This window comes from Cyclobacterium jeungdonense, assembly GCF_010994275.1.
GTDB lineage: Bacteria > Bacteroidota > Bacteroidia > Cytophagales > Cyclobacteriaceae > Cyclobacterium > Cyclobacterium jeungdonense.
The window spans coordinates 288358-346028 of the sequence record NZ_WMCD01000005.1; the positions used below are offsets into that span (position 1 = coordinate 288358).

At 45.2% G+C, this 57671-nt stretch carries 42 protein-coding genes (2 of these 42 only partly in view); 21 read left to right on the forward strand and 21 right to left on the reverse strand.

The genetic code is table 11. The features are described 5' to 3' along the window. From GKS34_RS12745 to GKS34_RS12770, 6 genes are all read left to right on the forward strand, one after another. Positions 1–1058, forward strand: the 3' end of a protein-coding gene (locus GKS34_RS12745) for a BamA/OMP85 family outer membrane protein (protein ID WP_163385209.1). It extends 1654 nt beyond the left edge of the window; the window shows 1058 of its 2712 coding nt (coding positions 1655–2712); the start codon falls outside the window, past its left edge; it ends in the stop codon at positions 1056–1058. A gap of 2 nt (positions 1059–1060) precedes the next feature. Beyond that, a complete protein-coding gene (locus tag GKS34_RS12750; RefSeq protein ID WP_163385210.1) occupies positions 1061–1585 on the forward strand; it encodes an OmpH/Skp family outer membrane protein in 525 nt (174 codons plus the stop codon). Positions 1586–1606: 21 nt separating this feature from the next. Continuing rightward, positions 1607–2161, forward strand: a complete 555-nt coding sequence (locus tag GKS34_RS12755) for an OmpH/Skp family outer membrane protein (RefSeq protein WP_163385211.1) — start codon at positions 1607–1609, stop codon at positions 2159–2161. An 80-nt stretch (positions 2162–2241) separates the two neighbouring features. After that, entirely contained in the window at positions 2242–4092 is a 1851-nt protein-coding gene (locus tag GKS34_RS12760; RefSeq protein WP_240459291.1) for a Xaa-Pro dipeptidyl-peptidase, read from the forward strand. A gap of 352 nt (positions 4093–4444) precedes the next feature. Further along, on the forward strand, positions 4445–4822 hold the full coding sequence (locus GKS34_RS12765; protein ID WP_317167979.1) for a GxxExxY protein: 378 nt from the start codon (positions 4445–4447) through the stop codon (positions 4820–4822). A gap of 1212 nt (positions 4823–6034) precedes the next feature. Further along, a complete protein-coding gene (locus GKS34_RS12770; RefSeq protein WP_163385212.1) occupies positions 6035–7378 on the forward strand; it encodes a tetratricopeptide repeat protein in 1344 nt (447 codons plus the stop codon). 16 nt (positions 7379–7394) lie between these two features. Here the strand turns inward: GKS34_RS12770 and GKS34_RS12775 are convergent, their stop codons facing one another. The 11 genes from GKS34_RS12775 to GKS34_RS12825 form a co-directional block, all read right to left on the reverse strand. Continuing rightward, a complete protein-coding gene (locus GKS34_RS12775; RefSeq protein WP_163385213.1) occupies positions 7395–7889 on the reverse strand; it encodes a hypothetical protein in 495 nt (164 codons plus the stop codon). After that, entirely contained in the window at positions 7883–8395 is a 513-nt protein-coding gene (locus tag GKS34_RS12780) for a hypothetical protein (protein WP_163385214.1), read from the reverse strand. Before GKS34_RS12780 ends, GKS34_RS12775 begins: the two co-directional genes overlap by 7 nt. A 292-nt stretch (positions 8396–8687) precedes the next feature. Next, complete coding sequence (locus tag GKS34_RS12785; RefSeq protein ID WP_163385215.1) at positions 8688–8981, reverse strand: hypothetical protein; 294 nt, start codon at positions 8979–8981, stop codon at positions 8688–8690. A 370-nt stretch (positions 8982–9351) separates the two neighbouring features. Further along, entirely contained in the window at positions 9352–12492 is a 3141-nt protein-coding gene (locus GKS34_RS12790) for a DEAD/DEAH box helicase (protein WP_205602068.1), read from the reverse strand. Continuing rightward, positions 12489–12869, reverse strand: a complete 381-nt coding sequence (locus GKS34_RS12795) for a (deoxy)nucleoside triphosphate pyrophosphohydrolase (protein WP_163385216.1) — start codon at positions 12867–12869, stop codon at positions 12489–12491. The genes GKS34_RS12790 and GKS34_RS12795 overlap by 4 nt, the downstream gene beginning before the upstream one ends. 5 nt (positions 12870–12874) lie before the next feature. Further along, positions 12875–13207, reverse strand: coding sequence for a very short patch repair endonuclease (locus tag GKS34_RS12800; protein ID WP_163385217.1), 333 nt, complete (start codon positions 13205–13207; stop codon positions 12875–12877). Positions 13208–13277: 70 nt separating this feature from the next. Then, entirely contained in the window at positions 13278–14540 is a 1263-nt protein-coding gene (locus GKS34_RS12805; RefSeq protein ID WP_163385218.1) for a PD-(D/E)XK nuclease family protein, read from the reverse strand. Between the two features lie 351 nt (positions 14541–14891). Next, positions 14892–15659, reverse strand: coding sequence for a LytR/AlgR family response regulator transcription factor (locus GKS34_RS12810; protein WP_240459292.1), 768 nt, complete (start codon positions 15657–15659; stop codon positions 14892–14894). Further along, a complete protein-coding gene (locus GKS34_RS12815) occupies positions 15649–16713 on the reverse strand; it encodes a sensor histidine kinase (protein ID WP_163385219.1) in 1065 nt (354 codons plus the stop codon). The genes GKS34_RS12810 and GKS34_RS12815 overlap by 11 nt, the downstream gene beginning before the upstream one ends. A gap of 140 nt (positions 16714–16853) precedes the next feature. Further along, positions 16854–17441, reverse strand: coding sequence for an outer membrane beta-barrel protein (locus GKS34_RS12820; RefSeq protein WP_163385220.1), 588 nt, complete (start codon positions 17439–17441; stop codon positions 16854–16856). A 445-nt stretch (positions 17442–17886) separates the two neighbouring features. Then, positions 17887–19173 (reverse strand): nucleoside hydrolase-like domain-containing protein, encoded by a 1287-nt coding sequence (locus tag GKS34_RS12825; protein ID WP_163385221.1) that lies wholly within the window; start codon positions 19171–19173, stop codon positions 17887–17889. Between the two features lie 130 nt (positions 19174–19303). Between GKS34_RS12825 and GKS34_RS12830 the strand changes: the two genes are divergently transcribed. Beyond that, positions 19304–20728 (forward strand): DUF1593 domain-containing protein, encoded by a 1425-nt coding sequence (locus GKS34_RS12830; protein ID WP_163385222.1) that lies wholly within the window; start codon positions 19304–19306, stop codon positions 20726–20728. A 307-nt stretch (positions 20729–21035) separates the two neighbouring features. Here the strand turns inward: GKS34_RS12830 and GKS34_RS12835 are convergent, their stop codons facing one another. After that, positions 21036–23879, reverse strand: coding sequence for a triple tyrosine motif-containing protein (locus tag GKS34_RS12835; RefSeq protein ID WP_240459293.1), 2844 nt, complete (start codon positions 23877–23879; stop codon positions 21036–21038). A 250-nt stretch (positions 23880–24129) separates the two neighbouring features. On the opposite strand from GKS34_RS12835, the gene GKS34_RS12840 reads away from it, so the two are divergent. The 4 genes from GKS34_RS12840 (at position 24130) to GKS34_RS12855 (ending at position 31406) form a co-directional block, all read left to right on the forward strand. Further along, positions 24130–27210 carry a SusC/RagA family TonB-linked outer membrane protein gene (locus GKS34_RS12840; protein ID WP_163385223.1) on the forward strand — a complete coding sequence of 1027 codons (3081 nt, stop codon included), beginning with the start codon at positions 24130–24132 and terminating at the stop codon, positions 27208–27210. Between the two features lie 96 nt (positions 27211–27306). Then, the gene (locus tag GKS34_RS12845) at positions 27307–28779 is read left to right on the forward strand and encodes a RagB/SusD family nutrient uptake outer membrane protein (protein ID WP_163385224.1); all 1473 of its coding nucleotides are present in this window, start codon (positions 27307–27309) and stop codon (positions 28777–28779) included. A gap of 12 nt (positions 28780–28791) precedes the next feature. Continuing rightward, complete coding sequence (locus GKS34_RS12850) at positions 28792–30273, forward strand: PKD domain-containing protein (protein WP_163385225.1); 1482 nt, start codon at positions 28792–28794, stop codon at positions 30271–30273. An 8-nt stretch (positions 30274–30281) separates the two neighbouring features. After that, positions 30282–31406, forward strand: coding sequence for a glycoside hydrolase family 16 protein (locus GKS34_RS12855; protein WP_317167980.1), 1125 nt, complete (start codon positions 30282–30284; stop codon positions 31404–31406). Between the two features lie 415 nt (positions 31407–31821). On the opposite strand, the gene GKS34_RS12860 is transcribed toward GKS34_RS12855, so the two are convergent. The 3 genes from GKS34_RS12860 to GKS34_RS12870 all read right to left on the reverse strand — a co-directional run bounded on the left by GKS34_RS12860 (position 31822) and on the right by GKS34_RS12870 (position 36323). Continuing rightward, positions 31822–33837 (reverse strand): protein-disulfide reductase DsbD family protein, encoded by a 2016-nt coding sequence (locus GKS34_RS12860; protein WP_163385226.1) that lies wholly within the window; start codon positions 33835–33837, stop codon positions 31822–31824. A gap of 102 nt (positions 33838–33939) precedes the next feature. Further along, a complete protein-coding gene (locus GKS34_RS12865; protein ID WP_163385227.1) occupies positions 33940–35331 on the reverse strand; it encodes a dipeptidase in 1392 nt (463 codons plus the stop codon). A gap of 56 nt (positions 35332–35387) precedes the next feature. Continuing rightward, positions 35388–36323 (reverse strand): hydrogen peroxide-inducible genes activator, encoded by a 936-nt coding sequence (locus GKS34_RS12870; RefSeq protein WP_163385228.1) that lies wholly within the window; start codon positions 36321–36323, stop codon positions 35388–35390. A gap of 124 nt (positions 36324–36447) precedes the next feature. On the opposite strand from GKS34_RS12870, the gene GKS34_RS12875 reads away from it, so the two are divergent. The 4 genes from GKS34_RS12875 to GKS34_RS12890 all read left to right on the forward strand — a co-directional run bounded on the left by GKS34_RS12875 (position 36448) and on the right by GKS34_RS12890 (position 41607). Beyond that, positions 36448–37479 (forward strand): Fe(3+) ABC transporter substrate-binding protein, encoded by a 1032-nt coding sequence (locus GKS34_RS12875; protein WP_163385229.1) that lies wholly within the window; start codon positions 36448–36450, stop codon positions 37477–37479. A gap of 13 nt (positions 37480–37492) precedes the next feature. Then, positions 37493–39127: an ABC transporter permease gene (locus GKS34_RS12880; protein WP_163385230.1), complete on the forward strand. Its 1635-nt coding sequence runs from the start codon at positions 37493–37495 to the stop codon at positions 39125–39127. A gap of 18 nt (positions 39128–39145) precedes the next feature. Next, positions 39146–40183: an ABC transporter ATP-binding protein gene (locus tag GKS34_RS12885; RefSeq protein WP_163385231.1), complete on the forward strand. Its 1038-nt coding sequence runs from the start codon at positions 39146–39148 to the stop codon at positions 40181–40183. Positions 40184–40380: 197 nt separating this feature from the next. After that, positions 40381–41607 (forward strand): redoxin domain-containing protein, encoded by a 1227-nt coding sequence (locus GKS34_RS12890; protein WP_163385232.1) that lies wholly within the window; start codon positions 40381–40383, stop codon positions 41605–41607. Between the two features lie 42 nt (positions 41608–41649). On the opposite strand, the gene GKS34_RS12895 is transcribed toward GKS34_RS12890, so the two are convergent. From GKS34_RS12895 to GKS34_RS12905, 3 genes are read right to left on the reverse strand one after another with little or no spacing between them, the layout of a single operon-like run. Beyond that, positions 41650–43182: a P-loop NTPase family protein gene (locus tag GKS34_RS12895; protein ID WP_163385233.1), complete on the reverse strand. Its 1533-nt coding sequence runs from the start codon at positions 43180–43182 to the stop codon at positions 41650–41652. 3 nt (positions 43183–43185) lie between these two features. After that, positions 43186–44286 (reverse strand): vWA domain-containing protein, encoded by a 1101-nt coding sequence (locus tag GKS34_RS12900; protein WP_163385234.1) that lies wholly within the window; start codon positions 44284–44286, stop codon positions 43186–43188. Between the two features lie 50 nt (positions 44287–44336). Beyond that, positions 44337–44819 (reverse strand): GNAT family N-acetyltransferase, encoded by a 483-nt coding sequence (locus tag GKS34_RS12905; protein ID WP_163385235.1) that lies wholly within the window; start codon positions 44817–44819, stop codon positions 44337–44339. A gap of 335 nt (positions 44820–45154) precedes the next feature. Here GKS34_RS12905 and GKS34_RS12910 point away from each other — a divergent pair, with 335 nt between their 5' ends. Next, positions 45155–45523, forward strand: a complete 369-nt coding sequence (locus tag GKS34_RS12910) for a DUF805 domain-containing protein (protein ID WP_163385236.1) — start codon at positions 45155–45157, stop codon at positions 45521–45523. Between the two features lie 19 nt (positions 45524–45542). Here GKS34_RS12910 and GKS34_RS12915 read toward each other — a convergent pair whose 3' ends face one another. From GKS34_RS12915 to GKS34_RS12925, 3 genes are all read right to left on the reverse strand, one after another. After that, positions 45543–47114 (reverse strand): Rne/Rng family ribonuclease, encoded by a 1572-nt coding sequence (locus GKS34_RS12915; protein ID WP_163385237.1) that lies wholly within the window; start codon positions 47112–47114, stop codon positions 45543–45545. A 179-nt stretch (positions 47115–47293) separates the two neighbouring features. Beyond that, on the reverse strand, positions 47294–48115 hold the full coding sequence (locus tag GKS34_RS12920) for a tetratricopeptide repeat protein (protein WP_163385238.1): 822 nt from the start codon (positions 48113–48115) through the stop codon (positions 47294–47296). A 19-nt stretch (positions 48116–48134) separates the two neighbouring features. After that, positions 48135–48443, reverse strand: a complete 309-nt coding sequence (locus tag GKS34_RS12925; RefSeq protein ID WP_162342569.1) for an HU family DNA-binding protein — start codon at positions 48441–48443, stop codon at positions 48135–48137. Positions 48444–48605: 162 nt separating this feature from the next. On the opposite strand from GKS34_RS12925, the gene mutY reads away from it, so the two are divergent. The 5 genes from mutY to GKS34_RS12950 form a co-directional block, all read left to right on the forward strand. Then, the gene (gene mutY / locus GKS34_RS12930; protein ID WP_163385239.1) at positions 48606–49688 is read left to right on the forward strand and encodes an A/G-specific adenine glycosylase; all 1083 of its coding nucleotides are present in this window, start codon (positions 48606–48608) and stop codon (positions 49686–49688) included. A gap of 58 nt (positions 49689–49746) precedes the next feature. Then, positions 49747–50211, forward strand: coding sequence for a single-stranded DNA-binding protein (locus GKS34_RS12935; protein ID WP_163385240.1), 465 nt, complete (start codon positions 49747–49749; stop codon positions 50209–50211). A 56-nt stretch (positions 50212–50267) separates the two neighbouring features. Next, positions 50268–51617, forward strand: coding sequence for a gliding motility-associated protein GldE (gene gldE / locus GKS34_RS12940; RefSeq protein ID WP_163385241.1), 1350 nt, complete (start codon positions 50268–50270; stop codon positions 51615–51617). 367 nt (positions 51618–51984) lie between these two features. Further along, positions 51985–56478, forward strand: coding sequence for a glutamate synthase large subunit (gene gltB / locus GKS34_RS12945; RefSeq protein WP_163385242.1), 4494 nt, complete (start codon positions 51985–51987; stop codon positions 56476–56478). A gap of 1 nt (position 56479) precedes the next feature. Beyond that, positions 56480–57671, forward strand: the 5' portion of a protein-coding gene (locus GKS34_RS12950) for a glutamate synthase subunit beta (RefSeq protein ID WP_163385243.1). It continues 284 nt past the right edge of the window; only the first 1192 of its 1476 coding nucleotides appear in the window; it begins with the start codon at positions 56480–56482; the stop codon falls past the right edge of the window.

The window sequence follows — 57671 nt, forward strand, 5'->3', positions numbered from 1 at the left end:
TACAGGCAAATGGACGTAGTTTTCAGAACTACAGCATGTCCTTCACCGAACCCTGGTTTGGAGGAAGGAAGCCCAATGCCCTTAGCTTTAGCTTTAACCACTCGGTACAACGGCAAATCGACTTCTTCAACCGAAATAATTTCGGGCAGGAACTGGGATCTTTTAAGATTACCGGTGCCACTATTGGATTGGCCAAACGGGTCACCTGGCCGGATGATTACTTCCAGGTCAGCAACAGCCTTCAGTTTCAGGTCTATGATTTTGACGAATACGGTAATTTCTTTGGTCTAAGCTACAATACCGGTACGGCCCGAAGTGTTGCGCTTAATACCACCATTGCCCGAAACAACATTGATAATCCCATTTATCCCCGTTTCGGATCGAACATTACCCTGAGTGCATCCCTCACGCCGCCTTATACTTCCATGAATCCAGGTATCAATCAGGAATCTTCGGACGAAGAAAAGTACCAGTGGCTGGAATACCATAAGTGGATGTTTGATGCTTCGTTGTACACCCCTCTTTTTGGGTCGAATAAGCTGGTATTGAGTGCCCGAACTCACCTTGGATTTGTGGGTTCCTATGGAGACCGGATTGGAATCATCCCGCTGGAGCGTTTTGTGCTGGGAGGTGATGGGATGAACATGAATAACTTTGCCCTGGGGCAGGAGATCATAGGGCTTCGTGGCTACGAAAATCAGTCCATTACCCCAGGAAGGGAATTCCGGGGACAGGCGAACGCTCCGATTCCTTACGGTGGAGTGGTGTACAACAAGCACGTGATGGAACTTCGGTTTTTGGTATCGCCCAATCCTTCGGCGACCATTTTCCTGCTGGGCTTTGCTGAAGCTGGAAATAACTGGGGCAACTATGCCGACTACAATCCGTATGACCTGAAGAAATCTGCCGGCTTTGGTGCCCGAATATTCATGCCGGCCTTTGGCCTGCTGGGTATTGATTGGGGCTATGGGTTTGACGAAATCCCAACCCTCAGCAATCCCAATCCCGGACCAAGTGGTGGCATGTTCCACTTTACCATCGGGCAACAATTCAGATAATTATGGAAAAATCGCTGAAATTGTTACTTTTGCTTTCCCTTTTCCCCATGCTCCTGTCAGCGCAGAAAATGGGCTATGTGGATACGGAGTATATCCTGAACAAACACCCGGATTACAAAAAGATTCAGGAGGAAATGGCAGCGGTAAGTACGGAGTGGAGAAAAGAGGCACAAAATTTGGAAGACGAAATCCAGCAGATGTATAGTGACCTTCAGGGAGAGCAGGTTTTATTGACAGACGAGATGTATCAGGAGCGATTGGCATTGATCCGGGAAAAGCAACAGGAAGCCAGAGCATTTAACAACCGGATATTCGGCGAAAATGGCCAATTGTACCAAAAACAGTCGGAATTGCTCCAGCCCCTGCAGTCCACCATTTACGATGCGATAGACCGGGTAGCCAAAAGAAACGGGTTGGCCATTTTGTTTGATAAAGCGACCAGCCCTACGTCTATTATTTATACGGATCCAAGGCACGATTACTCGGATTTTATCATAGAAGAATTAGGATTAGAAGAAAACAATTAAAATTAACAAAGTTTAACAATTATGAAAGCAAGAATCATCCTATCAGCAATAGTCCTCTTTTGCTTTGGATTTGTAGCAAGTGCTCAAGATCTGAAAATCGGGTACACCAATGTAGAATACATCATGAGCCTGATGCCGGAGATGGAGCAAATTGATGCTGATATCCAGGATTACAGCAATCAGCTGGGGCAGCAAATCCAGACCAAAAGCCAGAGTTTTCAGCAGCAGCTACAAAGCTATCAGCAGTCTGCCCAAACCATGACCGAGGAAGCTCGTGCCACCAAGGAGCGAGAACTTCAAACCATGGAGCAGGAAATCCAAAAGTTTCAGCAAGATGCCCAATCTTCCTATCAGCGCAAGCTGCAGGAATTGTTAGAGCCTGTTCAAACCAAGGTATACAATGCTATCAATGCCGTAGCGGCCGAAAACAACTATAGCCACGTATTCTCTGAGGCGGCAGGACAAGCTCCCGTACTCTTATACACCAAAGACAATGATCCTTTTACGGATCTCGTTTTGGCGAAGTTGGGCTTGGAAGCACCAGAAACCCCTGCACCCGCTCCAGGAAGTAATTAATAATAAACGTAAAAAATAAGTAAGCCCGGTTGCATTTGTAACCGGGCTTTTTTATTTCAAAAAATTCCTATTTTTAAGCCATGAACAACCCATCTAATAGCTTACAGCCCCTAATGATGCTTTGCCTCCTACTGGCAAGCGGACTATTTGTCCAACCCCTCGCCGCCCAATCGGAGGCAAAACCTTATTTCATAAACGGAGAGGCCCAGGAAGTACCTGCCTTTATGGATCCCGCCCGCTGGGTACGGCATGATCTCTGGGTGGAAACCGAATTCGACTCCGATGCAGATGGCTACCCTGACCGTATGCACGTCGCCGTGACCCGCCCATACCAGACCGAATACCAGGGCTTGAAACTTCCGGTCATTTACGTCAGCAGTCCCTATTTTGCAGGGGTGGCGCCTGATGTGGATGGCTTGTTTTGGGATGTGCGCCACGAACTGGGATCCCCGCCGGAAGAAAGGGTCTCTCCGGAAGTAACGCCCATCAACAACCGGCCCTTTATTTCTGACTCCCATATTAAAACCTGGGTGCCGCGAGGTTATATCGTCGTGCATTCTTCCTCTCCGGGCACCGGCCTTTCCCAGGGCGCTCCCACCGTGGGCGGAAAAAACGAATCCCTGGCCCCCAAAGCCGTGATCGACTGGCTTTGTGGGCGGGCTAAAGGCTATACCCAACCTCAAGGTGGGCAACTCGTGGAGGCCTATTGGTCTACGGGAAAGGTAGGCATGACCGGGACTTCCTACAATGGGACCATTCCCCTGGCTGCGGCCACCACCGGGGTGGAGGGGCTGGAGGCCATCATTCCCATCGCTCCCAATACCTCCTATTACCACTATTACCGCTCCCATGGGCTGGTGCGTTCTCCCGGTGGGTACCTGGGAGAAGACATTGACGTATTGTATGACTTTATTCACAGCGGAGATACGGCCAGGAGAGCCGGAAATAATGCCCGTATCCGCGATGCTGAAATGAGAGCAGGCATGGACCGGGTTACCGGAGATTACAACGATTTCTGGGCCGGCCGGGACTACCTCAATCAAATGGAGCCCATGAAGGCGGCCATGCTGATGGCCCACGGCTTTAACGACTGGAACGTGATGCCGGAACACAGTTACCGCATCTATAAAAAGGCCGAATCCATGGGTCTGCCGGTACAGTTGTATTACCATCAGGATGGGCACGGGGGACCGCCGCCCATGCGGATGATGAACCGCTGGTTTACCCGCTACCTACATGGAGTGGAAAATGGCGTGGAAGAGGACCCAAAAGTATGGATCGTACGGGAAGGAGACAGTCAAGACAACCCCAGCCCCTACGAAGCCTATCCCCATCCCCAATCAGAGGCGGTACAACTTTTCCTGGAAGGGGCTGCCCCGGCAGCAGGCAAACTTAGTAGCCATCCGCTTGGTCGGCAGGGTAAGGAAACGCTGGTAGACAACTTTTCATTTGATGGGGCTTCCCTGGCCAGGGCCGAACTGACCGATCACCGGCTGTTGTTTTTGAGCCCGGAGCTCCAGGAAGACCTGCACCTATCGGGACTGGCCGAGATGACCATTCGCCTGGCATCCAGCAAGCCGGCCGCCAACCTTTCCGTTTGGCTGGTGTCCTTGCCCTGGAATGAAGGAAAAAATGCGGAGATCACCGACAACATCATCACCCGGGGCTGGGCAGATCCCCAGAATCACCAATCCCTGACAGCAAGTGAAGCCCTGAAGCCCGGTAAGTTTTATACATTATCGTTCGAACTGCAGCCCGACGATCAGGTAATTCCCCGGGGGCAGCAGATCGGTTTGCTGATTTTTTCCAGCGATAAGGAATTTACGCTTTGGCCCGAACCCGGCACGGAACTGACGGTGGACCTGGACAAAAGCTCCCTACAGCTACCGGTAGTGGGAGGTAAGGAAGCCTATCAAGCGGCTACGGAATAGTTTTATGCACCACAGATAACATAGATCAGCACAGATAGATTAGGGATAATCTGGTTTAGTAGAAAGAACCCGAAGAAATCTGTGGAAATTCGTGCTAATCTGTGGTGAAAAAAAGTGTGCACCACGGATTACTCAGATTAGCACAGATAGATAGGGATAGGGTGATTAAGTAGAAGAAACCCAAAATAATCTGTGGAAATCCGCGCGAATCTGTGGTGAAAAAAAGTGTGCACCACGGATAACACAGATAGATTAGAGATAATAAGGTTTAGTAGAAAGAACCCGAATAAATCTGTGGAAATCCGCGCGAATCTGTGGTAAAAGAGTTAGATACCGAGGATTTATTTGATTCATGCCTATGGAATTAAATGATTTAACATACCAAATAATTGGCTGCGTCTATAAAGTTCATTCAGAGTTGGGACCTGGGTTACTGGAATCTACCTATGAGATTTGTCTGGAGTATGAATTACTTCAGGTAGGTTTAACTGTTGAACGACAAAAGCCTCTTCCGGTACATTATGATGGCATTAAACTGGATGCAGGTTACCGAATAGACCTACTCGTTAATGATCTTGTTCTCCTTGAATTGAAGTCCGTTGAGGAACTTGCACCTATTCACAAATCCCAGGTGATGACGTATCTTAAATTATCCGGTTTGAAATTGGGGCTGCTGCTCAATTTTAATGTACAGGATATGAAAAAAGGAATCATAAGAATAATCATGTGAACCATGAATCAAAGAAGAGCATAAAAAATCTGTGAAAATCGGCGCGAATCTGTGGTGAAAAAAAGTGTGCACCACAGATAACACAGATTAACACGGATAGATAAGGGATAAGATGATCTACCTGAAGCAACAAAAGAAAATCGGTGCGAATCTGCGCGAATCTGTGGTGAAAAAAAGTGTGCACCACGGATAACACAGATTAGCACAGATAGATTAGGGATAATCTGGTTTAGTAGAATGAATCGAAAAAAATCTGTGTCAATCCGTGCAAATCTGTGGTGAATAAAAAAGTGCACCACGGATTACTCAGATTAGCACAGAAAGATAGGGATAGGGTGATTAAGTAGAAGAAACCCAAAATAATCTGTGGATATCTGCGCGAATCTGTGGTGAAAAAAAGGTATGCACCACAGATAACACAGACTAGCACAGATAGATTAGGGATAATAAGGTTTAGAAGAAAGAACCCGAATAAATCTGTGGAAATCCGCGCGAATCTGTGGTGAAAAAAAGGTATGCACCACAGATAACACAGATTAGCACAGATAGATTGGGGATAATAAGGTTAAATAGAAAGAACCAAAAAAAATCTGTGGATATCTGCGCGAATCTGTGGTGAAAAAAAGTGTGCACCACGGATAACACAGATTAGCACAGATAGATTAGGGATAATCTGGTTTAGTAGAATGAATCGAAAAAAATCTGTGTCAATCCGTGCGAATCTGTGGTGAAGAAAAAAGTGCACCACGGATAACACAGATAGATTAGGGATAATCTGGTTTAGTAGAATGAATCGAAAAAAATCTGTGTCAATCCGTGCGAATCTGTGGTGAAAAAAAGTGGGCACCACGGATAGCACAGATAGATTATGGATAATAAGGTTTAGTAGAAAGAACCCGAAGAAATCTGTGGAAATCCGCGCGAATCTGTGGTTCAAAAAGCGGGAACCATGGAAGGTGTATCAGGGCCAACTTTAGTAGGAAGCACCTGGTTTATAAATTGGATGGACCTTTCAAGGGCTGGTTTTCCATACTCATTTCGATCTCTCCCAAAAACGAAAAGGACCGGCAAGCGTTCGGCAAAAAAAAGAATAAAGCTTTTGACAGTTTCTAACAGAAACATTTCCTAACTTACTGAATCCCAATTCACATGCGCTAATTAGGTTTTTACGATCAAAACTCCCATTTCCTGATCCATTAAATATGAACGGCTATGAATAAAATGATCTTAGGAATGCTTGCTCTTGGTTTGGTTGCCGTTTCGGTACAGGCGCAACATGCAGATGCGAAAGCGGCTGCGAGAGCACTGGCCGCATACAATCTCGATCCTCATGCTTCTAAAGAAAGACTTAAAGAAGCCCTAGCCGCCATTTTGCCGGATCCTGTCGGTGAAGACGCTGCCGATCCGAAATTTTACATCCTGAAAGGGGAAATATTGAACACGCTGGCTAGCCAGATCGTTACCGTGAAACAGACCGGCCTGGGTTCTGTAGAAGAGCTTCCGCAGGTAGAAAGTGTAGCGGTCAGGGGTTTTAAAGCGTATGCAACCGCTGTAGAAAAGCATGCGCAAGCCATTAATTCGCCGGGGTATCTTCTTCGGGATGTGGTGAAAGGTATCCAGGAATCACAAGGGCACCTGTACAACTTTGGGATCTACGCCTTCGAAACCCAGGATTACGAATTGGCTTATCTCAACTTCTCCTCGGGTCTGGCCGCCCATGAAATCCTGAAGAAAGAAGGCCAGGAGAGCGTTTTGGATGATGCCCTCGCCATGATGGACCAGAAATACATTACGGGCCTGGCGGCCCTGAACAACAACATGACCGAGGCGGCCAGGCCGCTCTTTGAAGACCTCTACAGGGCGAATTACGATAATGCAGCGGTCTATGAAGCCTTGTACACCATCCATGCCAGCGGCGAAGACGCCGACCTGGAAACTGCCTACCAGTACCTGAAGGCCGGTCGTGAAAAATACCCCGAGGAAGCATCCCTGCTGTTTGCCGAGATCAATCACTTCTTGAAGCAAAACCGACTCGATGAACTCATTGATAAATTGAAAACGGCCATTACCCGAGAACCAAACAACCCGGCACTCTACCTCACCCTGGGTGGCGTATACGATAACTTGTACCAGCGCGAATCCGCTGCCGGAAACAGCGACAGGGCCAGGAGTTACTTCGACCAGGCCTTCAATTATTACAATCAGACCCTGGAAAAAGATCCAGCCAATTTCGATGCGCTGTATAGCAGCGGTAGCCTGTACTACAACCGCGCTGCTACCCTGACGATGGTCTTGAATGAGCTGTCTGCAGACGGTAGCCCGGCGGGTATGGCGAAATACGAAGCCATGGAAGCCGAGGTATTCGCTGCATTTGACAAAGCACTTCCTTATTTCCAGAAGGCGGAAAGGATCAATCCGAACAGCGTTGAGACGCTCATTGCATTAAAGGAAATTTACGCCAGAAAAAATGAACCGGAAACTTCCAATGCCTTAAACAAGCGCCTGGAGAACCTGCAGCATGGCGGTATCAACGAAACCCCTTTTTTCAACGAATAAACAGCAAACCAATAGTTCATCTGCTTATATCCTCAAAATCATGACTGGCATAAAGGTCCTTTATCCCACGATCAAAAAATGCATCAAATTTAGTGGCAAGAAAATAGGGCAATGGCAAAAGACGTATTAAAAGTCCATCTAGCTGGTATGCATAAGCTAGATCAAACCCCTTTTTGAACCAGCGATTACCTGGCGCCCAGCCTACCGGCTCAGTTGCCATGACATCTACCAACACATCCTCATACCGAAACCGACAAACTACTGTATCGCTTGCTGATTGGATAAACCCAATATTAACCAACTCTTGGCGCAAAGCCTCAAGCTCTCCAATAGTGGCAATCTTCAAGGTAATGTCCAAGTCTTTAGTGGGTCGCACATCGTCCGCCGAAGGATCGTCAATGTAGAGACTCACAACGGCCCCACCCACATAGACCACTCGCTTATTGAGTGGCCCCAAAGCTGTGCCTATCTTCTTGGTCACCGCTCGGTTGATTTGTGTGTTCTTTAGCATATCCGTTTTTTGAGTTCCTCTACGGCAAGGTTTCGTTCTCGTGCTTTACCTACCCTGAGCGCATCGCACAGCGCCATTACTTCATAAAAAGCCTGATCTTTGAGGCAGGCCGCTGGAACACTTGGATAGAGAGGCTCGATGGCCTGACCTCTCACATTACCTTTATGGTGAGGCCAAACATAAGGCACATCACTCATGATCTCGTTGCTTAACGGAGGTGCGGCATGGGCAGTAGGTACGCCTCTTACCAATGCACCGGGCTGCTGAGGATATACATAGCGCAGGCCATATTGCAAAAAATCCATTGTCGCCTGTCGCATTACCTGCTTTTTGTTTTGAAAAAGCAACCCGGCAATGGACGAGCGATTAAGACTCTCGCTTACCTCACTTGCGCTTATCTCCAATTCCTGAGAAAGATCTTTCATGGTCCAGGCTTGCTCGTGTTTGATGGCGATTTTGAGTAAGATAACGATGTCCTGGGGCCGCATGCCACTGTGCTTTTTCATTGAATGCGTGTTTTGCTTTCAAGTAAAGATAGGATTAAAATTCTTAATTCGCGAATCGCGAATTGATAAACCGGAAACATACAACTTACAATGCCTGTTGATAATGCAATGCGCCACGCTACTGAGTTCGTAAAAAGCCATAGGCTTGAAGGTTTTTTGGTTTTTTTCACCAAAAGCTTTAATTACATTATTCCATATTCGAATACGGAATATTCACGATAATCAAACCAGGATTGATTTTAGCACGGATTTGCTGAGATTAATTTTTGCATTTATAACAACGTACGAATCCCTACCTGATTTTGTGCCGCATCAATTCCGCCAGGCTGCAGGTAAAGGGATTGGCTGAGGCCCTGCCGGAGGAATAGCCCGAAAGGAACCTAAAATTCCAGTGAATGCCTTGAAATTCCTGGTCGGTTACGGGTTCCAGTTGGATTACCAGGTAATGATCCTGTGAGGGATGCGGATAGCCATTATTGATCATGTCTTCTTTCGAAAAAACTTTGGGGCCTTTGCTAACAATCCGCCATAAATCTCCGGAATGCCGGTCTCCCGCAGTGTGCAACAGTAAATACCTTGAGTTCACAGTTTCTTTATCCAAAATAAGCGAACCCGAACCTGATCCGATTCTGAAATTGTAAGGTCTATTTCGTTTTATCCATTCGTAGTGTTCTTCTGAATGGTAATACCCAACCAACACAAAGGTCTCATCTGGAAATAGCGCTTGATTCTTGTGAATGGTTTCCGGAAGCGCCTCTCGTATCTGGTTCTTCGATTCTGGTGTATCTTTATGGATATCAGAAGTCCTTTACACCTGTGATCACGAGCAGGCCATCCACTCGTTTCTCTGATTTAACTTCCTGAGCTGTTGTGGAAAGATCATTGTTGTATGGAAGAAACATGTGGAATTCTGCTCCAAAAGCCCTCCTACGTAATTGATAATGATAATAGCAGTTTTATCCAACTCTCAGCTTTGCCGCATCATGCCATAAATAATGTGGCAAAGGCTCATTCAATTTCCATTTGATGTTCATAGGTTTAGCGCCATAATGGTCAAGCAACTTTGCTTCACCGACAAAAACGTAGCCCATTGTATTTCCGAATTCATCTTTGTTCTTTTCTCTTACAAAAAGCAAAACTTTCTTACCTTGTTCCTCATGGTTTATATATGACTTTCCCCTTGTAGTTTGCGGACCCGCTGCATTTTGACTTTGCCAATGGAATAAAGATTCATTGATTGCATAGTCGTCATACATGGTGGTGGGCGAAAAGTTTTCTTCTGATTTAATGAGGTTAATAAATAAAAGCTCCGTATTTAAATCTGAATTTTCCGCCACCCCTTCACGGTTAGATGATTTTCTTTCAAAACTACTTAAACCGAAGGCTGATAGAATTTGATCTCGGGTATAGCGCGCATGAACCTTTAGCGGTTGATCGTAGGGCAGAATAATGTCTAATTCCTTGAAATCAATTCGGTCAATTAGAATTTCCATAACTTCAATGATTTCTTCAACCAATACCGGGTTTTTACCCAATTCCTCTATGCTATCTTTTAAGGAGACAAATTCACCAGCTTTTTGCCATACATCATAATGAAGCATTAGCAACATTTGATTTTCATTTTCAGTAAACTCCTTTCCTGAAATCTTAAATTGATTCTTTGCTAAAGCCCGAATAAATTCGAAATAGCTTGTCGATTTGGATGAAAGCCACTTTTTTGAAATGGCATTGACGATTTGCTTTTCATTGGTACTATCAAATTCTTGGACACTGCTGGCTTCTTGATAAAGTCTCTTCCAACTCCCACGTTTATAAATCAATTGCAGAGGGATATTATGGAATTCAATAAAATTCTTCAAGTTCAATTCCAGTGTGCTTTGATGCTGGAAGTTTTGAATTTTAGAAATGAGGTGATTTCTATTCAGTGAGGTTGCCGCAGTGATATTTTCAAGAATAATCTGTTTTGCTTTTTTCTCCAGAATTACGGAACAACCAAGTGGTAAACGAGGAAAATTGTCTTCGACTTCTTTTTTTATGGTTGTTGCCGTTTTTCCAATAAGTGCTCTAAATTTGTTCTCAAAATTATACTCAGGTCTGGAATTACCTACAAAATCCAAAACCGTCAAGCACTCCTTATTTTCTGCTAAACGAAGCCCTCGTCCGAGTTGCTGTAAGAAAATGGTAAGGCTCTCCGTTGGCCTTAAAAACAATACAGTATCTATTTCTGGAATATCTACCCCTTCATTAAAAATATCCACAACAAAAAGGTAATTGATTTCCTTGTTGAGAAGTTGGTTCCTTACTCTGTCACGGTCTTGGTTGTTGTCGCTTGTAAGGTAATCCGCCCTTAATCCAGCAAGCGTAAACTTCTCTGTCATAAACTTTGCGTGATCCATGGTAACGCAAAAGCCAAGTGCACGAACATCTAAAAGGTCTTTTGTATATTTTTCTAACGCATCAATTATTTCGCGAATCCTTCTATCATTAGCTGTGTAAACGGATGATAACTCACTTGGTACATATCGGCCACGGTCCCAGCCAACCCTAGAAAGATCAATGCTATCTGTAATCCCGAAATACTGAAATGGACAAAGCAACTTTCTATTCAAGGCCTCAGGCAGCCGAATCTCAACCGCAATTTTATTATGAAAATCTTCCTGAATATCCCCACCATCCATTCGTTCAGGGGTGGCAGTTAAGCCAAGTAAAACTTTTGGCTTGAAATAGTTGATAATGTCCCTGTAGCTGTTTGCCGTTAGGTGATGGCACTCATCAATTACTACAAAATCAAAATATTCATGAGAAAGTGTCAAATCGCCTAAGCGGTTATTCAATGTTTGCACAGACGCAAATACATGCTCGTAACTTCCTGGTTCAAAGCCACCTACTAATAACTCTCCAAAATTATTATCTTTTAAAATTCCTCTAAAAATATCCATTGACTGTTGTAATATCTCTTTTCTATGCGCCAAAAAAAGAAGCTTGGCGGTGGTGTTTTTATTTTTGAATCTTTTGTAATCAAATGCTGAAATAATCGTTTTTCCGGTCCCTGTCGCTGCCACAACCAAATTTCTATATCTATGGTGCACGGTTCGCTCAACTTCAAGCGTTTCAAGAATTTCTTCTTGAAACGGATAAGGTTTAACATCAAAAAATATCGTGTTTAATGAGGAGGTCGTTCCTGTTTTTCCTTGATTAAGTGATTCTATTAATTTCTCCTTGTGGATGTTATCATCAAACAGTTCAAAATCATCACTTTCCCAGTATGAATCAAAAGTTTTTTGAAACTTAGCAATAATATGGATCACTTCTTTAGTCGTGATTTTTAAATTCCACTCGAGGCCATCAGTTAGGGCTGATCGCGAAAAATTGGAAGATCCTATATATCCCGTATGAAAACCTGTATTTCTTTTAAACAGGTAGGCTTTGGCATGCAGCCTCTCATTGCCTGTGTTGTATGAAATCTTTACTTGCGTATTGGGTAGCTTAGACAATAATTGTATTGCTTTGTAATCTGATGCACCCATGTAGGTGGTTGTAATTATCCGCAATTCCCCACCGTTCAAAGTGAATTCCCGTAACTCCCTTTCGAGAATGATAATACCCTTAAACTTGATAAACGAAACGAGTAAATCAATCTTATCAGACGATAAAATTTCTTTTTTTAATTCACTCTCTAACGATAAGCCGACATTTCCACCGGTAAAAAGTTCACTATGCGTAAGTCTTGTATAGGGGGTTATTTCTTTTAAGTGAAGTTCGAAGTCAGAAAAGTGCGAATCAACTCTTGAAAAGACTGCCTTCAAAATTTCTCCTTCCGCTGCTATTAGGTCGTTTTCAAACTCCTTCTTTTTAAGCTCCTCTTTCAAAAATAGGATGATTTTATTAGCAATCTCTATTTGTGTTTCAACCTGATTTTTTCCTTTAATTAGGTTCAAAGCAAGTTTTATCGTTTGGGTCAGATGTTCAGCTAAGATGGAAGAGGCCTCTTCTTTGTCCAATACACTTTTATTAATGAAAAATTCATTTTTATCTAAAGCCCTTACTTTTTGAGAAATAAGCTTTGTTACTAAACCTTCATAAATGCCTTCGATCATAATTTTAAATATTCATTCATTATTGGGATATCAGCCTCAGCCCAATCTAAACGAGTAAGTCTATCCTTTCTAAGCCACTTGTAACTCTTATGCTCTGCGAGTTTTAGTTCACCTCCGATGTGCGAAGCGAGAAATGGAATTAAGTATATGTTTTTGGTTGGATATTTAAACGCAGATGGGGTCAACCGATGAACGAGTTTTATGTCAATATTCAGTTCCTCTTTGATTTCCCTTAGAATACAATCTTCTTCGGATTCTCCTACTTCCATTTTACCACCTGGGAACTCCCATTTAAGAGGTAATTGCATTTTTTCGCTTCGCTGAACGACTAATGTTTCAGCATTTCTTTCGATTAATGCGCAAGTAACTTTGATCATAATTATTATGAAATATACTTTTCATTTTCTCTTTCATGATCTTTATCCTTTTGCCTGTCGGCGTTGATCTTATCCAACCACCATTGCGTTCGTGTTTTCGGAACAACATAATATTTACAACCCTCATGTCCGTGCCAGAAACAACCGTGCACTTGAACTATCGTATTGTATTTTGGCAAAACAATATCTGGTTTTCCAGGCAACTTTTTGTCATGTAGTTTAAATCGAAAACCATGGGCATGAAGATACTTCCGAACCAGCATTTCCGGTTTGGTATCCTTTCCCTTGATCCGGCTCATGTTATAGCTCCTTATTTCCGGTTCGTGAACGTCTGCCATGATAAAATTAATTTGTCTACTGAAATACCGGTGTTCTTGAAATACCAAGGATGGAAGTCGTTGGCTCCCCCTAATTTGTTTCGTATTCTAGTCCCGGGAATTTTTCAGTGAATTTATTGATAATTTTGTGTATGTTGCCGATTCCCCAATTTCTTGCAACATAATACCCTTCTCCTCTATAAATGAGTTCAGGAGCGTCATTTGCTCTGTATTTTCTGTACTTAATTTCCGTGTCTGTAAAATCTTCCTTTTTCTTTAACAGAAAAAAACTGCAACTTTTGTCCTCCCTCAAAAAGCTGATCACATTGTCGTCAATAAGGCCTTTGGCTTCCAGCAAGTTAATGGTCTGAAGTCCAATGTCAGATTTTTTAAAATTTCTGCTAAAAATTTCCCCATTGTATTTTAGGTTATAGGTACTTCGATCTCTGTCGGAGGATAAACTGTCCAGGGCTTCTTTAATATTTTCCCTTGTATCTTTTTCCTGTTCCGGATCAGAACTAATTGCGTACAGGGACGCCAATATTAATTTTTGATTTTTTTCCCAAAAACTGGATAATAGTTTTCTTTCCTCATTACCGAGTGCCATAATTAATTCCTGTTTGTGTCCATCAGCTTCTTCGTTAATCGAAGGTTGACTTAAGGATTTTAAATATTCGGTTAATATATTCTCTGTACGCGCTGAAATATTTTGGTTTAATGCGGGTTCAATCAAGTAATCTACAATAGATTGGTAATTAACTTGAATAAACTCTTTGCAGTTACATTCCGGCTCGGTTAGTTCTATTAGTTCAAGCGTTGAGATAGGGGTTAAGTAAATATAGATGACAATATTGTCATCATTTTCTGAAGGATTAAAGTATCTGAAGTAGCTGTTCGTTTGATCGTTGTTCTCTCTACTCTCAACTTTATTTTCGATAACCAATCGTATATTCTTAGTTTTTCCAGCAATTAAAAGAGTCAATTCAATGTAGATGTCAAGTCTCCCAAAATTTTTAATCGAGTATTCAGGTTTAATGAAAAGCCTTTCAATTAAGTAGTCCTCTGTCACAAAAGAATTGAAAAGGTCGCGGTGCTTGCTTTTTAACTTATCACTGCTAAACTTCAAAATAATGTCTAAAAATTTCTTGATAGGAAATTCGCCCAAATTATGGCTCTCCAGGTTCCCTAACAACCAGGCAAGAAATCCGCTATGACTGATTTCCCTTCGGCTAACGCCCAATATTTCTGAGAATGACTTGGAATAGTAAAAGTTTTCCAACTTTTGGAAGTCGGGGTCATTCTTAAATTTTATAATCTCATCCCTGATTTGGTCTATCGTGAATTTATCTGTCATTACCCTTTGCGATTCGTCCTACTTGCTTACCACCCTAAAAACATTCCCAGATAGCTAACTGCTTACAAAATACCAGATCTTCCCAACTTCATCAGTCAAAAAATCCTGCATTTCCCCCTATAAATTCCCTAACAAGATAGGGGAAATATTTAGAACGGGGAAGTTGATGGGCCGGAAAAATTATCCCGCGAGGCATCCCCAAAAGAGCTTATCGAAATCGTATTACAGCCTGCCAATACTAATTGATCCTCTCAAGGCGAGCTATAATAACCCCAACCGCTATTATTTGGCCAACCACAGAATAAAAATCCATTCACTGGGGACTTGATCCAAGCGGGTAAATGCCTGATTTCAGCTGTTCAGCCACTTCTTAAAATCTGCGGAACGGTCGATGCTTACGATGGCATCAAAAGGATCCTCGGTTTTGGGATTAAGTTCCAGCTTTACCCGGCCCCGGGAGTACGCAACCATGCTCGAAATGGCATCCATATGGACCAGGTACTTTCGGTTAATGCGAAAAAAATATGTGGGGTCAAGAAGGGCCTCCAGCTTGTCGAGCGAATACTCCAGGGGAAAGCGACTTCCGTCATGGGTGCGGATAAAAATACTTTTGTCCAAAACAAAAAAATAGGCGACTTCTTCCACGTCTACTTTCTTGATTTTTTCTCCTATTTGGATCAGGAAGCGTTTTTTATAGTCGGGTTGCCGCCCCTGCATCTGCGCCAACAGGGAATCGAAATCAATGCCCAGTGCCGATTTCATATCCCGGTACTTTTGGAGGCTCTGGATCAAATCGGTCTTCCGGATGGGTTTTAAGAGGTAGGAAATGCTGTTGAGCTGAAAGGCCCGGATGGCATATTGATCGTAGGCGGTAGTAAAAATGATGGGGGTGCTCACCTCCACCCAATCGAAAATGCTAAAGCTAATCCCATCGGAAAGCTGTATATCAAGGAAAATAAGGTCTACCCGATTTTGCTCCAACCAACGGACCGATTCTTTGATGGAGCCCAGCTTGGCCATAATCCGAATATCCGATGCGGTTTCCAACAATAGCGATTCCAGTTTCTCGGCCGCTATTTGCTCGTCTTCTATAATTAATACGGTCAGGCTATTCACCATCGATTAATGGAAGTTTTGCGATATAATAATCGGTTTGCACAACGAACGCGGGCTCTTCGGAACCTATCATCGCATACCGCTTAGTCAAATTTTTCAGACCCAGACCCGTGGAATGCCCCATGGATATCTTGGGCTGCAGATTATTTTTGATGATAAGGTAATTCCCCTGGCTGAAAATATCAATACTCAGCGGCATGGATTCGTTAATCACGTTATGTTTGATGGCATTCTCAAGCACTACCTGCAGGGATAAGGGAGGGAGGAAAAATTTCAGTAGAGAAGCCGGGACATTAATGGAGAAGATCAGGTAATCCCCATAGCGTATCTGCTGCAAAAACAGGTAGGAACGCATAAAATTCAGCTCTTTTTCCAGGGTGGCGACCGGCTGCTCAATGGTCTCCAGGACATAGCGGTAAATATGCGAAAACTCATCGATAAACTGCTGGGCCTTTCGGGTGTCTTTGTTTACCAGGCCCGACAATACGTTCAGGCTGTTAAACATAAAGTGGGGATTTATCTGGCTTTTCAAAACCTCAAACTTGATTTGAGATAGCTCTTCCTCCAGGTTTTTGGCCATTTGTTCGACGCGCTTGTGTTGCGTAAAAAACAGCCAACCTTCTAGAATGGAGACCATTAGGATGTTAACCACACTAAATATCAATGCGTTGCTTATATATACTCCCCTCAATTCTTCAGCATAGGGTGTTACGAAATGGGCAAACGAGGTAAAAGCGACGGAAACCACCATTGCTACGCTTACTGAGAATGCCAATTGAATTAGTATCCGCTTGAAAGTGGCCAGGCTCCATGGGCTCACCCGGTTCAGAAAACGAATAAAAAACAAATTGGAATAGGCCAATAAAAATCCGGCAAAAAGGGTAAATACCAGTCCACGGAATAACCGGTAAAGAAAGTATCCGAAATCAGACAAAACATGATAACCCGAGAAGTGATTGTAAAGAATGACGATCAATTGCACCCCCAAAGAAAAACCGATTAAAAACTGCAGGAGGTTTTTGAAGGATAGTAATTGATGGATCGACTTTACGTTCATTAAGGCTATCTGATTTCCTGTCAAAGATAAAATGATTTGTTTTGTCTGGCTTCCTAGTGAGAAAAGAATTGATTCCTACCCTTCAAAAAAGGAAAAGAAACCGGATTGTGCTTCCTAATCCGGCTTCCATCCCTTCCTATTTAAAAATGCTTGACCAGGCCTATCCGAACGGAGACATATTGGAAGTTTAGTTCGGTACGGACGCCCTCAACGTCTGCATCTCGGTTGAGTAAATTGAATTTTACTCCCGGGGTCAAACTCCAGTTGGTTCCGATGGGCAGATCAATGCCTCCGGCCAACTGCCAACCCAAGCCGTGACCGGTATCGTTGATAATTTCCCCATCGCTGTTTTCGATTTCGATGTGGTTGTACAATCCTCCGGCTCTTACAAAGTAATGTACTGGCGAATTCCCAAAAGGGTGCCGGAATTGGAAACCGAAAACATAGCCGGTTTCCTCAAAATCCACTTCATTTCCAGCAAACGATTCGTCCGCGCCAAATCGATTCCAGCCCCAGCCTGCATAGGCTCCCAAGTGCGGCATAAACCGATAATGCAAGATTCCTTCAAAGCCAAAGCCGGTATTCAGGCTGGTTCCACCTGGTTTTTGCGTCGCGACAGATACGCCGCTGTTGAGCTCAAAACCAAAACGTTTTTCGTTTTCCTGCGCATACGTGCTTCCAGTCAATACCGCAAGAAAAAGCAGTGTAAATAATCCTTTAGTACTCATCGTTCCATTTTTTATAGGTTGATAATCAATTAACTATGAAACAAAGGTAGCTGCCGGCGTCCCGGGAATTAAATAAAGGATGCTGAGTGTGTTGTTTATCTGTGCGAAGTTGAAAATGATCAGGTTGAACGTGTTTTGGTCCCCAAACTATAGCCAGTGCCAGCCAAAACCCCAGCACGAACCATTGGGTAAGTAGGTTCCTATCACCACAGATTCGCACGGATTTCCACAGATTTTCTTTGGGCTTTTTTCTACTTAACCATCCTATCCCTATTTATCTGTGCTAATCTGTGTTATCCGTGGTGATTTCTTTTTTCACCACAGATGCGCACGGATTTTCACAGATTTTCTTTAGTTTCTTCAGGTATACCATCCTATCCCGAATCTATCTGTGCTAATCTGAGTAATCCGTGGTGTGTCTTTTTCGGTAAAAAAACCTACAACATCAGGGCTTTTTGGCCAGCCATTCCCATCTTTTGGCCCAGTCTAATAAAAATTCCTCCCGGAATTGGGCAATGGTTCGGGCACCTTGCTGGTCTTCTATAAATAAGTCCGGATCCGGTCGGTCGCTGTACCAATGAGATCCCAATTGGAAGTCCTCCCTGGAAGCCCTTCCCGGCCAGGGGTTGGTGCTGGTGTAGCCGCCTTTTAGGCCATGTAGTGCCGGAAGTTCGCTAGTGGTTTCATAGCTGCCGGTTTCGGATCGCTTCGGGGAATAGCGGATGCCGAATACTCCGTCTCCCAAGTAATACCCGGGCCATACCTGATCCCATATCTCCATATAGAAACAAGCACTATCCGGGGGAATGCGTATCTCCGGGCCCTTAAATCGCCATTCCAACGTGGCATAGGAACTCACCGTATCGGTACGATTGCTATTTCCGTCAAAAACGACTCGGGCACTCCGGTCAATAGGAACAAAACTTCCACCCCAACTTTCTCCCTTCGGGTCATCCGGATCACCGTGCAACAGGTAAGCCAGGGAGGGCGTGTCACCCATTTTGATCCGGCCTCCGTAAAAGTCCTTCAAAGCCTCTCCCATCGCTCCTTTACCCTGAATGTATCGGGAATAATAGGCATCGCCTTTCAGGTGATCGGGGGATTCGTTATCCATAAACCAGCCCCGGTAGCTGGCATTCGCCTCAATCATCCAGAGGTCCGGATGATTTTGGGCAATGTAGGCATAGCTATTGACACTCCATTTTTTGTTAGGACCACCAATCCAATACACCCGGATTTTCTCCTCAATATCCGGGGCATCGTGCAGGGCCTGGGCCAGATCCTCCAATCCTCCCCATACCAAGACCCATAAGGCTTGTTCACTTTCCTTGCGGGCACAATGGATAATCCATTCCGACCCTTCAGTAGCATTGGAATAGCCTGCAAAAGGGGCACTGGAAATGGCTCCCTGTTTGGTTATATTCCGGAGTGATTCCGGATCCGGAAAGCCCCTGGCCTGCGTGGAAAGAAGGGAAAAATCCTGGGCATACAGGTCGATGATGTGATGAATTGCCGCTGTCCTCCCTTCTCCGAAAGGGGAAGAAATGAGTCCTTCGATGGCTACTTTGTCCGCATACATAAACAAATGAATCATGGACTGAAAATCATCCGGGTCGGTTCCTCCTATATCCGTGCTCACCAGCACGCGAGGCTTTTCCATTTGCCCAAAAGCCGGGGATCCTTGAATCAACAACAGTAGGGTCAGACAAAGGTTAACGTACCGAAATGTCATAGTTGGGGTAATTTTTTGGGTTTACGTTTTTGTAAATGCTGCCGTTTGAAACCGTGGCAGAACTAAAGGTAAAAAACAATGAAACCAAAATCGGACAAAAAAAGTAAAGAAAAATCAATAAATTGGTAAAATGAAAACAGTACAAGCCCTATTGCTGACTGCCATCCTGGCGCTGCTGACCGGCGGTATCTCCGCTCAGGAAGCCCCCGTCAAAAATCGTATTCTGGTACTTACCGATATAGAAAACGAACCCGATGATGCCCAGTCGATGGTTCGATTTCTGACCTACGCCAATCAATGGGATGTAGAAGGGCTAATTGCTACCACTTCCCGGCACCAGCCTGACCAGACGGCTGCCTGGCGGATTTTGGAAATTCTTGAAGCCTATGGCAAGGTTCGGGACAACCTGGAAATGCATGAAAAGGGATATCCCCAGGCAGCCTCCCTGCGCGACCTTGTAAAAGAAGGCAGAGCGGATTACGGCATGGAAGCCGTCGGTTCCGGAATGGATTCACCGGGATCGGATTGGATTATCCAAACAGTTGACCAGCCGGATGATCGCCCGGTTTGGGTCTTGGTCTGGGGCGGCTCCAACTGTCTGGCGCAGGCGCTATGGAAGGTGCGTGAAACCCGTTCCCCGGAAGCGTTGGACCGCTTTGTGGATAAATTAAGGGTGTATACCATCTCTGATCAGGATGACAGTGGTCCCTGGCTGCGGAAAAACTTTCCAGACCTTTTTTACATTGCCAGTCCGGGAGTTCATTCACTTGGAGCCTACCATTTTGGTACCTGGTCGGGCATCAGTGGGGACAAGTTTCATGGCAGGTTTGCCGGTGGTAATTTTGAAATCGTGGATAATCCCTGGTTGGATCGGCATATCCGGAGTAAAGGACCGCTGGGTGCCGAATACCCTCATACTGAATACTTGATGGAAGGGGATTCTCCCAGTTTTCTATACCTGATTCCCAATGGTCTGGGAAATTCAGAACGACCCGATTGGGGAAGTTGGGGCGGCAGGTACGAATATTACCAGCCACGTATGGAATCCTGGTTTTCCGAACCGGAAACCCGGCCCCTTTGGACCGATGCCATGGATGAGGTGCTGGGTGCGGATGGGGAATGGCATACGAGCAACAAAGCCACCATCTTCCGATGGAGGAGGGCTTTTCAAAACGATTTTTCCGCCAGGATGGATTGGACCATCAAAAGCTATTCGGAGGCCAATCATCCACCGGTTCCCAAGTTGGCGATGGAGCAGCGTATGGAGGCAAGGGTAGGGGATCGGATTGAGCTGAATGCGGAAGGAAGCAGCGACCCGGATGGGGATCAGTTGCATTACCGCTGGTACCTATATGGAGAACCGGGAGCCTTCACCCTTTCCAATGGCCGGACGGCTACACCTTTGACCATTACGGATGCAGACAAAGCCCAGGCACATTTTGTGGTTCCCCAACCCGGAAAAACCGGCGAGCTTCACCTTATTCTGGAGGTGACGGATGATGGGGAACCCGCCCTTACCCGGTACAAGCGGGTAATTGTGGATGTCCGTCCCTGAAATCCAGGCGGGGAAAGTTGAGAGGGTTGTTTCAAGCTTCTTAGATTCTTTGCAGTGGACATGTTAAAAAAAGAGTATCACGCAGCGGGCGCAGCGAAAGGCGCGGCGATCGCAGCGAGAGGCAATCCAGATGTTCTGCTAAATCAAGTTTCCATACTCAGATGAAATGTAAACGGAAAATGTGATCGTCCTCGCCGCGCCCGCTGTGACTCCTTCGCGGCCGCCGCGTGAATCCCCGGGATCTTTAAAAAAATCTTAAAGCTGATTTTGGAATTCATGAAAAATTCCGGAATAGTAACCTACCAGCTTAAAATTTAAGAATGTATTCCTGAAGGTTGTCACTGCGCTCCAGCTGTAGCTTTTTGCGGAGTCGGTAGCGGGCGATTTCCACTCCACGTACCGAAATATTCATCAGATAGGCAATTTCTTTGGTGGACAGATTCATCCGAAGGTAGGCACTAAGCTTGATTTCCTGCGGACTGAGGTTGTCGTATTGCTTTTTAAACCGGGCCATAAAATCGCCGTGCACCTGGTCAAAGTGGATTTCAAACTGCTCCCAGTCCTGATCTTCTGCAATGTTCTTTTCGATGGTCTTAATTACCTTTTGGATTTCATTTTTTACTTCCTGATTTTTACTTTTTTTGGTAATGCTGTTCAGGTTGTTCCGCATCTGATCGATAAAGCCGTTTTTGTTAATCAGATGCATGGTGGCAGCGGCCAATTCTTTGTCCTTGATTTGGATTTCCTGCTTCAACCTTTCGGTTTTTAGCCGCTCCACCTCTTTTCGGCTTACCTTCAACTCGCTTTCTTTTGCTTCTATGGCTTTTTGAGAGTCCGTTTTCAGTTTTAAGGTTTTCTTTTGGTACCTTTTTTCAACCAGGCGGTAGACCAGGAAGGCGTTCAGAATCAGCAGTGAAAGGTATATCAGATAGGCCGTTCGGCTTCTGTACCAGGGGGGCAACACTTCAAAAGAAAAAGTGGCTTCCGGACTGACCACTCCATACAGGTTTTTACTCCGAACATGAAATGTATACCTACCTTCCCTTAGGTTAGTATAGGCTTTTTCCCGTCTCTCTACCCATTGTCCAAATCCATCCTCGAACCCTTCCAGCCAGTATTGATACCTCAGGTCCTTTTCGTTGTTCGGGGTGGGGTTACTACTCTCGAAGCGTAAGTTGGCTTTCTTATAGGGGATGCGTACAGATGGCAACCGGAGTTGCTCCCGGGAATTTCCTGCAAAAATTAAGGAATCCGCAGCACCCGTCAGGTAGGCCGCCCGGATCAGGGTTGGAAAAACAGGGGGGTCAAATGCATTGTCATTCAGGCTAAACCGTATAAACCCCTCGTTTGCTGCGAAAAGCACCTCGTTTCCCCGCATAACGGAGATATTTTGCAGATCGTCGTTGAGCAGGGGGAGCAATTGATTAAAAACCTGAAACTGCTTGGAATAGCTACCGTCAACTTCCTTTTCCAATACTCCGGTTTCTGTCTCTCCGATGAAATAGATATTTCCCATCTGGTCTTCTGCCAGGTAGTGGATCAGGCTTCCTTCTTCAAAATAGGCGCTAAAAAAGGAGTCTCTCTCAAAGGAATTCCTACTTTCGTTGTATCGGAAAATTCCCGCCTGGGTAGTAACCACCAGGCGATTGTTTATTTTCCAGACGTTGTTCAGAATATCCGTAGGCAGTCCTTGTTCCGATCCGAAATAACTTACCTCGGCAGATTCCAGGCTTTCATCAAGCTGAAGTTTATACAAGCCTTTATAGCCGTGGGCCACCCAAATATTGCCCTTATCATCCTGCTCGACAATCCGGCTCGACTCATCGAACCCTTCGATCTTCCGCAGGTAACGGATGGAATCTTCCATTACTTCAAAAAGGTGCAAACCAAAATACCCACCGGACAAGATCAGTTCGGGATGATTATGCAATGGCTGAAAATTCCATATTCCTTCCGGCGCCCCGATTTCCCGGGCAACGCCATCCTGAAGGACAAAGGCACCGTCATTGTGAGCGATCAGGATCCGGTCCTGAATGGATTTAATCTGGTACACCTGCCCGGTAGAATTGGGGAGCCATTCCATGCCACCACTTGAACCTGCTTCACGCACATAGACTCCATTATTTGTCCCAAAGTAGAATTTGCCCTCGTGGAAAGTGGCATGGTAGCCCGTGCCGGTTAGCCCTGAAAAATGGTTGATTTTACTAAATGGAAGGCTCAGTTGAATCAGGCTAAGTCCATTGTTATGCCCCAGCCACAAATTACCCGAAAGGTCTTCAAAAAGCGATACGACGGAGTTATTGTTTAATCCGTTTTGCCGGTCCATCTTCATCAGTTCCTTTCCAGCGGGATCCAGCAACCGCAGTCCGTCAAGCTGGGTTGCTACCGCAATGGTCCCGTTTCTAAGCCGCAGGGCTGCATTGATGGTCAGATTTTGGCCTCCCGGCCAGCTTTCGGTTGTTTTTCCAGAGCTGGTAAAAATTCCGTTATCCCGGGTAAAGACCAAATAGCTATCCGGCCCGGCGGGAAGCAGGCCCGTTACCAGTTTATCAGAGTAAAAGAGATTTAACAGGCTAAAGGTGCCGTTTCGAAGTTGAAGCAAGCCGGTTCCCCTTTCGTTTACAATCAGAGAGTTATTGTGGAAATGGAAACTTTCAAAACCACTGCTACTTTCGAGGCTGTAATCAAATACATGATCGGTAGTAAAGACAAAGATGCTGTTGCTTGTGCAGAAATAAAGGTTTTCCTCTCCGATATACACCTTCCAGACTTCCTCCAGATCTTGAAAGCGATCCGGGAGACTGTCTTTCAGGGAATGAAAACTCAGTTGGCCGAGACGATCGGACTTAAAAATTCCAAATTCACCCTGTCCCGAGGCATAGACCAGCCCCTTTTCAGTCACCTCCACATGCCTGATTTTTGTGCTATTGGGTAGTGAGTACCTCCTCCAGGTGGTACCGTCATGTACCAGCAGGCCATAGTTATTGGCTACATACAAGACACCACTGGCATGTTGGGTGATGGCATAATTTTGAATTCCGCCCAGGTATTCCTGACTGGAATAATAGCGTGAAAAGGGAATTCCCATGGATTGGGAACGGCCCATTTTTACCCCTGCCAGTAGGATCATGAGGATGAGTAGGTGCTTCATCTGCGCTAGTTGCCTGATACGAATAGCCAATTTACTGCATTTCTTATTGATGTACTAACCAATTGCAGAACATGAGGTTTCACGGAAATAAAAAAATGGTTTCAAAATCCTTTAAACGCATATTTTTTATGTTTTTGTAGAGTTTTTGTGAAAACAAAATTAAGCTGTTGTAGTACTTATGATGTACTTCCATTTTTCCAGCACAGCGATATTTGAGGGATATTGGGACCAGAAATAAATCCAAGATCAAATGAAACATGTTTTATTATTTTATTTAACCTTGTTCTTATCCGCAAGTGGATGGGCACAGTCCAATGAAATCATTGGAACGGTTACGGACGAAACGGGGTTTCCGCTTCCGGGGGTGAGCATCCTCAAGACGGGAACCAGCACGGGTACAGTTACGGATATCGATGGTAATTTTTCCATCGAAGCTGCGACTGGGGAAAGGCTTCAGTTCTCCTACTTGGGTTTCAAAAGTCAAACCCTGACGATTGAAAACAATACGGAGCTAACCGTGGTATTGCAAGAAGATGTCTCCAATCTGGACGAAGTAGTGGTCATTGGTTATGGCTCAGCCTCCAAGAGGGAATTAACCGGTGCTACAGCCCAGGTAAAAGGGGAGGCCATCGAAAAGATGAACATGCCCAGAGTGGACCAGGCCCTGCAGGGGAAATTGGCCGGTGTGAATATTTCCACCAACTCTGGTGCTCCCGGCGGAACATCCAATATCCGGATTCGGGGAATTGGTACCTTTGGGGATAACGATCCGCTGATTTTGGTAGACGGGGTCATTTATGACGCTGCGGGGTTAAATGCCCTTAACCCAGGCGATATTGAGTCAGTCAATGTACTGAAGGATGGTACGGCTGGAATATACGGTGTCCGCGCTGCCAATGGCGTTATCCTGATCGAAACGAAAAAAGGAAATTTAGGATCGAAGCCGCAATTGGACCTAAACGGGTATTATGGCGTGCAGGAGACGGCCAGACAATTGGATCTGCTTAATGCCCGGGAATATGCTATTTTAAAAAATGAGGCGTTCGCTGCAGGAGGACAGCCACTTCCATTTGCCAACGTAGAATTGGGAGAAGGGACCAACTGGCAGAATGCCGCATTCCAGCAAGCTCCCATTCAGGAATACAACATGACCCTGACCGGAGGATCGGAAAAGACCAGCTATTCGATCGGAGGAGGTTATTTTGCCCAGGATGGTATCGTCGGGGGATCCAAAGCAAATTTCGAAAGGTACAATGCAAGGATAAACTTTACTACGCAAGTAGCCCCAAAACTTAAATTTACCAACGTATTACTGTTTACACGTGAGGAGAGCAGTGGCCTGCCTCAGGGCGGAATCGGATCGGTTTTGTACAATACCATCAACGCCTATCCGACAGAACCCATACGGGTGGGTGATCGGTATTCTTATTTGGAGAATGTCAATGACATCATCAACCCGATGGCCCAAATGGAGAATACCTACAACAACTCCTATGTAAACAAGCTGGTGGGTAAAGAAGAGGTGGAATACACCATCAACGATCATTTTACCTGGACCGGAAGGGCCGGATACAATTTTGCGATGGTAGATGCCAAAACGTTTAATCCATTGGTTTGGTACGGGCCAGGCAAATTTGCCAACTCGGCGAGAAATGCCAACCTGGATCCGGTGTTGGTAGATGTAGGCGGTTTGGAAATTGAGCGGGGAGCAAATGTGTTTGAGTCCAGAAATACCTTTTTGGACTATAACCTGGAGACGTACTTAAACTACAACAGAACCTTCGCCGATGTACATCGGGTAAAAGGGATGTTTGGCCTTTCGCTGGTCGGCAACCGGAGTGAAGGGTTAAACGGCACGGGTTTTAATATCCCTAATAATGACCTGGATTTTGCTGACATTTCGGCCAATCAGGCTTCGGGAGGCTTTTTGAATAATGTTGGTTCCTTTCAGAGCCGTCAGCGGCTCACATCGGCTTTTTTCCGTGGAGAATATGATTATATGCAGCGGTATCTCTTCTCTGCCATCATACGAAGGGATGGCTCTACTAATTTCGGACCCAACAACCGGATCGGGTATTTTCCCGCCATTTCGGGAGCGTGGGTGTTGTCTGACGAACCGTTTTTTAATGTAAACGGCATTGATTTTATGAAATTGAGGGCCAGTTTTGGCGTTTCCGGAAACGATCAGATCGGCCTGTTTCGTTACAGGGGACTCTTGAATGGATCGGCCACCTACGTGTTTAACGACCTGATCGTCAACGGGGCTGCCATAGGCAATACCAGTAATCCCGATCTGAAATGGGAAACGACCTACCAAACGAATATTGGATTGGACTTTTCCCTTTTGGGTAACTTGGATTTTACAGCCAACTATTTTGTCAAAAACACGAAAGACCTGCTCTTCCAGCCGGATGTTTCTGCGCTATTGGGAGCCTACGGTCCCGGAGGGGCACCACCGGTAATCAACGCGGGGGACGTGTTAAACCGAGGTATCGAATTGGAGCTGGGATATGCCACTAATCGCTCAGAGGGAGTGAATTTCAGTGTTGACTACAATTTGACATTATTGAAAAACGAAGTGACAGCCGTTCCTCTGGGATTTGAATTTATCCCGGGTGCCCCCTTTAGCGTAGGAGGCAATGTGGCCAGTCGTTTTGAGAAAGGATATCCCATAGGATATTTCATCGGCTACCAAACTGATGGTGTTTTCCAAACTCAGGAAGAAATTGCCACTAGTACCGTGAGTCAACCCGGGGCACAGCCTGGAGACTTTCGCTTTGTGGACCAAAACGGGGATGGTGTCATCAGTTTCGGGGACGATACCGACCGTACCAGTCTGGGATCTCCGATACCTGACATGACCATGGGCCTCAACTTATCGGTGGATTTCAAAGGATTCGATATTGGCGCCAATGCTTACGCTGCACTGGGTCAGGAAATTATCCGGAATTACGAAAGGCAACAACCCTATGCCAATCAACAAGCCTATTGGCTAAATCGTTGGACCGGCGCGGGTAGTACCAATGAGTATCCAAGACTCACCACGGGAGCTACCCGGAACACCGTTTTCTCCGATTTCTATGTAGAAGACGGGTCTTTTTTACGGCTCCGGAATGTACAACTGGGATATACCCTGCCTACTACCGTTTCGCAGAAAATTGGCATGAATTATTTTCGGTTTTACCTGGCAGCCAACAACCTGCTGACCTTAACCCGATATCGGGGTTTTGACCCGGATGTGGGTTCCGGAAACCCGCTTTTTGCCGGAGTGGACAATGGGATTTACCCCCAGGCAAAAACATTTATGGCAGGTTTTAACATTAAATTCTAAATAAGATGAAATCGAGCATGACGAGATCGTCACACAGAGGGGTGATTATCAATCATGCGAGATTCCATCTGACCGCTGAAAAAAAAATATAAACAGATGAAAAATATATATCAATGGTCACTCGTCCTGCTATTCGGGACGATGACCGCTTGCGATAGCTTGCTGGACATAGATCCTGAGTATACGCAGGATGCAGAAAATTTCTTCAACACGGAAGAAGACTTTGACAGAGCCATTATCGGTGTCTACGACATGATGCAACCGGCCTACCTAAACCTGTGGATCGGGGAGATTGCTTCTGATAATGCCATTGCAGGAGGAGAAAGTGTCAATGATTCTCGCGGGCTTCACGAAATTGAAAACATGACACATGGAGGTGTTAATGAAGAGTTGAGAGCCGTAATGCGAGTAAATTATACAGGTATTGCCCGGGCCAATTACATTTTTGAAAATCAGGATAAGGCTGATTTCGAAGGAAAAGACCTGATACTGGCCGAGGCAAAAATGATGCGCGCCTATTTCTACTTCAATCTGGTGAATTATTTTGGAGACATGCCCCTGATTGTGGACCGAAGGATCTCCATCAATGAGATTTCCTCTGCACCACGCACTCCGAAAGGGGAGGTTTATCAGCAAATTGAATCCGACCTCAGGGAGGCTATAGGGGTATTGCCCTGGAATGTGGATCAAACCGGCAGGCTGACTAAAGGAGCCGCCATGGCTTTATTAGGAAAGGCATTATTATATCAGCAGAAATACGAGGAAGCAGCAACGGTATTGGGAGAGCTGATCGATACGAATCAGGCGGGATATGCCCTTTTTGAGGATTACGAAACCCTGTTTCTGGTTCAAAACGAACATGTGGCAGAAGATGTGTTTACCATACAATTCAGTGGATTGCAGGGTGGAGACTACGGATGTCTGGTTTGCCTTAACGGCAATGCCGCCGTAGGATTTCACAGTATCCGCCAGTACACCGGCCCGGTGTATGCCGATGGCAATAGCTATAACCTTCCCACCGGAGACTTGTACGAGGCTTTTGAAGAGGGAGACATCCGAAGGGATGCCAGCGTGTTGGATCTGGAGGCGTTTATAGCTTCACAACCAAACCCGGATGAAATCACCTATGCCATTGGAGGTGGAGGCCATACTGGCTATTACAATAATAAGTACATCAAACGATTAGATGAGCTTGGTTTGCCCGATAACGATCTGACCAGCCCCTTGAATTACCGGGCGATCCGGTGGGCGGACGTGTTGCTGATGGCCGCTGAAGCTTTCCAACGATCCGGGAATGACGAAAGAGCCCGGACAGAGCTAAACAAGGTTCGTTCCAGAGCTGATATGCCAGCGATCACTACCTCCGACGATGCCTTGTATCAGGACATTTTGCAAGAAAGAAGGCTCGAACTCTCCGGAGAAGGATTTCGGTTCTTTGACTTGGTCCGGACAGGGCAGGCATCTGATAAGATCAGTGGCTTTATAGCAGGTCAGCACGAAGTGTTTCCCATTCCTCAGGTTGAAATAGACTTGGCTGGTGGAAATTGGGAACAAAATCCAGGATATTAAACGTATAAACTCATGAAAAAATACCTAAACTTCATCCTATTAATGCTTCCTGTATTTCTTATGGCTGCATGTATTGAGGAATACAGCTTGCAGGAAGCGCCCCCCGCTCAGGAAGAGGCAGATTTTAGCTTTGAACCAACGGAGGAAAGTGACAATATCCTTCAGTTTACGGCTTCCAATGACTTTTTCATTATGAACTGGGATTTGGGAAATGGAAGTTCCGGATCCGGACAAACGGTTACGGGTACCTATCCAACCGCCGGAACCTATACCGTCAGCCTAACCGTTTTCAATGCCGGCGGAAGTGTAACAATGAGCAAGGAAATTGTGATTGCAGAAACCGACCCCCTACTTCTAGACAAACCTCTTTATAATTTACTAACGGGTGGTGTCGAAGCTACGGAAGGTAAAACCTGGAAAGTGGATGCCAGCAGGCTGGGTCACTTTGGCCTGGGCCCCAATCCTTCCCAGGCAGGCGACTTTCCGGAATGGTATGAAGCCCAGCCTAACGAAAAAGCAGGTTCGGGTATGTACACCGACCGGTATACCTTTTATCTGGCCGACTTTGCTTTTGACATGGAAACTAACGGGCTGGTTTATCTGAATTCAGCCCAGGGGAGTAATTTTCCGGGCTCATTTGATCCAGGAGTGGGTGACCTTTCTGCTCCGTATGAAGCCCCTGAAGGGCTAAAATGGAGCATGGCCGAGCCGGAAGATAGCTATCCCGAACTGACCATATCCCAGGGAGGCTTTCTAGGCTACTTTGCCGGAGGAAGGACCTACCAAATTATTACCATCGAAGAAAATGAAATGCTGCTTCGTTTCGTGGATCAGGCCAATACCGAATTTGCCTGGTACATTCGGCTGATCCCTGAAGATTACGTACCGGAAGAAGAAACGCCGGAGCCCGAACCCGTGCCGGTAGATCCCGGAACGTTATCCCTCCAAAGCCTGATCGGTGACGGCAGCAAAGCCTGGAAACTGAAACCGGCCGCCGGAGCCTTCGGGGTAGGCCCTGCACCGGGAAGTGATGAATTCTATCCCAATGGCCAGGATATTTCAGGAGATCGCGCCTGTTTGTTTGACGACCGGTTTATCTTCAACGAAGACGGAACCTATACTTACGACCCCGTGGATGATATCTACGGAGAAGCCTATATGGGAGTAGAAGAAGGCTGTCAGCCTGTGGCCAACCTTGCCGGAACGGCTGGCGAAGCCTGGGGAGCCGGAACTCACGACTTCAGCTTTACCGAGGCTACCGAATCGGAAAAAGCGCGCATTACGGTTACCGGGACCGGTGCATTTATCGCCCTTCCCAAGGCTTTCAATGGCGGTGAATACCAATCAGGACCACCTGCCGAGGACCGTGCAGTTACTTACGAGGTGATTGGGTACACGAATGAAGAAGGAGTCGAAGAACTGACGATCACCATAGATATTTCGGATTCAGGTTCTGTTTTCTGGACATTCGTGCTAATTCCTGATAACCAATGATGGTGCTTATGATGACCAAATCAATTCAAGGTTTATTTTTATTCCTTACCCTTCTTTCGACCCAGGCTTGCGACCAGGAGGAAGTAGATGGGCAGGTAGTCCTGCCCACCAACCTGGAAGTTTCCCTGGAGAAACAGGCCAACGGCCAGGTTCAGATTACCTTTACGGCTGAAAAAGCCAACTTTTTCCGGGTGAGTTTCGGAACCGAAAGTGAATTGCCGGAGTTGGCAAGCGGAAACGAAGCAAGTTTCCGCTACGGCAGCCCCGGAGTTTATACCATCCGGGTGCAGGCACACGCTACTGAAGCTGATTTTATAAGCGAAGAAAGGACGGTCACCATTTCCGAACAGGACTTGGGCTTGGGCATTCCGGAATCGGGTTTTACCTCTCCGGAGAGTTACGAGGGGTATTCCCTGATTTGGCGGGATGAGTTTGAGGGAACAAATCTTTCCGGAGACTGGGTCGCAGAAATCGGAGACGGTTGCCCGAACTTGTGTGGTTGGGGAAATAATGAACTCCAGTTTTACCGTAGAGAGAATACCGAATTGAAAGATGGGTATTTGGTGATTACGGCAAAAGAAGAGTCCATGGGAGGAAAAAATTATACTTCTAGCCGGCTAAAAACGCAGGGGCAACAAAACTTTCAGTTTGGACGAATTGATTTCCGCGCCGCCTTGCCCAAGCGGCAGGGCATCTGGCCGGCATTTTGGATGCTGGGAGAAAGCATTACCGAAACGCCCTGGCCAGCCAGTGGGGAAATTGACATCATGGAAATGATCGGAGGTGCTTCCGATGGCCGGGACAATACCGTTCACGGTACGCTTCACTGGGATAATAATGGTGCCTATGCCACTGCCGGCGGAAAAACCACACTCGCAGAAGGAGCCATTTTCAATGACAGCTTTCACGTATTTTCCATCATTTGGACAGAAGAGTCCATTACCTGGCTGCTGGATGATGAGGAGTTTCATGAGATAAGCATCGCTTCCGATGCCATGGATGAATTTCGGGAGCCGTTTTTTCTGCTGATTAATCTGGCGGTTGGCGGCAATTGGCCCGGAAACCCGGATGCCAGTACCAACTTCCCCCAACAATTGGTGGTGGATTATGTGCGGGTATTTCAGCGAGAGTAAGGCACTTCCTATTTTATATTGGTTAAAAAAGCGGTTCCCTAAAGAACCGCTTTTTTTTTCTTAGGAGCAAAAATTACAGTTGAAAGGGTTTCACGCATCTGGGCGCGATGACTGGGTTGATTTCTTGGTGAGCCCTTCTCGTCACTCCGAGGCCTAACATTTAAAAAGCGCAAAAATCGAGATCACGGTATAAAAAAACCAACCCCAGAGGGGTAACATGTTGGTAGCCTCGGGTAAGCCGACTTCTAGCCATAGCAAATGGCTAAATGGTAAATGGAATTTGTTGGCGCACCGAAATTAGGAGGGTGAAGTTATACCCAGGCGGGGTCCTGATATGGAAACAAGACCCCACCAGTAATTTCACTTGCAGCTCAAGTAAGTGTGGTAGAGAAACCTCCCCGATTTTCAAATGACCCTATTGCCGCCTGGCAAATTCTTCCTTTGCGGCATCCAGAAACGCTATGAACTTCTGAATATCCGTTTCGTAGGCTATGGGATTTACCAGCAATTCCTCGTCATGATCCAGGATGACATAATAGGGCTGCGCATTGTTATTAAATCGCGTGATTTGAAAATCCGCGTTTTGCTTGCCGATGGTGGTTTTTTCCTTGTTGTCGTAGGTGGAAATGTACCATTCGGATTCGGGTAGGGTGTAGCGCTCGTCAATGTACAGGGCCACCATCACGAAATCCTCCTTCAGCCTTCTCAGTACTCTTGGATCGGACCAGACCCTTGCTTCCATTTCCCGGCAATTCACACAGCCATGCCCTGTAAAATCGATAAACAAGGGCTTATCCTGCCTTCTGGCGGCTTCCAGTGCCTGCTGGTAGTCGAAGTATCCCTGAATGCCGTGTGGAAAATGAAGAAAATCCGCGTATTTTGGAACCTCGTCCAGATCCTGATCTGACGACAAAGTGTTTTCCCTGCTGATCTCTACCAAATCAAAATCGTGGGAAGATATGGGAGGTAAGTAGCCGCTGAGTGCTTTGAGCGGGGCTCCCCACATACCGGGTATCATATAAACCACAAAAACAAAAGTGACCATGGCCAGCAGCAATCGGGGAACGCTGAGGTATTCCAGGGGACTGTCGTGCGGCAGCCGCAATTTTCCCAGCAGGTAGAGTCCCAACAGGGCAAAAATGACAATCCAAATGGCTAAATAAATATCCCGGTCCAGCATTCCCCAATGGTACACCTGGTCGGCAATACTCAGGAACTTAAACGCCAGGGCCAGTTCCAGAAAACCCAGCACCACCTTGACGGAATTAAGCCAGCCACCAGATTTGGGAAGTGAATTAAGCCAACCTGGAAAAATGGCGAAGAGGGTAAAAGGGAGGGCAAAGGCCAGGGAAAAGGCAAACATGCCCAAAATGGGTTTTACCAGTGCCCCACCGGCAGAGCTGATCAATATAGATCCCACAATAGGACCGGTACAGGAAAAGGAAACGAGCACGAGGGTAAAAGCCATAAAGAAGATCCCGCCCATTCCCCCTTTATCCGCTTTGGCATCTATTTTATTTACAAAACCAGTGGGCAGGGTGATCTCAAATAAGCCCAGAAAAGCCAAGGCAAAGAAAATGAAAACGGCAAAAAAGAAAATATTGGGTAACCAATGAGTAGAAAGCCAATTGGCAAATTCCGGCCCTTGTACGGCAGCAACAATGGTTCCTGCAATGGTGTAGATAGCGATGATAGAAAACCCGTAAATAAAGGCATTTCGATACCCCTGAAATTTGGAAGTAGCCCTTCCGGTAAAAAAAGTTACCGTCATGGGAATCATCGGGAAAACACAGGGAGTGAGTAATGCCGCCAACCCTGCCAAAAAGGCGATGACCATAAAGCCAAGCAGCGAGGACTCCGGCTGCTCCAGCGTAATAGTAGTAGCTTCCCCGGTTTCGTTTCCATTCTGCGTCGTGAAAAGGTCAGCCTCTGAAGCTTCCTCCCCGGAAGAACTTGCTGAGGCATTGCCCAATGCAATGGTGAACTCCTCCTGGTAATTGATGCACTGGTTGGTGATGTCGGAACACATTTGGTATTCCAGTGTACCCTCGATCAGGGCATCGGCAGATTCGATCAGCAGGGTTTGCCGAAATTCTCCTTCCTTCTCGAAGTAAGTGACATCACCTTCCCATATTTCCTCATACTTTATCTTTGGATTAATGGCCTTAAGCTCTCCTATAGGACGGACCCCGGTGGTGTCTTCCCATAGGATTTCTGTTAGCAGCGGGCCAAGGTCAGGATCAAAATCATTGGAATAGATGTACCAATTGATTGGAATACTTGCTTTAAAAACCAGGGTAACTTCCTCTCCGACTTCGGCTTCCGGATTATCTATCCGGATATCCCATTTCGGAGGAGAAATTACCTGAGCATTCAGACCCGTCGCTAAAGCAAGCAGGAAAACAAGGGGAATCAGACGCGATACCTTCATATAATTAATTAGCCATTCATTGGTTCAGGATTCAAATCATTCCCTCTATTAATTGAAATGCCAATGGATAAGTTCCTGACAGAAGCTTTTTGGGTTCCCTGCTTATTTTTCCTTCGAAAGTTGGTTGAAATGCTTAAAAAATAAGGCGATGGTCTCGATGCCTTTTAGGTAATTGGCAACGCCATAATGTTCGTTTGGAGAATGAATCGCGTCGGTATCCAGTCCAAACCCAAGCAAAATCGGATCCAGGCCCAATACTTTCTGGAACAGGGCCGTGATAGGGATTGAACCTCCCTCCCGGGTAGGTATGGCTTTTTTGCCAAAAGCTTCCTGAATGGCGGCTTCTGCTGCCCGGTAGCCTATGGAGTCGGTAGGAATCACCGCAGCCGGTCCACCGTGATGAGGAACCACTTTCACCTTTACGGCGGGAGGAGCAATTCGTTTAAAATGTTGTTCAAACAGCCGGGCAATTTCCTTGTGCTCCTGATCGGGTACCAGGCGCATGGAAATCTTTGCATGGGCTTTGGAAGGGAGCACGGTTTTGGCGCCCTGGCCGATGTAACCGCCCCAAATACCATTCACATCCAGAGTGGGTCGAATGCCTACCCTTTCAATGGTGCTATATCCTTTCTCTCCATAGGTTTCTTTCACATCCAGCTTTCGTTTAAAATCCTCCTCGTTAAAGGGAGCCTGATTTAATTGCTTTCGGTATTCCGAATCGTACTCCTGAACCTGATCGTAAAAACCCGGAATGGTAATGTGATGGTTTTCATCGTGTAGGGAAGCAATCATTTTGCATAGTACATTGATGGGATTCGCGACAGATCCTCCAAAAGTCCCGCTATGCAGGTCCTTATTGGGACCTGTGACTTCCACCTGCAGGTAGGCTAACCCCCGCAATCCAACCGTTACGGAGGGGTGTTCCAAAGAAATCATAGAAGTGTCGGAAATCAATACCACGTCAGCCTTTAGTTTTTCCTGATTTTTCTGAACAAACAGGTCCAGGTTTTCGGATCCAACTTCCTCCTCTCCCTCGATCATAAATTTCACATTGCATTGGAGGAGGTCTTCTGCTATCATGGCTTCAAAGGCCTTCACATGCATGTAAAATTGACCCTTGTCATCGGCTGACCCGCGTGCAAAAATAGCTCCCTCAGGATGAAGGTCCGTATTACGAATCACCGGCTCAAAGGGAGGCGAATCCCATAACTCCAACGGATCCGCCGGTTGCACATCGTAGTGCCCGTAGATCAAAATGGTAGGGGCTGCCGGATCAATGATCTTTTCTCCGTAAACGATGGGGAAACCGGCCGTTGCACAGATTTCAGCATGATCTACCCCTGAGGCAATCAACTTCTCTTTGACAAATTCGGCGGCTTTTACCACCTCTTCCTTATAGGCCGGGTCAGCACTGACAGAAGGAATCTTTAGTAAATCTACTAATTCATCTAAAAATCGAGGGGAATTTGCTGCTATGTAACGCTGAATGGACATGAATTTTTCGTTCTTGATTTCAAGAGCGAAATTAACGCTTTTTAAAGGATTTTCCTTTATAATTTGAAACTTACCAGCTTGCCCTCTTTTTTGGAAAGCATGTGTGTCGGGATTACGTTTCGGATCTCATCAAAAAGAAGGGAAACCAACTTTTGTTTCAGAAAGCTGCGAGTCAGAATCAAGCTTACTTCCCTGACAGGAGCCTCTCCCTGAAAAGGGCGCAACCTGCTTTTCTCCTCTTCACTCAGGGTTTCGGTAGCCAGCTCGGGAAGCAGGGTAATCCCTTTGTAGCGGTTTACCATGTTTTTTAACCCCTCCAGTGAGCCGCTTTCGTAGTGGAAATTCATCCGTTGAAATTTGTTTTGATCGCAGAGGTTGAGTACCTGATCCCGGAAACAATGGCCCTGCTGCAAGACCCACAAATCTTCAGCTAAAATTGCGCCTGAGGACACCTTGCCCTGTTTCAATAAGGGGTGGTTTTTCGACAGGTACACGAAAAATTTTTCGTAGAAAATGGGCTTCTCCACGATGCCCGATTCCTGGAGCGGGGTGACCACCAGACCTATATCCAGCTCATCGTTTTTTAGCCTTTTTAAAATATCTTCCGTCACCATCTCCTGCACTTGAAGCTGGACTCTCGGGTATTTTTGGATAAAATTTTGGATAAAAAGCGGCAACAAATACGGAGCAATGGTAGGGATGACGCCCATTTTGATTAGCCCACTTACATCTCCCTTCATCTGAGATACCAACTCGATAATCCCCTTGCTTTCAGATACCACCTTTTTGGCTTGAGAGATGATCCTATCACCGATTTCCGTGGGAATAACGGGCATTTTTGAACGGTCAAAGAGAATGACTCCCAACTCTTTTTCCAGTTTACTCACCTGAGCACTCAGAGTAGGTTGGGTGACAAAACATGCTTCGGCTGCATGACCGAAATGACGGAACTTATCTACAGCTAATATGTATTCCAGTTGCTGAATGGTCATTATACCTTTCTAGTGTGGTGGCAATGTCCCTTGCAATTAGGGGCTTTGCAAATATAAAAATCTTTTTTCTTTTATTTAGATTTGATATAAATAATGCCTAATTTTGTGCGCAAACACTGTAAATATGAAGCAAATTCAAACAATTTTCGTATCCGCTCTGGTTTTGATAGTATCATTTTCCTGTGGTCAAAAAAGCACGGAAGAGGAAGTAGTTAATGTCTACACCCACCGACATTACGATGCCGACCAGCAATTATTTGATGCTTTTACTGCTGAAACCGGTATAAAAGTAAATGTGGTTAGCGCCAGCGCCGATGAATTGATCCAAAAACTGGAGTTGGAAGGGGAGGGGTCTCCGGCGGATTTACTGATTACTGTGGATGCAGGCCGGCTTCACCGCGCCCAGGAAAAGGGCTTGTTTCAATCGGTTTCCTCAACGGTATTGGATCAAAACATACCAGCTAAATTCCGTAACCCAGAAGGTTTGTGGTTTGGGTTGACGTACAGGGCCCGAATACTTGCCTACCATAAAGAAAGGGTAAATCCGGAAGATTTGGATTCTTACGAAAGTCTTACCGAACCCCAATGGGAAGGCAGGGTATTGACCCGGTCTTCAGAAAATATTTATAACCAATCCCTGCTAGCCTCTCTGATTGTGGCACATGGTCCCGAAAAAGCCAGGGAATGGGCTGCCGGACTTTTGGCTAACATGGCCCGAGACCCTAAAGGAAGTGATAGGGATCAGGTAAAAGCCGTTGCTTCAGGCGAAGGGGATGTAGCCATAGTTAACAGCTACTATATAGGGATCATGCTCAATGATGCCAATCCGGAAACCGTAAAGGCAGCGGAGCAGGTAGGCATATTTTTTCCCAATCAAAATGACAGGGGAACTCATATCAACATCTCCGGAGCGGGAGTAACCCGCCATGCTCCCAATAAGGAAAATGCGGTTCGATTGATCGAATTTTTATCGGCGGAAGAATCCCAGCAGGTTTTAGCTAACGTTAACTACGAATATCCGGTAAATCCAAACGTCTCACCCTCTGAACTACTTCAGAGTTGGGGAGAATTTAAAGCCGATTCCATAAACCTGTCGCTTCTTGGAGAAAATAATAGGCAAGCAGTAGTTATTTTTGATGAAGTAGGCTGGAAATAATCAAAAAGCAAGATTGGAAATTGCTAAACAACGGATTTACTGGTGGAATAAATGGATGACCGGTACCTTACTGGTGCTGTTGTTAATCGCTACCCCTATTTTTACGATACTTATTAAGTTAACCGATCCACCGGGTGGAAGTTGGACGCATCTGAAGGATACCTTGCTGGTGGGTTATTTTAAAAATACCCTGATTTTACTGGCAGGTGTCGCCGTTAGCACCTTTTTACTGGGCGTTTCCACAGCCTGGGCCGTAACCAATTACCGGTTTCCCGGGAGGAGGTATTTTGAATGGATTCTGATTTTACCTTTGGGATTTCCGGGTTACATCATGGCCTATACCTACACCGGCATGCTTGATTATTCAGGTCCTTTGCAAGCCTTTCTAAGAAATAAACTCGGTTTTCAGGTCGTAGGAAGCATCGTGGATATCATGAACCTTCCCGGGGCAATTTTTATTTTGTCCATTACCTTGTTTCCCTACGTGTATTTGTTGTCTCGGGCTTCTTTTTTGCGGCAATCCCGAACCTTGCAGGAAGCCGCCTCCCTTTTGGGAAGAAATAGCTGGCAAACCTTTCTGAGGGTGGCCCTTCCCATGGCCCGTCCCGCCATTGTCGGGGGCATCGCTTTGGCTTCGATGGAAGTGCTAAATGATTACGGCACCGTAAAATATTTTGGGGTAAGCACATTTACTACAGGAATTTTTCGGTCCTGGTTTTCCATGGGGGATGTGACCACGGCCATTTACCTCGCCGCCATTCTGATGCTTCTGGTATTTGTCATTTTATTCCTGGAGGGTTGGCAGCGTGGCAACAGGCGATTTTCATCTAACCATTCGGTAAGCAAGCCATTGGTAAGCGTAGTGCTACCTACGGGAAAAAGGTGGTTACTCACCTTTTTTTGTTCGACGGTTTTTTTCCTCAGTTTCTTTGCACCCTTTATGCAAATTATTCATTGGGTCTGGCTTACTTATCAGAAATCAATGGACGCTGATTTTTTCTATCTGGTCCTTAGAAGCTTCGGATTGGCTGCCGGGGCAGGCCTTCTGGTGGCCGTGATAGCAGTAATTTTGCTATATAGCTTAAGATTAAGTCCGTTGCCATGGCTGAAAAATGTTACCCGCATCGGTACGCTTGGATATGCCATCCCGGGAGCCGTAATAGCGGTCGGCATCATGGTGCCTGTTTTAGGTCTGGACCACTGGTTGCGGGAAAATCTTTTATCAGACCGACTTGGGTTGGTCATTTCAGGTACTATTTCTGCTCTTATTTTTGCGTACATCGTTCGGTTTATGGCCGTGGGTTATCACCCTATTGATGCTGGTTTTCAAAAAATAGGCATTCATGTAAATGAGGCCGGCAGGCTTTTGGGTAAAAATAGCTGGAAAACCTTATGGAGAATAGATATGCCCTTGATCAAAGCCAGTGTATTGAGTGGCATATTGCTGGTATTTGTGGATGTATTAAAAGAATTACCCTTAACTTTGATTCTTCGCCCGTTTAACTATCAAACATTGGCCACCAAAGCATTTGATATGGCCACCAATGAGATGATAGCGGAATCGGCCAATGCCTCCCTGATCATTATCCTTACGGGAATAGTGCCCATCGTTTTCCTGAATAGGATGATCCGGAAGGCGAACGTGTAGGAAAACAGACATTTTTGAATGAATATACTCAGGCTGCAAGGCATCGATAAAAAATATGCGAGTTCCGAAGATTATGCTGTAAAGGACATCTCCCTGGAAGTAAAGCAAGGGGAGATTCTAGCGCTGGTCGGGGAAAGCGGTTCTGGAAAAACCACACTGCTTCGCTTGATTTCCGGTTTGGAACATCCGGATGCCGGCTCTATTATGCTATCGGGACAAACCATGGTGCAGGGAAATAAATCGGTGCCAGCAAATGAACGGAATGTGGGGATGGTTTTTCAGGATTATGCGCTTTTTCCTCATCTGAATATTCTTGACAATGTGAAATTTGGGATCAGGGACTCGCAGGGAAATGCGCAGGATATCGCAAAGGAAACGTTGAAGCTTGTGGGTTTGAATGAAAAATACACCAAATACCCCCACCAGCTTTCAGGCGGTCAACAACAACGCGTGGCACTCGCAAGAGCAATTGCTCCCAACCCGACTATCCTGCTGCTGGATGAGCCATTCAGTAACCTGGATGTCGTGCTCAAAGATCAGGTCAGGGAAGAAATCCGACAGATTATTAAAAAATCCGGAATCACCGCTTTGTTTGTAACGCATGATACCCGGGATGCACTTTCTACGGCCGACCGGGTGGCCATTCTGCACAAAGGCTACCTGCAACAATTGGATAGCCCGAAGAGATTATACGAAAACCCTGTTAATCCCTATGTGGCCAATTTTTTTGGCAGAAGAAACCAGGTACTGGCGACAGCAACTGATGATGGCTTTTATACCTCCTTCGGTTTTATCGCCGATGAACGGTCCCGAAATTTCCAAAATAAGGTAAAAATCCTCTTCCGTCCCGAAGAGATAAAAATAAAGAAAAGTCTGAGACAAGCGTTGATAGGTACCGTCAGGCAGTGTGCCTATTTTGGTGATCACCAAATGGTGCGTCTGGCAGATGAATCTGGAAAATGCGTTTACGTACGCGCAAGCCCTACCCGCCATTTTATCAAGGGGAGCAGGGTGTTTTTTACCATCCGCTCGTTTAAGGTGGAGGATGCTTTTTAGATAGGTTCTGTTTGAGTAAATTCGGATGATAGGAAACAACATATCATTAATGTGCTTCTTGAAATCCGATCTGGTCCCTGGTTTTTCCAGGTCTACCTGTCAGGATGTTTTTCCTAACGCAATTATTCTGTATATTTAATTCAGACAACAGGAAATTTCCTGATTTTCTTGTATAGTTATATTAAATCCATGCCAAAATGAGAGCTTTACACAGCCTATATTACCTGTTTGCGAAGGTTTGCTTCCTTATTCTGCTGTCATCACTGGTTTATGCCTGCAGGCCAGGCAATCAGGCTTCCGAAAAGACAGCCAACACTGCCTCATCCGAGGAATTTTTCACACCGGATCCAAAGGTAGTGGAGGAAAAGCCTATCAACACCCTGGAAATAGGTGACACGGCACCAGACTTCAGGTTGCCGGGAGTAGACGGCCAATACCATGAGCTTTCGGATTATCAGGATAAGGAAGTTCTGGTAATCAACTTTACCTGTAACCACTGTCCTACTGCCCAGGCATACGAACAGCGGTTTATTGACCTGGCGGAGGAATACAGTGAGCAGGGGGTTCAGTTTATTGCCATTTCTCCCAATTCGCCCATTGCCGTACTTCCTGAGGAATTGGGCTACACCGATTTGAACGATGACTTTGAAAGCATGAAAATCCGTGCTGAGGAAATGGATTATAATTTCCCCTATTTATACGATGGGGACGAGCATCGCTTTTCCACTGCCTATGGCCCAACGGCGACACCTCATATTTTTGTTTTTGATGAGGATCGAAAACTGACCTATCAGGGCAGAATAGATGCTTCCGAAAAGCCGGGGACCGGGCAAGCGGAGGACGCTATCCATGCCATCGAAAAAACCCTTCAGGGAGAAGCTTTGGCTGCAGACCGTGCCACTACACCCGCCTTCGGCTGTTCCATCAAGTGGGCCTGGAAAAATGAGTATACCCTCAAGGTAAACGAAGAATGGAAGGAAAAACCAGTGGACCTGTCTATGATAAGCCTGGAGGAATTGGAAAAGGTGCTGGAAAATGACAGCGATCAACTTCGGTTAGTAAATTTTTGGGCCACCTGGTGTGGACCCTGCATTGTGGAATATCCTGAATTTATTGAAATCCAACGGATGTATGGCAACCGGGATTTTGAGTTTGTATCGGTATCTCTTGATAATCCCGAATCTGCCGATAAAGCCCTTAAATTCTTACAAAAAAAATATTCGGCAACCACCAATTACCTGGTAAATACCGATGATAAATATGCCATTATCGATGTGGTCAAAAACGATTGGGACGGCAGTCTTCCCCTAACCTTGCTGATCGAACCAGGAGGAAAGGTGTACCACAAAGTACCTGGCACCATCGACCCATTGGCATTGAAAAAAACCATTGTGGATCATCCCATGATAGGCAGGTATTACTAATAGGAACCAAAGGAATGTCCTGCGTTCAATCAGTTTCCGGAATCAATTGTCAAATGGATCCTCCTCATCGTCGTCCTCTAATCCGGGATTTCCGAGATCAAACATGCTGCTGAAGAGGTCCTTGAATTGCATGCCGGTATCCAGCAGTTTTTTGCTTAGCTGGCTGTATTCGGCCAGCCCGTGCAAGGCAAATTCCATGAAGAATTCTTTTTCTTTCTCGGGTAAGTCCTTTACAAATTCGGTAACAATTTTTTCCAATCCCGGTACCTGGTGTAAGTCGGATTTATAAGTTTTGTCGGTATGGGAAGCCAGAATATCCAACTCATTTCCTTCTCCAAACCAGGCCAGAGGTAATACATAGGGATTGCCTTCCTTCTCCTTCTTTTTTTGTTCCGGAGAAGGGAAATATTGCACAAACAAACTTCGGATGGCCTTTCCGATCAGATTGTGCGCTACCAGTCCGGCGCCTTCCTGCTCTCCTTCATAGACAAGTTCTACCTTTCCAGTGATGGCGGGAATGACACCGATAAGGTCCACAATCCGTACCATGGTTTGGTTTTCATTGTTCAAGTACAATCGCCTTTCCGCAGCGGATATAAGGTTTTCGTAAGCAGAAATGGTAAGCCTTGCTGAAACGCCACTTTTCTCGTCCACGTACTCACTATCTCTGGCTTCTATGGCAATCTGTTCAATCAGATCCTTCATTAATTCCGGAACGTGGATCTTATCCAAAGGCCGATCTGTCAACTTGGCTTCCTGTTGGGTTATTTTTCTACCTATTTCAATGTTTTTGGGATAATGGGTAATAATCTGACTTTCGATCCTGTCCTTAAGCGGGGTCACGATGCTTCCCCTATTGGTATAATCCTCCGGGTTGGCGGTAAACACAAATTGAATATCCAGGGGAAGCCTCAGCTTAAAGCCCCTGATCTGAATATCTCCCTCCTGTAGGATATTAAAAAGAGCCACCTGTATCCTCGCCTGTAAATCCGGCAATTCGTTAATCACAAAAATGGAGCGGTGGGATCGAGGCACCAAACCAAAGTGGATGACCCTTTCGTCATTATAGGAAAGTTTCATGGTGGCGGCCTTGATGGGGTCCACGTCTCCAATCAAATCGGCAACTGACACATCCGGGGTGGCAAGTTTTTCCGTGTATCGGTCCTCCTTTGCCCACCAAACCACTGGTGTATCATCCCCCTTTTCCTTAATCAATTCCCTGGCAAAAGTGGAAATAGGACGTAGCGGGTCGTCATTGAGTTCCGAGCCTTTGACCACAGGTACGTAATCATCCAGTAAAAGGGTCATCATCCTGGCAATCCGGGTTTTTGCCTGCCCCCTTAATCCGAGCAGGTTGATATTGTGTCCGGAAAGAATTGCCCGTTCAATATCCGGTATGACAGTATCTTCGTAACCCCAAATACCTTCGAAAACATTCTCCTTATTTTGGATTTTATGGATCAGGTTTTTCCTTAACTCTTCTTTTATTGTTTTCCCCGAATAGCCTACGGCTTTCAGCTGTCCCAGGGTTTGTATTTTCAATCTTTCTTTGTTGGTCATTTTTTGGTATTCCATGCTTTAAAAACGTTTCGTTCGGTTTCTCCTGTAATCTTCGAAAATCAAATGACCCAGGCCTTTGAGATTGCTATAATAGGCGTTGCCGTTATTGACGGTGGTAAATTCTTTAACAAACTCTTTGAGATAGGGGTCGGAGGCAATCATAAAAGTGGTTACCGGAATCTTCAACCGCCTGCATTGCGCAGCCAGTTTCAAGGTTTCCTTGAGTATTTTGCTATCAATTCCGAAGCTATTTTTATAATATTTGATGCCTACCTTCAGACAGGTGGGTTTTCCATCGGTGATCATAAAAATTTGCTTATTTGGGTTTTTTCTTTTCCTCAGCAGGTCCATGGCCAGTTCCAGTCCGGCTACCGTATTGGTATGATAGGGCCCCACTTGGAGGTATGGCAAGTCTTTGATGGCAATCTGCCAGGCATCGTTTCCAAAAACGATAATGTCCAGGGTATCTTTCGGGTAGCGGGTTTTGATCAGTTCTGCTAATGCCATGGCCACTTTTTTGGCCGGAGTAATTCTGTCTTCTCCATAAAGGATCATGGAATGAGAAATATCGATCATCAGGACGGTGGAGGTCTGCGTACGAGTCTCGCTTTCCACGATTTCCAAATCGTCCTCCGTCAACAAGAATTCGCCCGAAAACCCATGATTTGCCTGCGCATTTCTCAAGGAATCGGTAAGCGCGATTTGATCGAGGTTATCACCAAACTGGAAAGGCCTTCGTTCAGAACCACTTTCCTCACCTGGCCCTGTATGGGTAGTTTTGTGCTGCCCACCTTTCCCTTTTTTTAGTTTTCCGAAAATTTCTTCCAGCGCACTTTTTCGAATGGTCTGTTCTGCTTTTCCGGTAATTTTAATCGATCCTTTTCCCTGCTTTTCGTCCAGGTAGCCCTTACTTTTCAAATCTTCAATAAAATCACCAATGCCGTAACCGGGTGTGGTCATCTGGTATCGTTTGTCCAGGTTGGTCAGCCAACTGAGGGCCTCCGCCACGTCTCCGCCGGTCATGGTGACTAATTGAAGGAAAATGTCCAATAGCTGATCAAAGGTATTTTTATCAGGATCTTTCTGTGGGACAAATTTGGTAAATCTGAAACCTTTCATAGTTGCTTAACAAAATATTACTGCCAGAGGTTTTCGTTTTTGGAAATCCCTTATGGATTTTGTACGATAGCGACAATTTCTTCGGCCTGCAGGTGGCAATTGAGCCATTCTTCCTCAAAACTCGCACCGTATTTTTTATAAAATTTGATGGCCGGTTCGTTCCAGTCCAAAACCTGCCACATCATGCCCGTGCAATTTTCTTCCAGCGATTTGGCTAAGACCGCCTCAAAAAGCAATTTACCCGCACCTTTTCCTCTCTCCGAGGCGGTGATGATGTAATCTTCCAGGTAAAGGCGTTTTCCTTTCCAGGTGCTGTAGCGGTAGTAGTAGATGGCTGTTCCAATAATGGCTCCATCACCTTCTTTTTCCACCACAAAAAAACCAAAGACAGGGTTCGTACCGAACCCATCTTTTTCCATCATTTGTACCGTATTGGTCACCTCGTCGGGTGCCTTTTCATAAACGGCAAGTTCGTGGATGAGCGCAAATACCTGCGGCAAGTCTTCTTTTTCTCCTTTTCTAACGATATACATATGTTGAAATTAATAAAAAGGACCCACTTTAGGCGCAGAGAGTGGCCTCTTTCTTGGAAAATTAACCGCAAGTTTGGCGAGGGCAGTGCCGGAGCAATTTTTATCTTTGGTAAAACAAATCTATATACCATGTTCTTATCCATTGATGCCGGTAATTCAACGATCATTTTGATCTGATAGACAGGCAGCTGACATTAAAGGGCATTTACCAGATCACAACATTGAATGGAAATAGGTAAACCAGCGGTTGGTCCTAGCTGAAGGAAAGTTTGGAAATTTGCCGATAAATAAGTAGGTTAATTACTGTTTGATTTTCAACCGTAACCCCCATTAATATGAATGCCCATTCCCAGCCTTTTGATTATTTTCTAGATGTGATTAAAAATAAATATGCTCAATTTGACGGCAGGGCGAGGAGAAGCGAGTATTGGTACTTTGTGCTGTTTAATATTTTGATCAGTATTGGTATTGGAATCGTCGGAACATTCCTTGACCTTTCATTTTTGAGTATGATTTACAGTTTAGCCATATTCATTCCGGGTATAGCGGTGGCTGTGAGAAGACTCCACGACACGGGAAGATCAGGCCTATGGGTACTGATCGGCTTGATACCCTTCATAGGTATTATTGTGCTGATTGTATTTTTAGTGGAAGACAGTAAACCTGCCAATCAATACGGCCCCAATCCCAAAACGGTGGTTTAGTATAAAAAAAAAGCGAGTCTTATTCAGACTCGCTTTTTACGATGATTTCTATAGGTTCTCCTGTGCTATCCAGGAATTTGTACTCCGTCACCGGCAGTGAAGAATCTTTAATCAGGCTGATCCATTTGTAATATTTAAAAAACCACTGTATCCTTTTGGAATAAATGCCATGTGTAAAGTAGGCATATAAATAAGGGTGCATGGCTATTTTAATCTTCGATTCGTTTTGGTGCGTTGCAAGATGTTCTAAATCTTTTTCCAATTTGTCTGCTACCAAAATGGACGCCTGGATTTTTCCAGTACCATTACAGGATGGGCAGGTTTCTTTGGTGACAATGTTCATTTCGGGTCGGACGCGTTGTCGGGTGATTTGCATCAATCCGAATTTTGTGAGTGGGAGCACCGTATTTTTTGATCGGTCGTCTCTCATCGCGTCTTTCATCGCTTCGAAAATAGCCCGTTTGTTATCGGCTTTTTTCATGTCAATGAAATCGATTACGATGATACCACCCATATCGCGAAGCCTTAATTGTCTTGCAATTTCCTTTACCGCTACTAAATTGGTTTTAAGGCCGGTATTTTCCTGATCGTTTTCCTGGTTGGATTTGTTTCCACTGTTTACATCTACCACGTGAAGGGCTTCGGTGTGCTCAATAATGAGGTATCCGCCCTGGGGCAAACTTACGGTGGATCCAAACAGGCTTTTGATCTGTTTTTCTATACCAAAACTTTCAAAGAGCTTTGCTTTTCCGTTGAAAAGCTTAACAATTTTTTCTTTTTCTGGAGCAATCGATCTTATATAAGATCGCATCTGATCATAAATTACTTCATCCTCTACCGTGATTGCGTCGAAAGATTCGTTGAGCAGGTCTCTGATAATGGAGGAGGCCAAACTCATTTCTCCGATGATTTTGTCTTTTACCTTGGCTTTTTGCAGCTTTTTCATGCCTTCTTCCCATGATTCAAGGAGGTTTCTGAGATCTTTATCCAATTCGGTGACAGATTGTCCTTCTGCCACTGTACGGATGATCACCCCGAAATTCACGGGTTTGATAGACGTGATAAGCCTGGCTAACCTTCTTCTTTCTTCGGCACTGCGTATCTTTTTGGATACGTTTACCGTGTCAGAAAAGGGTACCAAAACCAGGTATCGACCAGCAAGGGAGAGCTCACAGGACAGCCGCGGTCCTTTGGTTGAAATCGGTTCTTTCACTACCTGCACCAAAACCTGATTGTTTTTAGATAAAACCTGCGAAATCTTTCCCAGTTTATCAATTTCAGGTTCATTTTCGAAGCCTTTCAGGTTAAAACCCTGATGGCTCCTATTTCGGGTAATTTTAACCAGCTTATTCAAACTGTTTACCCTAGGTCCAAGATCCTGATAATGTAGAAAAGCGTCTTTTTCAAAACCAACGTCTATAAAAGCAGCGTTTAAGCCATTGACGATTTTTTTTACAGAACCAAGATAGATATCTCCGACTTTAAACTTGTTGTCTTCTTCTTCTACATGAAGCTCAATCAAGCTTTTGTTTTTCAACAAGGCAATGCGACTACCGTTTTGAGATGAATCAATTAATAATTCTGAACTCAAATTGTGTCTCTATTATGAAATAAAAGAACGTTTTTGTTTTAAGAAGTTAGCTAATTACTTCTTCTTGTGTCTGTTTTTTCTCAATCTCTTCTTACGCTTGTGCGTAGCGATCTTATGTCTCTTCCTTTTTTTACCGCAAGGCATAATTTTATGGTTTAAAGTTTAACACTTATTTTAAATTATAATCTATCCAAATAATTGGCGATCCCTGATAAAATCTGGGGATCATCCGTTTTTTGCTGTAGGGCTTCCAACTGCTTTCTGGCTTCGTTCTTTTGATTAGACTCAAATAAACTTACTCCCAGATAAAACTGTCCCTGGATATTTTCAGGGTGATTGGCCACTAACCTTTCAAATCGTTCCACCGCACGCTTGTACTGACCGCTTTGCATGGACAAAATTCCCATATTGAACAGGGCTTCCTCGTTGTCTGGATCTTGTTCCAGAATGTCCCTCAACATGGTTATTCCCTGCATGGGGTTGGACGAAGATACGTAAGTCATGGCTACTTTGGTCTTCAGGTCCAGCCTTTCGGGATTTTGCTCTAACACTTTTCCCAGATACAAGCGGGTTTTTTCCGCCATAAGCCTGGTTTTGTCATCCTCCATGGCAAAGCCAAAAGCTTCGTAGTACTGATTACCTGCTTTTTCCCAGTTCTCCACTTCCGGAACCTTTTCGGCAATTAACCCATAATAGTAGGCCGCACTATCTAACTTTCCGCCTTTTTCATAAACAGTGGCGATGGAATCAGCAAATATAACAAAATTTTCGTCATCAGGTTCCCCTTCCATTTGCCCCATCAAATTTTCTATCATTTCCAGGTCGGTGGCATTCAGGGAACTGCCGTGCGAATTTGCTTCCGGATTAACAGCAGATCCCAAACCACTTTCGCTGGTAGGCAGGCCTTCCTGTTCATTTTCCACAACCACCAACGGTAGGGAGTAGAGAAAATAAGTTAGTAATAAACCTGCTACAACGAAAATAATTTGGGATCGCTTCATCTTTAAAATTTACCCGAACTTAGTCCTGGGGAGCCAACTCTTTTACATTTTGGCTGTTTTTGATTTTTTCGATAAAAGATTTTGAAGGTTTAAAAGCGGGAACATAATGTTCGTCAATCACAATTGCTGTGTTCTTGGAAATATTTCTCGCAATTTTTTTAGCCCTTTTTTTGTTAATAAAACTGCCAAAACCTCTGACATAGATGTTATCTCCCTCTGCCATTGAATCCTTTACAACTTTAAAGAACGCCTCAACGGTCTGTGTAACATCGTCCTTCTGAATTCCTGTCTTCTCCGAAATCTTTGTGATTACCTCTGCTTTAGTCACTGTCTTAAAATTTTATTGTGTAATTCATTAGAGGCTTAACCTCCTATTAACCAAGTAATTTTGGGAGTGCAAATTTACAATAACCATTCCAATTAAAAAATAAAATGAACAAAATTACCTTGTTTTGTCAAATTAGTGTTCGAAAATAAATATTAAAATATTTTGGATAGTAGCTATTTTACTGAAAAACTGCTCCGTTGGTATCCCCATAATCGCCGGGATTTGCCTTGGAGAGACACGAGGGATCCATATATCATTTGGTTGTCTGAAATCATTCTTCAGCAAACCCGGGTAGCTCAGGGGTTACCCTATTTTTACGAATTTGTAAATAAATTCCCCAATCTGGCACAATTGGCCGCAGCCCCGGAGTCCGAGATCCTCCGGAGTTGGCAAGGTCTGGGTTATTATAGCCGGGCCCGCAACCTGCATGCTTGCGCCAGGGAAATCGTTCATCAGCGAAATGGCAAATTCCCCGATCGTTATAAGGACCTGCTCACCCTTAAAGGAGTGGGACCTTACACCGCAGCTGCCATCGCCTCCTTTGCCTTCCGGGAGCCCGTGGCCGTGGTAGATGGAAATGTTTACCGGGTTTTGTCCAGGTATTTTGGGATTAGTACGGATATAGGATCCCATGCAGGTAAGAAAGAGTTTGAATCGCTGGCTAACCAGCTAATTCCAAAAAGCAACCCGGATGAATACAATCAGGCCATCATGGAGTTTGGGGCCCTTCAATGCGTCCCAACAAATCCCGATTGTCTGAACTGCCCACTCCATCCTGACTGTTTTGCCTCGAAACGTGAATTGGTACACAACTTACCCGTAAAGGAGAAAAAAACCAAGGTTCGGCCCCGGTACTTTGTATATCATTATATCCATGCTGCCGGTCACATTGTCGTCCGAAAAAGAGCCGCAAAGGATATATGGCAAGGCTTAGTAGACTTTCCTCTTGAAGAATTCAGCACCAAAGAAGCTATTTTTTCTCCAAAGCCTGAAAACCTGTCAGCTTTTCGGGAACTGGCATCCCTTGGACCGGTTTTTGAAACGCATGTAGAAAAACCCTGGAGGCACATTCTCAGTCATCAGCGAATTTTTGCTTCCTTCGTAGAGATCAAATTGAAAGCGGCGCAAAAATCACAGTTAGAAAAGTGGGCTACGGAGAATGGATATACGCTGACAGACGAGCAAGGCCTGGAAGAAATGGGAAAACCCAAATTGATTGTCAGGTATTTGAATCAAAAAAAATAAATCATTACATTTAAGTAAGGTAAAATTAACCACCGCGAATAAATATAAATAGCAAATCATGGCAGGAGTAAATAAAGTAATTTTATTGGGAAATCTCGGTGCCGACCCGGAAGTCAAACACCTGGAAGGAGATAAGGTAGTGGCCAATCTGCGCTTGGCTACCACAGAAACATATAAGGACCGATCCGGAAACCGGGTCGAAAACACGGAATGGCATGACCTTGAACTGTGGGACGGGCAAGCAAAAGTAGCCGAACAATATTTAAAAAAGGGAAGCCAGATATACGTAGAAGGTAAAATTAAATCGGATACCTGGCAGGATGATCAGGGGAATAATCGGAAACGAATGAAGATTCGGGTCTTGAGTTTTACCATGCTGGGTTCCAGAAACATGGGACAAGATAGTCCTGCTTCCGGGCAGGCACAACCTTCCGGAAATTCGGACAATTCGAAAGGAAACCAAATGGCGCAGGAGCCATCCTTTGAAAATCAGGAAGATGGATCAGACGATTTACCGTTTTAAGAGGAAGGGTTCCGTTAAAATTCCTTAGTTTTGCAAAAAATAATTTTCTTACGTTAATGGACGACCCTTACCCGAGTTTGCTGTTGCTGGCAGATATCCTGGCTGTTTCTCCGGTTTATGTGGTGACCAACGCGATCATCTTCCTCGCACTTTTGGTATTATCCGCTTTGGTATCCGGCTCGGAGGTAGCTTTTTTTTCGTTGAATCATGAAGATATCGAGTCAATTCAGGAAACTTCAGATGCCCGATCTGAAAAAGTGATCGCTCTCATTGAAAATCCTCAGAAGCTGTTGAGCACCATTTTGATCCTCAACAATCTGATCAATATCAGCATCGTTACCCTGACCACGTTCTTTACCTGGACTGTGTTCGGTACAGATACTACCGGCATTATTATCATCTTGTTTCAAACTGTGGGCGTTACGTTTGCCATCGTTTTTATTGGAGAAATTGTCCCTAAAGTTTATGCCAATTCGGCAAGGGTTACCTTTTCCAGGTTGACCTCTACCTTTCTTTATTACTTTTCGCTATTGCTGAGTCCCCTTTCCTACGCCTTGATGGCCATGAGTAATGTGATTGAAAAGCGCATCGAGAGGAAAGGCTATTCCATTTCGGTAGATGAGTTGCATCAGGCATTGGAAATCACCTCAGTGGACACCAGTAACAACGAACGCGATATTCTGAAAGGCATTGTAAATTTTGGCACTTTATCCGTAAAGCAGGTAATGCGCTCCCGAATGGACCTTACGGCAGTGGATGTGGAAATGGATTTCCATGAATTAATGGACAAAATCAATAAAAGTGGTTATTCCCGGATTCCGGTATACGAAGATACCATTGACCAAATCCGGGGAATCCTTTACATCAAAGACCTGTTGGATCATATTGAAAAAGACGAGCATTTTCGATGGCAGGACCTGATCCGCAAGGGCTATTTCATTCCTGAGAACAAAAAGCTCGCCGACCTGCTTAAAAACTTTAAAAATAAGCGGGTGCACATGGCCATTGTAGTCGATGAATATGGAGGTACTTCCGGATTGGTGACACTGGAGGACCTGATTGAGGAAATCATTGGTGATATTAACGATGAGTTTGACGAGGTGGAAGAACATCTGTTTCGAAAACTGGATGAGCGGACCTACCTTTTTGAAGGGAAAATTTCCCTGAATGATTTTTGTAAAAAACTGGAGCTAGACATTCAACTTTTCGATGAGGTAAAGGGCGAAAGCGAATCCCTGGGAGGACTACTGCTCGAATTGAATTCCAATTTGCCGAAAAACGGAACAAAAATCAGGTTTGAAAATTTTGAATTTACCATTATGGCCGTAGACACCAGAAAAATCAAAAAGGTGAAGGTGGTGTTGGATGAACCTCAGGATAAAAACATTCCAGATCAATCGGACTGATTCATTTTACCGGGGAATCGGACTATTGGAAGATAGATTTTAATTTTTATAGGTACAGGTTTAAATTTCTGATTTTTTTTTGTAGTTTTAAAATTACGAAAAACGAACTTAAATGGCCAAGAACTGATTAGCCTTTGTAAAGACGGGTAAAAATTTAAACCAAAAAATTCAAAATAAACCAATAATAACCTTACATCAGTTTGTTTTTAAAGGTAATCTCTTATTCTAGTAATCATAATTTTTCATTTCCTTACAAACAATTCTTTCATTTTTGTTTTACCTTTATTGTCTAGAATTTAAAATTTGAAAAGTTTATTGTGAATTTTTCAAACTGAATTCAATACCAATTACTAATAAATATAACAGAATGAATCAAGGATTATATCGTTCACAGTTTGAGCATGATGCCTGCGGAATAGGGGCTGTTGTAAATGTGAAAGGCCAAAAAAGCCACGAAACGATAAGTGATGCGTTGCTGATGCTTAGCAATATGGAGCATAGGGGAGGAAGGGGGAGCGATCCCAAAACCGGAGATGGCGCCGGAATCCTGATCCAACTGCCCCATACGTTTCTGAAGGAAGTAACCCGACGGCTTGGATTTGAATTACCGGAAGAAGGTAGTTATGGCGTAGGCATGGTTTTTTTCCCTAGAAATAAACAGTTATATAAGAAAAGTAAAGAGCAACTAAATAAAATCATCCAGGAATTGGACTTTGAGCTGTTGGGTTACCGGTCGGTGCCGACGGACGAGACGGTCCCTGGATCAGGAGCATTGGAAGTAATGCCCAATATCGAACAGGTATTCGTCCGCCATAAGGATAACCTTTCCGGCATTGATCTGGAAAGGAAGCTGTATGTGCTTCGAAATTACGCCACTCGCGACATTAACGCTTCCATACCAGGAGTCAATGATGCTTTCTACTTTGCTAGCTTTAGTGGGCAGACGGTTATTTATAAGGGGCAGTTGAGGACCGATCAGGTACTCACGTTTTACAAGGACCTGCAAAACAACCGGCTTACCTCGGCCATTGCTCTGGTACATTCCAGATTTTCTACCAATACGTTTCCAAACTGGAGGTTGGCACAACCGTTTCGTTTTCTCTCCCATAACGGAGAAATCAATACCATTCGTGGAAACCTGAATAAAATGAGGTCCAAAGAGACGCTGATGAAAACAGCGCTTTTCACGGACAAAGAGCTTCAGATGCTGATGCCCATTACCAATGCCAAACATTCCGATTCTGCCAATCTGGATGCCATGGTGGAGCTACTGGCACTTAGTGGTCGAAGCCTACCGCATGTCATGATGATGTTGGTTCCAGAAGCCTGGCAGGATAACAAGACCATGGACAAGAAGAAAAAAGCCTTCTATAAATTCCATGCTTCTCTGGTGGAACCCTGGGATGGTCCCGCAGCACTGCTCTTTACCGATGGCAAATCTCTGGGAGCCACACTGGATAGGAATGGATTGCGTCCGTTGAGGTACTTTGTTACTTCCGATGATCGCCTGATTCTTTCCTCTGAAGCGGGAGCCTTACCCATTCGGGATGCTACCATTGTGGAGAAAGGGAGGATCAGCCCGGGCAGAATGCTATTGGCCGACCTGTCCAAAGGCAAAGTTGCCTTTGACGAGGAGGTAAAAGCAGAAGTTTGTAACAAAAAACCTTACGATGTCTGGATACGAAAGGAAAGGCTGAAACTTAGGCTTATTCCATCGCCTAAGGAACTTTCACTTCCCTACACCACGGAAAACATTCGCAAAAGGCAAACCATCTTTGGGTACAGTCAGGAAGATCTGAAAGTACTGTTGGCGCCAATGGCTGATACAGCTTATGAGCCGATTGGCTCGATGGGAGCAGACACCCCGCTGGCTGTTCTCTCCAAGCAAAGTCAGCATATAGCCAATTACTTCAAGCAGCTATTTGCTCAGGTTAGTAATCCCCCGATCGATCCTATCCGGGAACGATTGGTGATGTCGCTTTTTACCAGAATCGGCGAAAGCCACAATATTCTGGAAGAAAGTCCTCAACATACCCGTCAGATACATATTTCCCAGCCGGTTTTGCTTAACGAAGACCTGGAAAAACTCAGAAATCTGGAGGATAAGGGCTATCGGGCAGCCACCTTACATGCGCATTTCACGGCCGATCATAAGCAGGGGCGTTTGTTGGAAGCCCTGAATCGCCTCTGTCAGGATGCAGAAGATGCTATTACGGCGGGTAAAAACATATTGATCATTTCAGACAGGGATTGTAAGCCGGACACCGCGCCCATCCCGTCGCTTCTGGCTGTAGGAGCGGTTCATCACCATTTGGTCAACCAAAAAATACGGACCAAGGCTGGAATCGTGGTGGAAGCTGGAGATATCCGTGAAACCCACCACTTTGCCACTGTGATCGGCTATGGTGCTAGTGCCATAAATCCCTACCTGGCCTTGGAAACGCTGCTCTACCTCAACGAGAATGAGATGCTTTCCAAGAAGATTCCGCAGAAAAAACTATTTGAAAACTACAAGGAAGCTATCGGGAAAGGCCTGCTGAAGGTATTGTCCAAAATGGGTATCAGTACGTTGCAGTCCTACCAGAGTGCACAGATTTTTGAAGCCATAGGGCTTGGACCTGAGGTCATCGAAAGGTGTTTCAAAGGTACTGTCAGTAGGATTAGTGGCGTTTCTTTTGATGAATTGGCAGACGAGGTGCTGGTTCGACACCATGCCGCTTATGAAACTGAAAGTCCCTTGCTGGAAGCAGGAGGTATTTATCAGTGGAAAAGAAGGGGAGAAAAGCATTTGTTCAACCCCGAGACCATTCACCTGCTGCAAAAATCCACGCGTCTGGGAGATTATCAGTTGTACAAAAAATTTGCACAGAAAATAAATGACCAAACCAAGGATGCCTTGACTTTAAGAGGTCTCCTTGAGTTTAAGAAAAGAATATCGATTCCCATTGAGGAAGTGGAGCCTGTAGAAAAAATCCTGAAGCGCTTTGCCACAGGCGCCATGTCCTTCGGGTCCATTTCACATGAGGCCCACTCTACGCTGGCCATTGCCATGAACCGTATGGGCGCCAAAAGCAATAGCGGGGAAGGTGGAGAAGACGAAATCCGATTTGAGAAAAAGCCCAATGGCGATTGGGAGCGATCTGCTATCAAGCAAGTAGCTTCCGGCCGATTCGGCGTCACGAGTAACTACCTTGCTAATGCGGATGAATTGCAAATCAAAATGGCCCAGGGCGCCAAGCCCGGTGAAGGAGGACAGCTGCCCGGACATAAAGTAGATGATTGGATTGGGAAGGTGAGGCATTCTACCCCTGGTGTGGGCTTGATTTCTCCTCCTCCTCATCACGACATTTACTCCATTGAGGATTTGGCGCAGCTCATTTATGATCTCAAAAACGCCAACCGAAAAGCGAGAATCAATGTGAAGCTTGTTTCACAGGCGGGTGTGGGTACCGTAGCGGCAGGAGTTGCCAAAGCACAATCCGATGTAATTCTGATTTCCGGTGCTGATGGCGGTACGGGTGCTTCTCCCCTAAGTTCGATCCGGCATGCAGGTTTACCCTGGGAATTGGGGCTATCGGAAGCGCACCAGACCTTGGTAAAGAACAATCTGCGAAGCAGGGTGACCTTACAAACCGATGGTCAATTACGTACCGGTCGGGACCTGGCCATTGCAGCCCTGCTTGGGGCTGAAGAATGGGGGATTTCTACCGGTGCCCTGGTTGTCGAGGGATGCATTATGATGAGAAAATGCCATCTCAACACCTGCCCGGTTGGTATTGCCACCCAAAATCCCGAACTGAGAAAGCTCTTCACAGGAGATCCGGATCATGTGGTCAACTTCTTCCGGTTCCTTGCCGAAGATTTACGGGAAATCATGGCTTCGCTAGGTTTCCGTACCGTCAATGAAATGGTGGGACAGAGTGATGTGTTAAAAGCTGCCAATGGGCAAATGAACCATTGGAAATGGGATAAACTGGACCTGAGTCCGATTTTCCATAAAGTGGAAGTGCCCGATCATGTTGGCATTTACAAACAGATCGATCAGGATTTCCGATTGAAAAAAGTGCTGGACAGAAAACTAATAGAAGTAGCTACCCCTGCTTTGGAGCAGGCAAACCCCGTAAGAGGGAGTTTTGAAATCAAAAACGTGGATAGAACCGTTGGAGCCATGCTTTCTAACGAAGTATCTAAGTTTTTCGGAAGTCCCGGATTACCGGACGATACCATTCATTTTAAATTCAAAGGCTCTGCCGGTCAAACCTTCGGAGGCTTCCTGGCCAAAGGAATTACTTTCGAACTGGAAGGTGAAGGCAATGATTATTTTGGAAAAGGACTTTCGGGTGGGAAACTGATCGTATTCCCCAACCGAAACGCCAATTTTGTGGCCGAAGACAACATCATCATTGGTAACGTAGCCTTTTATGGAGCCACTTCCGGGAAGTCCTTTATCAAAGGAAAAGCCGGGGAACGCTTTTGTGTCAGGAACTCCGGTGTAGAAGCTGTGGTTGAGGGTATTGGAGATCATGGATGCGAATACATGACCGGTGGTCTGGCAGTTATCCTGGGGGAAATCGGTAGAAACTTTGCCGCGGGAATGAGTGGCGGAATTGCCTACATATTTAAAGAAAATGTGAGCAACATCAACAAGGAAATGGTAGATATCGATCCTTTAAACGAAGACGATTTTGCTACTATAAAAACTTCTATCCAGGAACACCTGGACTACACTTCCAGCAATATTGGAAGTACCATTCTGGAAAACTGGGAGGAAAACAAAGAACGTTTCATAAAAGTTATTCCAAGAGACTACAAAGAAGTATTGAGAAAAAGAGCGTTGGAAAAATCAAAAACATTAGTTTAGTATGGCGGATAAGGAAGGATTCTTAAAGTATAAAAGAGAGCTGGAGCGCTCGCGGTCGCCTGAAGAAAGGAAAAACGATTACAAGGAAATATACAAGCCTTTGGACTCCAAAGTGCTAAATCAGCAAGCGGCCCGTTGCATGGATTGCGGGATTCCCTTTTGTCACAACGGTTGTCCGTTGGGAAATGTCATTCCCGATTTCAACGATGCCGTTTACCACAAAGAGTGGGAATTGGCCTACAATATATTGCGCGGCACCAATAATTTCCCGGAGTTTACCGGAAGGATTTGTCCAGCACCCTGCGAAGCAAGTTGTGTATTGGGCATTAACAAAGATCCGGTGGCCATTGAATTAATCGAAAAAAGTATTGCTGAAAAGGCTTTTGAGTTGGATCTGGTAAAACCTAAGATTCCTACCCACCGAACCGGTAAAAAGGTAGCTGTCATCGGCTCAGGTCCGGCAGGCCTCGCAGCTGCAGACCAGTTGAACCAGGCGGGACACGAGGTGACGCTTTTTGAAAAAGATAAGGAAGTGGGCGGCCTATTGCGTTACGGTATCCCTGATTTTAAATTAGAGAAATGGGTGATTGACCGAAGAGTAAATGTGATGAACGAAGAGGGAGTCATATTTAGCAAGGATACAGAGGTAGGATTCAATATAAAAGCCGATAATATCCTGCAAAATTACGATGCCGTAGTTTTATCCACAGGCGCACAGCACCCCAGGGACCTTAAAATTAATAACAGGGATGCCAAAGGCGTTTATTTCGCCATGGAGTTTCTTGGCCGACAAAACCAGGTAATTGCAGGGGAATTGGACGAGAATCCGATCAGCGCTAAGGGCAAGCATGTCATTGTGATCGGAGGAGGAGATACGGGAAGCGACTGTATCGGTACCTCTAACCGGCATGGCGCGACTTCTGTTACCCAGTTGGAATTACTTCCCAAACCTCCCCAATCCAGGACCACCCTCAATCCATGGCCGGAATGGCCCATGACGCTGAGAACCTCCAGCTCCCACGAAGAAGGAGCAGAACGCGTTTGGTCAGTTCTTACGAAGGAGTTTACCAAGGATTCTGAAGGACATGTAACAGGCCTTACTGTTGTGGAAATAGAGTGGAAGGAAGAAAATGGGAGGATGCAGTTTTTCGAGATCGAAGGTACTGAAAAAACCCTACCCTGTGATTTGGCCT

What these genes read in the sequence shown, in the direction of transcription:
- GKS34_RS12825 (WP_163385221.1), bottom strand. Translation starts at nt 19,173, where the DNA reads ATGACATTTCGGTACGTTAACCTTTGTCTGACCCTACTGTTGTTGATT.
- GKS34_RS12765 (WP_317167979.1), top strand. Translation starts at nt 4,445, where the DNA reads ATGCCTATGGAATTAAATGATTTAACATACCAAATAATTGGCTGCGTC.
- GKS34_RS12920 (WP_163385238.1), bottom strand. Translation starts at nt 48,115, where the DNA reads ATGAAGCGATCCCAAATTATTTTCGTTGTAGCAGGTTTATTACTAACT.
- GKS34_RS12855 (WP_317167980.1), top strand. Translation starts at nt 30,282, where the DNA reads ATGATGACCAAATCAATTCAAGGTTTATTTTTATTCCTTACCCTTCTT.
- GKS34_RS12900 (WP_163385234.1), bottom strand. Translation starts at nt 44,286, where the DNA reads ATGAAAGGTTTCAGATTTACCAAATTTGTCCCACAGAAAGATCCTGAT.
- GKS34_RS12875 (WP_163385229.1), top strand. Translation starts at nt 36,448, where the DNA reads ATGAAGCAAATTCAAACAATTTTCGTATCCGCTCTGGTTTTGATAGTA.
- GKS34_RS12840 (WP_163385223.1), top strand. Translation starts at nt 24,130, where the DNA reads ATGAAACATGTTTTATTATTTTATTTAACCTTGTTCTTATCCGCAAGT.
- gltB (WP_163385242.1), top strand. Translation starts at nt 51,985, where the DNA reads ATGAATCAAGGATTATATCGTTCACAGTTTGAGCATGATGCCTGCGGA.
- GKS34_RS12760 (WP_240459291.1), top strand. Translation starts at nt 2,242, where the DNA reads ATGAACAACCCATCTAATAGCTTACAGCCCCTAATGATGCTTTGCCTC.
- GKS34_RS12860 (WP_163385226.1), bottom strand. Translation starts at nt 33,837, where the DNA reads ATGAAGGTATCGCGTCTGATTCCCCTTGTTTTCCTGCTTGCTTTAGCG.
- GKS34_RS12755 (WP_163385211.1), top strand. Translation starts at nt 1,607, where the DNA reads ATGAAAGCAAGAATCATCCTATCAGCAATAGTCCTCTTTTGCTTTGGA.
- GKS34_RS12935 (WP_163385240.1), top strand. Translation starts at nt 49,747, where the DNA reads ATGGCAGGAGTAAATAAAGTAATTTTATTGGGAAATCTCGGTGCCGAC.
- GKS34_RS12910 (WP_163385236.1), top strand. Translation starts at nt 45,155, where the DNA reads ATGAATGCCCATTCCCAGCCTTTTGATTATTTTCTAGATGTGATTAAA.
- GKS34_RS12775 (WP_163385213.1), bottom strand. Translation starts at nt 7,889, where the DNA reads ATGCTAAAGAACACACAAATCAACCGAGCGGTGACCAAGAAGATAGGC.
- GKS34_RS12835 (WP_240459293.1), bottom strand. Translation starts at nt 23,879, where the DNA reads ATGAAGCACCTACTCATCCTCATGATCCTACTGGCAGGGGTAAAAATG.
- GKS34_RS12810 (WP_240459292.1), bottom strand. Translation starts at nt 15,659, where the DNA reads ATGGTGAATAGCCTGACCGTATTAATTATAGAAGACGAGCAAATAGCG.
- GKS34_RS12805 (WP_163385218.1), bottom strand. Translation starts at nt 14,540, where the DNA reads ATGACAGATAAATTCACGATAGACCAAATCAGGGATGAGATTATAAAA.
- GKS34_RS12770 (WP_163385212.1), top strand. Translation starts at nt 6,035, where the DNA reads ATGAATAAAATGATCTTAGGAATGCTTGCTCTTGGTTTGGTTGCCGTT.
- GKS34_RS12895 (WP_163385233.1), bottom strand. Translation starts at nt 43,182, where the DNA reads ATGGAATACCAAAAAATGACCAACAAAGAAAGATTGAAAATACAAACC.
- GKS34_RS12790 (WP_205602068.1), bottom strand. Translation starts at nt 12,492, where the DNA reads ATGATCGAAGGCATTTATGAAGGTTTAGTAACAAAGCTTATTTCTCAA.
- gldE (WP_163385241.1), top strand. Translation starts at nt 50,268, where the DNA reads ATGGACGACCCTTACCCGAGTTTGCTGTTGCTGGCAGATATCCTGGCT.
- GKS34_RS12850 (WP_163385225.1), top strand. Translation starts at nt 28,792, where the DNA reads ATGAAAAAATACCTAAACTTCATCCTATTAATGCTTCCTGTATTTCTT.
- GKS34_RS12905 (WP_163385235.1), bottom strand. Translation starts at nt 44,819, where the DNA reads ATGTATATCGTTAGAAAAGGAGAAAAAGAAGACTTGCCGCAGGTATTT.
- GKS34_RS12800 (WP_163385217.1), bottom strand. Translation starts at nt 13,207, where the DNA reads ATGGCAGACGTTCACGAACCGGAAATAAGGAGCTATAACATGAGCCGG.
- GKS34_RS12890 (WP_163385232.1), top strand. Translation starts at nt 40,381, where the DNA reads ATGAGAGCTTTACACAGCCTATATTACCTGTTTGCGAAGGTTTGCTTC.
- GKS34_RS12795 (WP_163385216.1), bottom strand. Translation starts at nt 12,869, where the DNA reads ATGATCAAAGTTACTTGCGCATTAATCGAAAGAAATGCTGAAACATTA.
- GKS34_RS12815 (WP_163385219.1), bottom strand. Translation starts at nt 16,713, where the DNA reads ATGAACGTAAAGTCGATCCATCAATTACTATCCTTCAAAAACCTCCTG.
- GKS34_RS12870 (WP_163385228.1), bottom strand. Translation starts at nt 36,323, where the DNA reads ATGACCATTCAGCAACTGGAATACATATTAGCTGTAGATAAGTTCCGT.
- GKS34_RS12885 (WP_163385231.1), top strand. Translation starts at nt 39,146, where the DNA reads ATGAATATACTCAGGCTGCAAGGCATCGATAAAAAATATGCGAGTTCC.
- GKS34_RS12845 (WP_163385224.1), top strand. Translation starts at nt 27,307, where the DNA reads ATGAAAAATATATATCAATGGTCACTCGTCCTGCTATTCGGGACGATG.
- GKS34_RS12780 (WP_163385214.1), bottom strand. Translation starts at nt 8,395, where the DNA reads ATGAAAAAGCACAGTGGCATGCGGCCCCAGGACATCGTTATCTTACTC.
- GKS34_RS12820 (WP_163385220.1), bottom strand. Translation starts at nt 17,441, where the DNA reads ATGAGTACTAAAGGATTATTTACACTGCTTTTTCTTGCGGTATTGACT.
- GKS34_RS12750 (WP_163385210.1), top strand. Translation starts at nt 1,061, where the DNA reads ATGGAAAAATCGCTGAAATTGTTACTTTTGCTTTCCCTTTTCCCCATG.
- GKS34_RS12865 (WP_163385227.1), bottom strand. Translation starts at nt 35,331, where the DNA reads ATGTCCATTCAGCGTTACATAGCAGCAAATTCCCCTCGATTTTTAGAT.
- GKS34_RS12830 (WP_163385222.1), top strand. Translation starts at nt 19,304, where the DNA reads ATGAAAACAGTACAAGCCCTATTGCTGACTGCCATCCTGGCGCTGCTG.